Origin of the sequence: Caulobacter sp. Root1455, from assembly GCF_001426905.1 — a bacterium.
Classification (GTDB): Bacteria; Pseudomonadota; Alphaproteobacteria; order Caulobacterales; family Caulobacteraceae; genus Caulobacter.
Genome location: NZ_LMFQ01000001.1, coordinates 1 through 57,671, shown reverse-complemented (window position 1 = coordinate 57,671; position 57,671 = coordinate 1). Strand labels below are relative to the sequence as shown.

The 57,671-nt window shown below is 70.0% G+C and carries 38 protein-coding genes (1 of these 38 running past the window's edge); 19 read left to right on the top strand and 19 right to left on the bottom strand.

Going from position 1 to position 57,671, the window contains the following annotated elements:
• A protein-coding gene (locus ASD21_RS00190) for a multicopper oxidase family protein (protein ID WP_056435039.1) crosses the window boundary here: on the top strand, positions 1-1,348 show its 3' portion. Its footprint begins 776 nt before the window's first position; the window shows 1,348 of its 2,124 coding nt (coding positions 777-2,124); its start codon lies off the left edge, out of view; the stop codon is at positions 1,346-1,348.
• A gap of 159 nt (positions 1,349-1,507) precedes the next feature.
• Here the strand turns inward: ASD21_RS00190 and ASD21_RS00185 are convergent, their stop codons facing one another.
• From ASD21_RS00185 to ASD21_RS00175, 3 genes are all read right to left on the bottom strand, one after another.
• Positions 1,508-3,469, bottom strand: coding sequence for a sensor histidine kinase (locus tag ASD21_RS00185; protein ID WP_235524812.1), 1,962 nt, complete (start codon positions 3,467-3,469; stop codon positions 1,508-1,510).
• 62 nt (positions 3,470-3,531) lie between these two features.
• Positions 3,532-4,251, bottom strand: coding sequence for a response regulator (locus ASD21_RS00180; protein WP_056436203.1), 720 nt, complete (start codon positions 4,249-4,251; stop codon positions 3,532-3,534).
• A 78-nt stretch (positions 4,252-4,329) separates the two neighbouring features.
• Positions 4,330-4,947, bottom strand: a complete 618-nt coding sequence (locus ASD21_RS00175; protein WP_056435036.1) for a TetR/AcrR family transcriptional regulator — start codon at positions 4,945-4,947, stop codon at positions 4,330-4,332.
• Between the two features lie 138 nt (positions 4,948-5,085).
• Here ASD21_RS00175 and ASD21_RS00170 point away from each other — a divergent pair, with 138 nt between their 5' ends.
• Positions 5,086-6,402 (top strand): oxygenase MpaB family protein, encoded by a 1,317-nt coding sequence (locus ASD21_RS00170; RefSeq protein WP_056435034.1) that lies wholly within the window; start codon positions 5,086-5,088, stop codon positions 6,400-6,402.
• A gap of 13 nt (positions 6,403-6,415) precedes the next feature.
• Here the strand turns inward: ASD21_RS00170 and ASD21_RS00165 are convergent, their stop codons facing one another.
• The 4 genes from ASD21_RS00165 to ASD21_RS00150 all read right to left on the bottom strand — a co-directional run bounded on the left by ASD21_RS00165 (position 6,416) and on the right by ASD21_RS00150 (position 14,705).
• Positions 6,416-7,141 (bottom strand): response regulator, encoded by a 726-nt coding sequence (locus ASD21_RS00165; RefSeq protein WP_056435032.1) that lies wholly within the window; start codon positions 7,139-7,141, stop codon positions 6,416-6,418.
• Positions 7,142-7,143: 2 nt separating this feature from the next.
• Complete coding sequence (locus ASD21_RS00160) at positions 7,144-10,386, bottom strand: autotransporter outer membrane beta-barrel domain-containing protein (RefSeq protein WP_056435030.1); 3,243 nt, start codon at positions 10,384-10,386, stop codon at positions 7,144-7,146.
• A 286-nt stretch (positions 10,387-10,672) separates the two neighbouring features.
• Positions 10,673-13,399, bottom strand: a complete 2,727-nt coding sequence (locus tag ASD21_RS00155) for an exo-rhamnogalacturonan lyase family protein (RefSeq protein ID WP_056435028.1) — start codon at positions 13,397-13,399, stop codon at positions 10,673-10,675.
• Positions 13,400-13,691: 292 nt separating this feature from the next.
• Positions 13,692-14,705: a LacI family DNA-binding transcriptional regulator gene (locus tag ASD21_RS00150; protein ID WP_056435024.1), complete on the bottom strand. Its 1,014-nt coding sequence runs from the start codon at positions 14,703-14,705 to the stop codon at positions 13,692-13,694.
• Positions 14,706-14,828: 123 nt separating this feature from the next.
• Here ASD21_RS00150 and ASD21_RS00145 point away from each other — a divergent pair, with 123 nt between their 5' ends.
• From ASD21_RS00145 to ASD21_RS00115, 7 genes are all read left to right on the top strand, one after another.
• A complete protein-coding gene (locus tag ASD21_RS00145; protein WP_056435023.1) occupies positions 14,829-16,349 on the top strand; it encodes an MFS transporter in 1,521 nt (506 codons plus the stop codon).
• A 658-nt stretch (positions 16,350-17,007) separates the two neighbouring features.
• Positions 17,008-20,385 carry a TonB-dependent receptor gene (locus ASD21_RS00140; RefSeq protein ID WP_056435022.1) on the top strand — a complete coding sequence of 1,126 codons (3,378 nt, stop codon included), beginning with the start codon at positions 17,008-17,010 and terminating at the stop codon, positions 20,383-20,385.
• Positions 20,386-20,457: 72 nt separating this feature from the next.
• Entirely contained in the window at positions 20,458-22,020 is a 1,563-nt protein-coding gene (locus ASD21_RS00135) for a tryptophan halogenase family protein (RefSeq protein ID WP_056435021.1), read from the top strand.
• Positions 22,020-23,498 carry a tryptophan 7-halogenase gene (locus tag ASD21_RS00130; RefSeq protein WP_056435020.1) on the top strand — a complete coding sequence of 493 codons (1,479 nt, stop codon included), beginning with the start codon at positions 22,020-22,022 and terminating at the stop codon, positions 23,496-23,498. The genes ASD21_RS00135 and ASD21_RS00130 overlap by 1 nt, the downstream gene beginning before the upstream one ends.
• A complete protein-coding gene (locus ASD21_RS00125; RefSeq protein ID WP_056435018.1) occupies positions 23,498-24,544 on the top strand; it encodes a cupin-like domain-containing protein in 1,047 nt (348 codons plus the stop codon). The genes ASD21_RS00130 and ASD21_RS00125 overlap by 1 nt, the downstream gene beginning before the upstream one ends.
• Complete coding sequence (locus ASD21_RS00120; RefSeq protein WP_056435017.1) at positions 24,541-25,263, top strand: DUF6445 family protein; 723 nt, start codon at positions 24,541-24,543, stop codon at positions 25,261-25,263. Before ASD21_RS00125 ends, ASD21_RS00120 begins: the two co-directional genes overlap by 4 nt.
• Positions 25,264-25,405: 142 nt before the next feature.
• Positions 25,406-27,457: a glycoside hydrolase family 97 protein gene (locus ASD21_RS00115; protein WP_056435016.1), complete on the top strand. Its 2,052-nt coding sequence runs from the start codon at positions 25,406-25,408 to the stop codon at positions 27,455-27,457.
• 91 nt (positions 27,458-27,548) lie between these two features.
• Here ASD21_RS00115 and galA read toward each other — a convergent pair whose 3' ends face one another.
• Entirely contained in the window at positions 27,549-30,050 is a 2,502-nt protein-coding gene (galA, locus tag ASD21_RS00110) for a beta-galactosidase GalA (protein ID WP_056435015.1), read from the bottom strand.
• A gap of 146 nt (positions 30,051-30,196) precedes the next feature.
• Positions 30,197-32,857, bottom strand: coding sequence for a TonB-dependent receptor (locus tag ASD21_RS00105; protein ID WP_056435013.1), 2,661 nt, complete (start codon positions 32,855-32,857; stop codon positions 30,197-30,199).
• A 311-nt stretch (positions 32,858-33,168) separates the two neighbouring features.
• On the opposite strand from ASD21_RS00105, the gene ASD21_RS00100 reads away from it, so the two are divergent.
• The 3 genes from ASD21_RS00100 to ASD21_RS00090 all read left to right on the top strand — a co-directional run bounded on the left by ASD21_RS00100 (position 33,169) and on the right by ASD21_RS00090 (position 35,602).
• Positions 33,169-33,876 (top strand): DUF899 family protein, encoded by a 708-nt coding sequence (locus ASD21_RS00100; RefSeq protein WP_056435009.1) that lies wholly within the window; start codon positions 33,169-33,171, stop codon positions 33,874-33,876.
• Between the two features lie 158 nt (positions 33,877-34,034).
• Complete coding sequence (locus ASD21_RS00095; RefSeq protein WP_056435007.1) at positions 34,035-34,397, top strand: BlaI/MecI/CopY family transcriptional regulator; 363 nt, start codon at positions 34,035-34,037, stop codon at positions 34,395-34,397.
• Positions 34,394-35,602: a TonB family protein gene (locus tag ASD21_RS00090; protein WP_056435004.1), complete on the top strand. Its 1,209-nt coding sequence runs from the start codon at positions 34,394-34,396 to the stop codon at positions 35,600-35,602. Before ASD21_RS00095 ends, ASD21_RS00090 begins: the two co-directional genes overlap by 4 nt.
• 51 nt (positions 35,603-35,653) lie before the next feature.
• Here ASD21_RS00090 and ASD21_RS00085 read toward each other — a convergent pair whose 3' ends face one another.
• From ASD21_RS00085 to ASD21_RS00060, 6 genes are all read right to left on the bottom strand, one after another.
• Positions 35,654-37,033, bottom strand: coding sequence for a glycoside hydrolase family 53 protein (locus ASD21_RS00085; RefSeq protein WP_056435002.1), 1,380 nt, complete (start codon positions 37,031-37,033; stop codon positions 35,654-35,656).
• Positions 37,034-37,265: 232 nt separating this feature from the next.
• Positions 37,266-39,587, bottom strand: coding sequence for an acyl-CoA dehydrogenase (locus ASD21_RS00080; protein WP_056435000.1), 2,322 nt, complete (start codon positions 39,585-39,587; stop codon positions 37,266-37,268).
• An 81-nt stretch (positions 39,588-39,668) separates the two neighbouring features.
• On the bottom strand, positions 39,669-41,432 hold the full coding sequence (locus tag ASD21_RS00075) for a chloride channel protein (protein ID WP_056434998.1): 1,764 nt from the start codon (positions 41,430-41,432) through the stop codon (positions 39,669-39,671).
• 224 nt (positions 41,433-41,656) lie between these two features.
• Positions 41,657-42,517, bottom strand: a complete 861-nt coding sequence (locus ASD21_RS00070) for an SMP-30/gluconolactonase/LRE family protein (RefSeq protein ID WP_056436200.1) — start codon at positions 42,515-42,517, stop codon at positions 41,657-41,659.
• Positions 42,518-42,611: 94 nt separating this feature from the next.
• Positions 42,612-43,124: a methylated-DNA--[protein]-cysteine S-methyltransferase gene (locus ASD21_RS00065; RefSeq protein ID WP_082554567.1), complete on the bottom strand. Its 513-nt coding sequence runs from the start codon at positions 43,122-43,124 to the stop codon at positions 42,612-42,614.
• Positions 43,114-44,637 (bottom strand): DNA-3-methyladenine glycosylase 2, encoded by a 1,524-nt coding sequence (locus ASD21_RS00060; protein WP_056436197.1) that lies wholly within the window; start codon positions 44,635-44,637, stop codon positions 43,114-43,116. The genes ASD21_RS00065 and ASD21_RS00060 overlap by 11 nt, the downstream gene beginning before the upstream one ends.
• Before the next feature lie 334 nt (positions 44,638-44,971).
• On the opposite strand from ASD21_RS00060, the gene ASD21_RS00055 reads away from it, so the two are divergent.
• On the top strand, positions 44,972-46,018 hold the full coding sequence (locus ASD21_RS00055; protein WP_056434993.1) for a hypothetical protein: 1,047 nt from the start codon (positions 44,972-44,974) through the stop codon (positions 46,016-46,018).
• A 356-nt stretch (positions 46,019-46,374) separates the two neighbouring features.
• Positions 46,375-47,439 carry a hypothetical protein gene (locus tag ASD21_RS00050; protein ID WP_056434990.1) on the top strand — a complete coding sequence of 355 codons (1,065 nt, stop codon included), beginning with the start codon at positions 46,375-46,377 and terminating at the stop codon, positions 47,437-47,439.
• A 115-nt stretch (positions 47,440-47,554) separates the two neighbouring features.
• Here the strand turns inward: ASD21_RS00050 and ASD21_RS00045 are convergent, their stop codons facing one another.
• Together ASD21_RS00045 and ASD21_RS00040 are read right to left on the bottom strand one after the other, a co-directional pair.
• Positions 47,555-48,862, bottom strand: coding sequence for an acyl-CoA dehydrogenase family protein (locus ASD21_RS00045; protein ID WP_056434988.1), 1,308 nt, complete (start codon positions 48,860-48,862; stop codon positions 47,555-47,557).
• A gap of 264 nt (positions 48,863-49,126) precedes the next feature.
• On the bottom strand, positions 49,127-50,116 hold the full coding sequence (locus tag ASD21_RS00040; protein WP_056434987.1) for a transporter: 990 nt from the start codon (positions 50,114-50,116) through the stop codon (positions 49,127-49,129).
• Between the two features lie 242 nt (positions 50,117-50,358).
• Here ASD21_RS00040 and ASD21_RS00035 point away from each other — a divergent pair, with 242 nt between their 5' ends.
• From ASD21_RS00035 to ASD21_RS00015, 5 genes are all read left to right on the top strand, one after another.
• Complete coding sequence (locus ASD21_RS00035) at positions 50,359-50,955, top strand: GNAT family N-acetyltransferase (RefSeq protein WP_056434985.1); 597 nt, start codon at positions 50,359-50,361, stop codon at positions 50,953-50,955.
• A 215-nt stretch (positions 50,956-51,170) separates the two neighbouring features.
• Positions 51,171-52,493 (top strand): hypothetical protein, encoded by a 1,323-nt coding sequence (locus ASD21_RS00030; RefSeq protein WP_235524811.1) that lies wholly within the window; start codon positions 51,171-51,173, stop codon positions 52,491-52,493.
• A 106-nt stretch (positions 52,494-52,599) separates the two neighbouring features.
• The gene (locus tag ASD21_RS00025; protein WP_235523761.1) at positions 52,600-53,826 is read left to right on the top strand and encodes a hypothetical protein; all 1,227 of its coding nucleotides are present in this window, start codon (positions 52,600-52,602) and stop codon (positions 53,824-53,826) included.
• A gap of 51 nt (positions 53,827-53,877) precedes the next feature.
• Positions 53,878-55,452 (top strand): adenosine deaminase family protein, encoded by a 1,575-nt coding sequence (locus tag ASD21_RS00020; RefSeq protein WP_235524810.1) that lies wholly within the window; start codon positions 53,878-53,880, stop codon positions 55,450-55,452.
• A gap of 66 nt (positions 55,453-55,518) precedes the next feature.
• Positions 55,519-56,127, top strand: a complete 609-nt coding sequence (locus ASD21_RS00015) for a hypothetical protein (RefSeq protein WP_056434980.1) — start codon at positions 55,519-55,521, stop codon at positions 56,125-56,127.
• A 5-nt stretch (positions 56,128-56,132) separates the two neighbouring features.
• Here ASD21_RS00015 and ASD21_RS00010 read toward each other — a convergent pair whose 3' ends face one another.
• Positions 56,133-56,558: a VOC family protein gene (locus ASD21_RS00010; RefSeq protein WP_056434978.1), complete on the bottom strand. Its 426-nt coding sequence runs from the start codon at positions 56,556-56,558 to the stop codon at positions 56,133-56,135.
• Positions 56,559-56,627: 69 nt separating this feature from the next.
• On the bottom strand, positions 56,628-57,209 hold the full coding sequence (folE, locus tag ASD21_RS00005; protein WP_056434976.1) for a GTP cyclohydrolase I FolE: 582 nt from the start codon (positions 57,207-57,209) through the stop codon (positions 56,628-56,630).
• Positions 57,210-57,671 lie beyond the last annotated feature (462 nt).

The window sequence follows — 57,671 nt, the reverse complement described above, 5'->3', positions numbered from 1 at the left end:
GGGCGACATCGACGTGTTGCTGCAGGACGCCCAAGGCGCGGCCTTCCCCGACAAGGTGCTGATGTTCCAGCAGGTGCAGTACGCCTGCTTTGACTCCGCCGGCAAGATCCAGAAATCGGCCACCCCCACCGGCCAGCCCTGGGTCTGCGACCCGGGCCAGACGGGCGAGATCCGCGACTACGCCCAGCAGCTGAGCCCCAGCGCCAGCTGGGCCAATTCCGGCCGCTTCACCTCGATCAACGGCCGGGTCCAGCCTGGGGTCACCGGGCTGAAGGCGGGCCGGTTCGAGCGCTGGCGGCTGATCCACGGCGGCGTGCGCGAGGCGGTCGCCTTCCGCCTGTTCCCGATGAAGGCCGGCGCGCCCAACTGGAACACCGTGCCGGCCAAGGACCAGGCCGACTTCATGCGCAAGTACTGCGCCGGGACGGCCCTGCCGATGTGGGAGGTGGCGCTGGACGGCCTGACCCGATCGCAGGTGTTCCGCACCAGCGAGGCGCGGCTGGAGCCCGGTTACCGCGCCGACCTGGTGGTCTATTTCCCGACCGGCGGGAACTACTGCATCGTCGACGGCGCCAGCGACGCCCTGGGCAGCCCGTCACAGGCGGCCGAGCCCATCAAGCTGCTGGGCGTGGCCGTGGTCGAGCCGGGCGCGCCGGCCGGCGATCCGGACAAGGCGCTGCAGAAGCTGATGATCGACGCGGCCGAACGCAACATTCCGGACCAGCGGGTCAAGGCCGTGGTGGTCCGCGACCTGAACAACGGCCTGACCCTGTCGAAATTCGTCTGGCATGAGACGATAGCCAAGGGCGACCTCAACGTCCCGGCCCAGGAGCTGGCCTTCAACATCGACATCAAGGCCAAGCCGAGGACCAAGTTCGAGGTGCTCAACCCGGCCCTGCCGCCGGACAGGAGCGGTCCTTACGTGCCGTCGCGGATCGACCGCACGGCCAATATCGGCGACGTGCAGGAGTGGCGGCTGACCTCGAAATTCGCGGGGCACCCGTTCCACATCCACGTCAATCCGTTCCAGGTGGTCAGCGTGGTCAACCCGGCAGGCAAGTCGGTGACCGATCCTGGCACGCCGGACTTCGACCCCGACTACGCCGGGGTGATCGACCAGTGGAAGGACACCCTGTTCGTCAAGGAGAACTACCACATCGTCACCCGCACCCGGTACGAGCGCTACATCGGCGAGTACGTCCTGCACTGCCACATCCTCGACCACGAGGACCAGGGCATGATGGCCAATGTCAGCATCGGCATCCCCGACGGTCTGGGCGGCACGGCCGAGGCGCACGGGCCGGGCGGGCATATGGATCACGGGATGCACGACGGGACGGGGAACTAGGGCTTTCCGCATGGGATCACACCCACCTGCCCCCACCTGACCGCTTCGCGGTCTGTCCGCCCCCATAGGGGGCGGAGGACGCCGCACCGCACCTCTTCCCCCTATGGGGGAAGACGACCGCGAAGCGGTCCGTAGGGGGCAAGTGTTCGCCGCGTTATCCTATTCCGCCGCCTGCAACCGCACTGGCGGCCTCGCCTGCACCGCCCCCACCAGCGGCAACCTCACCTGCACCAGCAACCCCTCGCCGGGCAGCATCAACCGGATGTCCCCGCCGTGGGCGCGGACGATCGAGCGGGCCGACGACAACCCCAGACCCACACCCTGCTTGCTGGAGGTCCGCGCCTCGACGCCGCGATAGAACGGGGTGAACACCCGCTCCAGCTCGTCGGGCGCCAGGCCCGGGCCCCGGTCACGGATTTCGACCACAGTCTCGTCGCCCTCGACGCGCAGGGTCACGCGGGCGCTGTCGCCGTACTTGACCGCGTTGTCGACCAGGTTGGCGAACACCCGCTGCAGGCCCAGGACCGAGACCTCGACCTCGGCCGGCTCGCCGGGCTCCAGGACCACCTCGGCGCCGGTGACCTCGGCCTCGTCGATCACGCATTCCAGCAGCGAGCGCAGGTCGACCCGCTGGCGGGCGCCGGCCTCGGCGTCCTCGCGCATGAAGGCCAGGACCGAGGTGATCATCGCCTCCATCTGGTCCAGGTCCTGGCCGATCTCGCGGCGCAGGGCGGGCGGGGCGCGCTCCAGCCGGAAACGCAGGCGGGCCAGGGGCGTGCGCAGGTCGTGCGAGATCGCGCCGATCATCGCCGTGCGGTCGGTGATGTAGCGGCTGAGCCGGCTCTGCATGGCGTTGAAGGCCCGGGCGGCGCGGCCGATCTCGGCCGGTCCGTCGGCGACGATCACCCCAAATCCACCTGGCGAGGCCGGGTCGCGGCCCAGCTGCTCGGCGGCGGCGGCGAAGCCGGCCAGGGGCGCGGCCAGGCGGCGGGCAAAGATCCAGCCCAGCGGCGCGACCACGGCCAGCGACAGGGCGAACCACATCAGCACCCGCCGCTGCCAGCTGTTGGGAAAGGCCTCGGGCCGGGGCCGCAGGGTCGCCCACCGGTTGGGACCGACCCGCAGGGCGGCCACGAAGTCGCCCTCGATGAACGGCGGCGGGGCCAGGCCGAACAGGCTGCGGGTCTCGGGCGCGGCTAGGGGGAGGCCGGTCGGGGCTTCGGCCTCGGGCCTGGGCGGCGTCGGTCGAGGCGCGGGCGGGGCGACGGGCGGGGCGGCCTGGACCGACTCGGTGACCGGTACGGCGCGGGCCAGGGGCTGGGGCGGCGGCGGGGGACGCAGCGTCGGCTCGCGCGCCGCGGCGTCGGCGACCGGGTCCAGCGGAGCGGCCGGCGGGGTCACGCCCCGCAGCGAGTCGGGCAGGGTCATCACCCGCGAACGGAACGGCGCGGCGAACAGCGGGTCGACCGCGCGGTCCGGGCGGGCGGCGGGCGATTGATAGGCGAAGGTCCGCTGGGCGCCGACCATGCCGCCGCCTTGCGGTCCGACGCCGCCCGACCGAAAGACGCGCTGGCCGCCGATCCCGCGCGTCGCCGCGCCGGGGGGCGATCCGGGAAAGTCCTGACGGATCAGGACGCCGCCCTGACCCATCGGGACGCCCGCGGGGGCGCTCATGGGTCCCGTCGATCCGCCCACGACGCGAACCCCGCCGACGCCGCCAGGGCCCGGCCCCGGCGGCAGGGTCTGGGCCTCGGCGTAGGAGGTCAGCAGCAGGGCCAGCGGCGGGGGGCTGGGGCGGCGGCTTTCGGTGCCGGCGAACGGCGGCGGCGCGTAGAACAGCAGGCGGACGTCCTCGCGCGGCGCGTTCAATAGGCGGGCCAGGTCGGCGCCAGCGGCTTCCGAGGCCACCCAGCCGGGGCTCTGCAGGCTGGGCGGTTGGGTCTCGACGGTGCGGACCAGCGGCCGGTCGCCGTCATTGTCGGGCATGGCGCCGCGCAGGCCGGCGGCGATGTCGGCCAGGCTGTGGTGCATGGCCGGGGCCGGCGGCAGCAGCACGGTCAGGCCCAGGGTGACGGTCTGGGCCACGACCAGCCCGGCGATCAGCAGGGCCAGGATCTGCAAGGCGATCGGGGGGCTGGGCCACCGCCGAAAGAGCCCCTTTCCCAAAGGCCCCCCGGGGGCGGTCATTCGATCGTCACCTTGGCGTCCAGCATGTAGCCCATACCGCGATAGGTGCGGATCAGGGGCTCGTCGGACTGGGCCTCGATCTTGCGGCGCAGGCGGCTGATGTGCAGGTCGACGCGGCGGCCCAGGGTCTCGACCGTCTCGCCGGCGATGATGGTCAGCAGCTCGTCGCGCGACACCACCGCGCGAGCGTGGTCGACCAGGGTCGAGAGAATCGTGAACTCGCCCGGCGTCAGCAGCAGCAGCACGCCGTTGGGCGCGGTCAGCTGGCGCGCGGCCACGTCCAGCCGGAAGCCGGCGAACAGGCGGATGTCGGCGCGCGGCCCCTTGCCCCCGGCCCGGCGGCGCAGCAGGGCCTTGACCCGGGCCAGAAGCTCGCGCGGCGGGATCGGCTTGACCACGTAGTCGTCGGCGCCCAGCTCCAGCCCGACGATGCGGTCGACCGGATCGCCCAGGGCGCTCAGCAGCAGGATCGCGGGCCCATCGGTCCCCGACACCTGGCGGCACAGCGACAGGCCGCTCTCGCCGGGCAGGTTGACGTCCAGCACCAGCACGTCGATCGGCCGCGTCTCCATCACCGCGCGGGCGGCGACGACGTTGGCGGCCTGGCGCACAGCATAGCCTTGACCGCCCAGATAGCCGGCCATCTCCTGGCGCAGCACCTCGTCGTCCTCGACCAGCAGGACGGTGGCGGTTTCGGGGAGGGCGTGCGCGGTCATGACGGCGGACATACCTTCAGATTATGGCCGCGCCTGGACCTTCGCCATGACGCCCGAAGCGTCGCGCCCGCCTCGGGGTCATGGCTTGGTCCGCCGTCCGGCCTGGAGCGTCGCCAGGGCCGCGACATAGGCCTCCATCAGCCGCACCAGTTCGTCCTCCAGCGCCATCGGGTCCAGGCCCAGTTCGGGTTCGGCGGCGGCCGCGCGCAGCAGGCCGATCGCCGCGTGGGTCAGGACGAAGGCCGACTCGTTGCTCAGCTCGACTTCCAGCCGCGCCTTGCCGGTGATCGAGGCCAGGAACACCTGGTGGTGGCGGGCCAGCATGCCGTCGTCGGCCTGGTGGAACAGGGCGTCGAACAGCACCTGGCGCGTGGCGGGCGAGCCTTCGAACCCGTGCATCAGGGCCCGCACGATCGTCCGCACGCTGCCCAGCTCCGGCCGGGCGATCACCGTCTCGGCGATGGCGTCGCGCACGGTCTCGGCCCGGCGCTGGGCGATGAGCGCCAGGATGTCCTGCTTGCTCGCGAAGTACTGGTACAGCGTGCCGATGCTGACCCCAGCCCTGGCGGCGATGTGGTTGGTGGTCAGCCGCTCGACGCCTTCGGCCTCGAGAAGTTGAAAGGTCGCGTCCAGGATGGCGTCGATCGTCGACCCCGCCCGGGCCTGGCGCGGCGTTCTGCGTTGTCTTTCAGCCACTTGCGACGCCCCTTCGCGGCCGCCTCTCCGCCAGCGGGAAGGCGAGTAGGAATATGAGCAATGCTTACATAACCTACGGGTCGACGCCAGGATCCGCCGGAACGCCTTTCGCGCCGGATCCGCGAGCAAGGAGGGCCGATGAGCCTCTCGATCGAACAGGTGCGCGCCAGGGTGGCGTCGCAGAAGACGCTGCTGCCGGCGCTGTACGGAAACATGGACTTCGACGCCACGCCCGAACGCTTCACCGAAGACGCGTCCAAGGCGGTGGTCCGCGATCGCGCCCCGCTGGGGGTAAGCGTCAGTCAGGACGATCTGGACCGGGTGCGCGCCTACACCATGCTGGGCGACATCGTGGCCGACGCCTACGCCGCCCTGATCCCCAAGTATGGCTTCCGCCGGCTGATCGACATGCTGACCACGGCCTGCGAACAGGGCGTGGAGGCGGTGGTCGAGGCGCCGCCCGAGCTCCTGGCCTTCATCGCCGACATGGAGGCCACGCCCGACTGGGTCGACATGGACCTGGTGCGCGAGGGGGCGCGGCTGGACCTCAACGCCACGGCCCACCTGGCGCCGTTCGCGATCCGGGGCGCCTTCGTGGCCACGTTCCTCAACAAGTACTCGGCCCTGCCCATGGCCCTGACCGGGACCCTGAGCAACGACACCGCCGCGCGACGGGTCAACGAGACGGCCACCTTCTTCGCCACCACCGTCCTGCCCGGCGCGCTGGAACGCCACGGCGCGGGGTTCAAGGCGGCGGCCATGGTGCGGCTGATGCACTCGATGGTGCGGTTCAACGCCATCCGTTCGGGGCGCTGGGACGTGTCGGTCTACGGCGTGCCGATCCCCCAGGTCGACCAGATGCCGGCCGGCCTGATCCCGGTGTTCCTGATGGCCTTCAAGATCCTGCGCCAGGGCCGCCGCCATTTCACGGCCGAGGAGCGGGCCAGGGTCGAGTTGGCGCGTTACCGCTGCTTCCTGCTGGGCCTGCCGCAGGACCTGCTGGCCGATACGCCCGAAGGGGTGGTGCGGATCATGACCGCCCGCAACACCACCCTGCGCCAGGGTTTCGACGACGAGACCTGCGGCGCCCTGGTCCGCGCCACCCTGGCCGCCTACCTGCCGCCGGACCGCTCGCCCGCCAACCGCCTGCACGATCGCATCGAGCGCCGCTTCGCCAAGGCCTTCTTCCTGCGCCACTTCATGAACGGCGACCAGGCGGCGGCGGCGCGGATGGGGGTCGAGGTCGGGGCGGGCGACCGCCTGGTCTTCGCCGCCGTGGCCCTGGGGGTGATCGCGCGGATGATGGCCTTCCGCGCCGCCGACAAGGCGCCGGGCCTGCGCGACGTAGCCAACGCGGTCCTGGTGCGCCGGGTGCGAAAGCTGCTGGCCCGCTATGGCCACGCCGAATACGTCACCGACGCGGCCCAGTATCGGCCGACGCGCGCGGCGGCGTAGCGGCGCGGGCATCTCAGTCCTGCATCCGGTCCACGCGGGCCGCGAAGATGTAGCCGACGTGGCGGACGGTGCGGATCAGGTGGGCGCCGCCGTCGATGCGGTCGAGCTTGCTCCGCAGACGGCTGACGGCGACGTTGACCTGCTGGGGCGCGGGTCGGGCGTGGGCGTCGGGCGGACCCTGGCGCAGCTCGTCGCGGGTCAGCACCTGGTTGGGCCGGTCGACCAGGGCCCACAGCACCAGGAACTCGGCGGTCGACAGCGGCACGGCGCAACCGCGGGGATCGAACAGGTCCTGGGTGGCGACGTTCAGCCGCCAGCCGTCGAAACAATAGGCGGCCCACGCCTCGCGGGCCGGCTCGTCGAGACGCGTGTCGTCGTGGCGGCGCAGCACCGCCCTGACCCGGGCCAGCAACTCGCGCGGGCGATAGGGCTTGATCACATAGTCGTCGGCCCCGAATTCCAGCCCGACCACCACGTCGCACTCCTCGCCGGCGCCCGAGACCACCATGATCGCCGGCGGCGAGGGCAGGCTGAGCAGGCGCGAACAAACGGAAAGACCCGAGGCGTCGGGCAGCATCATGTCCAGCATCACCAGGTTGACCTGGGTCTCGCGCAGGATCTGCTCCATCTCGCGGGCGCTGCCGGCCCCCAGCGTCGCCAGGCCGTAGCCGGCCAGCAGGCCCCTCATGTCGTGGCGGGCGACGGGATCGCCGTCGAGGATGAGGATGCGCTTGTCCACGGTCAGAACATCGCCCTTCCGGTCAGGCGCGCGCTGTACTTGGTCTGCTTGCGCGAAGCCTCGGCCCCGCCTTCCAGGGCGACATAGGACAGGGCCGAGCCGGCGCGCAACGCGAAGCCCAGGGTCACCGCGCCCTCCTTGTCGTTGGCGGCCGCCAGGGTGAAGGGCGCGCCGCCGGCGAAGCTGGCGAGGGTGTCGCCCATCGCGCCGGCCAGGGTCCGGCGGTAGCCGACCCGCAGCTCGGGCCGCACCCAGACGTCCTTGCCGTACTGCCGGCCCACCACCAGGCCGAGGTCGCCGCTGAGGTTGTCGGCCTCGCGTGACGCCACGGTCAGGTCGAAACCCGCGCCGCCGCCGTGCTCCCGGCGCTCGCCCTCCCACAGCCAGACATAGTCGAGCCGCGCCTCGGGCCGCAGATAGACCTCGCCCAGCCGGGCCTCGTAGGCCAGGCCGGCGAAGGCGTTGGCGACCAGGCCGTTCCAGGCGGCGGTGTTGGTCAGGCTGACATCCGCCGCGCCGTCGCCGTCGATGTCGGCGCTGACGAGGCCGCGGTCGCCGTTGAAGCGGCTGTAGCCGGCCCCGCCGCCCAGGTTGAACCGCCAGCCCCCGACCGACCGGCGCCAGTAGAGCCCGGCCTGCAGGATCGAGGCGGTGGTCTTCTCGCCCAGCTTGGCGACCGTGTCGTGTTCTTCCAGGCTGACCGCCGCCAGGGTGACGCCCAGCGCTCCGCCGGCCTCGCCCATCGCCTCGTAACCGGCGACCATGCCCAGGGCCTGGGTGTCGGAGCCCTGGGTGTCGCCGTCCTCGCGGCGGACCAGGGCGTTGATCTCCTGCAGCCAGACGCTGTCGGGCCCGTAGCGTTCGCCGATGTCCGGCCGGTGGGCGGTGGCCGCCGAGATCTGCTGCTGCACGGTCTGCAGGGCCGCGAACAGGCCCTCGCCCTGGCTGGGCAGCATCTGGTCGTACAGGCCGAAGAAGCCGTCGCGGCTGCTCTGGTTCAGGAAGGCGCCGGCGATGTCGGTGTCGTTCGAAAGGGCCGCGAACACCGCGTCATAGGCGCTGGCCTGGCTGGTCGACATCGCGGCCTCGGCCGCCGTGCGTCGCCGCACGTCGATGTCGACCTCGGTTCCCGTGGCGTAGGCGTTGGCGACGTACATGTAGGCCGTGTGGCCCAGCAGATCCTGGTTGATCGTCCCGGCGTTCAGGCTGCCGGCCTGGATCACCGTGTAGGTGGTCGGAGCCGTCAGCAGGCTCTTGAAGTTCAGGCCCAGCGAGGCGCCGGTCTCAACCGTGGCGGTGTCGACCACCAGCTTGGTCTGGGTCCCGGCCGTGGGGTCGACGGTGAAGACCAGGACGCTGTCGGCGCCGAGCGTCAGGCTGGTGGCCTTGATGGTCTCCAGGTTGGTCAGGCCCAGCGAGCCGTTGCCGATCCTGATGTCCAGCAGGCCGTCGTTGTCGTGCAGCGCGCCGATCATGTAGCCCGTGCCGTCGAGAGCCAGGGTGTCGGCGCCGTCGCCGAACCAGACGTCGCCGATCAGGCCGCCGTTCAGGATCGACAGGCTGTCGGCGCCCGAGCCCAGCACCACCCGGCCGCGGATCAGCGGTTCGTCGCCGTCGTCCACGCCGTCGCCGTCCGCATCGGCGTCGGCCACGCCGTCGTCGCCGTCGTCGCCGTCGTCGACCCCGCTCTGGACGATGGTCACGCCGGTGGTGTTCTTCGAGACGTCGATGGCCGTGGCCACGCCGGTGACCGTCTCGTTGCTGGCGTCGGTGTCGTCGTCGTCGGTGTCGTAGGCGTCGTCGGTGGCGTAGACATAGGCCGCGATCGTGCCGCTGTTGGTGATGGTCTTCAGGCCGCCACTGTCGTCGATGATCGCGTAGGACGAGCCGCCCTCGCCGGCGACGGTGGCGGAGATCGCTCCGGCGTTGGTGATGCTGGTCATGCTGGCGCCGGCGGCGATGCTGACGGCCTTGGCGGTGACGGCGGTGTCGCCCGCGACCGAGGCGCCGATCGCGCCGGTGTTCCACAGCGTGTCGGCCGCCGCGCCGGCGTTCAGCTTCAGGCCGACCGCGTCGCCTTCGTAGGCGCTGGCCGAGATCGCGCCGCTCAGCCTGACCCCGCCGGTGATGATCGTCGCCTGACCGGCGTCGCCGCCCAGCTGCAGGCCCGTGGCGCTGATCCCGTCGTGGACGCCCGCCGCCGTCACCGAACCCTTGATGATCAGGCCGTAGGCGTCGTCGCCGGTTCCGACCGCGCCCAGGGTCACGGCCCGGTCGTCCGAGCCGATCAGCAGGGCCGGGGCCGAGCCGTAGGCGGTGATCGAGGCCGTGCCCTCGGCGTTGTCGGCCGTGCCGTCGCCGTCCTCGTCGTCGGTGGTGTCGTCGTTGGTGTCGGTGGGCGGGGCGTCCAGCAGCAGACCGCCGGCCACGTCGGCCGTGATCCTCACGCCTCCGCCGCCCTGCAGCAGGTCGTCGGCGTCGAGCAGGGCCTCGTCGTCCGGATCGGAATAGCGCGAGGTGGCCCGGTAGCCGGTGGAGTAGACCGAGCCCTGGATGACGACCGCGCCGCCGACGTCGCCGTCGACCGCCAGGCCGACGGACCCGGCGCCGACCACGCTGATCGAGCCGATGCTGGTCAGGCCGCCGCTGATCGTCCCGGTGGCGTGGATCCCATAGCCGCGGTCGCCGACCACGTTGATCGAGCCGCCGTGGACCAGCGAGCCGGTCAGGGGCGCCTCCAGACTGACGCCCGCCGAGTCGTTGCCCTCGATGGTGATCACGCCGGTCGAGTCGTTGGTGATCGTGCCGACGAACGGATCGGTCCCCGTCAGCCGTACGCCGTAGCGACCCGAGCCCTTGGCGAACGGGCCGTCATAGTCGCCGTCGTCGTCGTCATCGGTGTAGTCGTAGTCCTCGGTCAAGCTGATCGTGGCGCTGTTGAGCAGCGTCCCCGCATGGCCGCCCAGCACCAGAACGCCGATCGAGTCCGAGACGCCGACGCTCTTTAGCCCGCCGTTGTTGGTCAGGATGTTGTCGCTGTCGAGCGTGGCGATCGCGCCCGACTCGGAGAGGGTGATCACGCCGTCGCTGGTGATCGTGACGTCGTCGGCGGCTCCGGCGTTGGCCGTCGAGGTGGCGACCGGCGTGGTGCGCGAACTGCTCGTCACCTGGGTTTCGGCGTCGGCCCTCCCGGCGCAGAGCAGCAGGGGGGCCAAGGCGGCCGAGGCGAGGAGTTTGCGGGACATGGACGGCCTGTGATGCGTGCCGTCCCTGGCTAGAGCGCCGCCATGGCTCCGGGATGACCCCTCGGTATCGACGTCGATAAGCTGGGTCGCGCGAGGCGGATGGAATGTTTCGGGCGTGTATCGGCGGGTAGTCCCTCCCCCCGGTGGAGGAGGTGTCGCCCGCGGGGCGACGGAGGGGGGAGTGATCGGCAGGCGCAAGAACCCGAACCTTCGATCCTGATACTCCCCCCACCGATCGCTTCGCGATCGTCTCCCCCACAGGGGGAGGGACTGATCTAGCCGCCGCCTACGCGCTCGCCGGCAACGCCTCCGACACCAGCGCCAGGTTCATGATCGCCGCCAGGCCCCATTGCGCCGTGCCGTTGGTGGTGACCCCGGCGGCTTCGTCGACGGGGTTGAGCACGTCGGGCCCGGCGAAGTGTTTGGTGGCGGTCGACAGGTTCAGGTCCTCGACCACGCCCCGGCCGAAGAACTCCTTCCACGCCCGTTCGGCCAGCGCCTTGTCGCCCAGGCGCCAGGCGGCGTACGCCGTCAGCCGCGAGTGCCCCTGGCGCAGGCCGTTGCCGCCCAGCGGCTGGCCGAACTGGGCCGCCTGTTCGTCGCGCGAGGCATTGTACCAGCGGCAATAGTCCAGCCAGGCTTTGTCGTAGGCGGGCTCGCGGATCAGGGCCAGCATCTCGACATGGATCTCGGGCGCGCCGAACGCCGCGTTCAGGTGCGAGACCCCCAGGCGGTCGCCGGTCCCCGAGAACTTGCCGGTCTTGACGTCATAGGCGGCGCTGCCGGCGAACCACTGGCGTTGCAGGGCCGCGATGGTCTTCATGCCGGCCACGATGCGGTCGCGCCAGCGCGGGTCGCCGGTGCGCTCCCATTCGGTGAACCAGGCCCCGCACAGCGAGCTCCAGTCGGTGCCGAACGAGGCGCGGACCTCGCCCTTGGGCCAGGTGTCGTTCTGCAGCTTGCGACCGATGTTGACCCGGGTCAGGGCCTCGTCGCCGTCGAGCAGGTCGCGCATCAGGTCGCCGACCCGTTCGTCGGCGGTCAGGTAGTAGTAGATGCGCCGGTAGATGGCGTTGCTGACCCGGGGCTGCTTGGAGCTGTCGCCCCAGTGCTGCACGCCGTGTCGGGTGCCCAGCCCTCGGTAGGGTCCGACGTGATAGACGTCGACCTCGCCGGTGTGGCGGGTCATGGCCTCGGCCATCCGGAACACGTCGGCTCGGCCGCCGCGCAGGAAGCTCAGCCACAGCCACAGGTCGGTCGACAGCTCCGAATTGTCCCAGGCGAAGCCGCCGATGTCGTAGCGCCAGACGTGGCGGTCGACGTCGTAGCTGTGCATGACGTCGCCATAGTCCCAGAAGCCGTACCAGCGGCGCTGCTCGATCTGGCCGAGATAGTAGTTCAGCAGCTGGTCCTGGCGGTCCTCGATCCGGGCCTTCACCGGCGTGCCCCGGTCGGGCAGGCTCCAGGCGCCCAGCACGCCGGCGGCGTGGATCCGCTCGGGCGTCGCCATCAGCCGGGGCGGCCTGTCGTTCAGCTGGGCCATCAGCGGGAAGCGCTCGCGGGCCGGGGTCGTATCTAGGGCCCACAGCCGCAGTTCGGTGGTGCGGGCCACGCCGGTGGGCGTGCCCCAGTTCTTTTCGTAGTCCTCGTAGGTGATGTTGAGGCCTTCGGTCTCCTGGGCGTGGGTCTCCATGCCCAGGCCGTCGTGATAGAAGCGGGTGTCCATCACCGGGGCGTCGGGCGACCACAGCCAGGCGGTCAACTGCGCGACCTCGCCGGCCGCGTTTCGAATCTCCAGGGCGGTCGGCGGGGCGCGCCAGAAATTGCCCAGGCCGATCGCCGCCCCGCCGGCCGCGCCGCCGACATAGGCCACGCCGCTGGCCCGCTGGCCGCCGTCGGCGTGGATCCAGCCATGGCCGGGCGCGGTGCGCTTGCGGATCGTGAAGCCGTCGGCCGTCGGCTGCGACAGCAGGAAGTCGCCCCAGTCGGGGATCAGGTGCAGGCCGGCGCGGACCGGGGCGGGCATCCGGTCGACGGGCGGGGTCTTGCGGCCGGCGATCTGGGCGTCGCGGAACGCCTTGCCTGCATCGCGACGCAGGCCGGTCAGCGGCTTTACGGCTTCGGCCCACAGTCCAGTGTTCTGGCCCTCGTCCTGGCCGGTGAAGCGGACATGGCGGTCGTACAGTTCGTCAGTCATCGGCACGTCGGCGGTGACGCCCAGGCCGCAGATGAAATCCTTGGCCGCGTCGCCGTCGAAGATGAAGGTGTGCATCATCCGCAGCGAGTCCGCCCCGGCATAGGCGTAGAACCGCACGATGAACGGGGCCCAGGCGCGGTCTCCGCTCTTGTGGCGGCCCTCGACGCGGATCACCGCGCGGACCGGGCCGGACTGTTCGACCGTCACCTTGTCCAGGGTGCTTTCAAAGGTCTTGCGGGCCACCGGGGTCTGGTCGATCTCGGGCGTGTCCTGGGTCCGCAGGACCAGGCGGACGTTGCGCAGCACCTCGCGGCCGCCTCGCGTGGCCGAGGCGATCAGGGCCGAGCCGACGCGGGGGAAGCGCCAGGTGGCCGGGCCGGTCGAGACCTCGACGGCCGCCGCGCTCTCGGTGACGCGGACGCTGGGCGCGCCGGCGCCGGAAGCGTCCGGACCCACCCTGCCGGGCTCGATCGTCAGGCGCTCGCCGATCTCGCCCGCGCCGACCGCGTGGGCCGTCCACTTCAGCGAGCCGTCGGGCCAGTAGGCCAGCGGCCAGGTCTGCAGGGCCACGGCCGAGCCGTCCGCCGACTTGGCGCGGAAGGTCTGCTTGCGGTTGAGCGCCCCCTGCGGCCACGGCACGCCCCAGGTCTGGCCGGCGTTCAGGGCCGGCGGCTTGCCGTCGATCCACACCGCTTCGGTCGGGGGCGGGGGCTTCTTGCCTGGGACGAGGGGCTGGGCGGCGGCCAGCGAGGCGGCCGGCGCCGCCAGGGCCCCGGCGAGGGCGGCCTGTATTATCACATCACGGCGTGTCGGCATGAGGCGCTCCTTCCCCGCCGTCCGGTCGCGACGGCTCGGCCCTTGGACGGACCATCATCTTGACCGTGACGCTAATCCCACATTCTGTAACGTCAATCCATTTTATGATATTAGTGGATAGAGCATCACCTATCCCGACCGTCATTCCCGCCCTTGTGGCGGGAACCCCTGGTTCAGCTGACGGTGAAGCGCCTTGGCGCGCTGGCGCGCCACACATCCGCACTTGCGGCGGAGGGAGGGGTTCCCGCCACAAGGGCGGGAATGACGGTCGTTGAGGAAGGAGACCCTGTCCCTACGCCCCGCAGGACTCCCGCACGATCAAGTCGGTCGACAGCCGTTCGGGGCGATGGTCGCCGGCGGCGTCCAGCACCCGGGCCACCAGCAGGCGGCCGGCTTTGTAGGTGTCCTGCTTGATGGTGCTCAGCGCCGGCGTGGACAGGCGGCTCAGCAGCATGTCGTCATAGCCGACCACCGAGACGTCCTCGGGCACGCGCATGCCGGCCCGGCGCAAGGCGCGGATGGCGCCCAGGGCGATCAGGTCGCTGGAGGCGAAGATCGCGTCGAAGTCGACCTTGCGCCGCACCAGGGTGTTGACCGCGGCCTCGGCCGACTCCAGCTCGAAATCGACCGGACAGATCAGGGCCGGGTCGGCCTCGAGCCCGCTCTCCTTGAGAGCCTCCAGATAGCCGGCGCGGCGTTGCATGGCTTCCGGCTCGGTCTCGCCCAGGAAGACGATGCGGTTGCGGCCCAGCCGCGCCAGGTGCGCCGTCGCCCGCCGCCCGCCCAGCAGGTTGTCCGAGCCGATCGAGCAGTACTTCTGACCCGGCAACTGGGCCCCCCAGACCGCGAACCGCGCATCGGCACCCGCCAATTGGTTGAAGGCTTCGTGCAGGTTGCTCTGGCCCAGGAAGATCACGCCGTCGGCGCGGCTGGTGGTGGTGACCGTCAGCAAGTCGTCGTAGCTGGCCGGCGAGGTGTGGCTGACCGTGAAGTCGCAGCCGCGGTCGCGCGCCGCCTCGCCGATGCTGGCCAGCAGTTCCAGGAAGAACGGGTGCGACAGCGGCAGGGGGCGGCCGTGGGTGCGCGGCGTGACGATGGCGATCGAGCCTTCCGCGCCGATCGGCCCCGCCGGCATGTAGCGGCGGAACGGATAGTCGTGCTCCTTGGCCAGCGCCCAGATCCGCTGCTTGGTGCGGGTGCTGATGGACGGATGGTCGTTGAGGGCCCGCGAGACCGTGGACGCGGAGACACCCGACAGCTTCGCCAGATCGTCCAGCGTGGTGCTGTTATTGCTACCGCTGCCCATTGCGTCCAGATACTGAAAAAGCCAAGTTCGCCACCTTTAGCGCACTGAAGGGATTGTTTTGCAAGGCAAGCGCCAGGACTTCGCCCGCCAATACTTTACTGGCCGACGCTGGACCCGCGCCGCATGACCAAGGCGCGACTGTCCTTCTCGCAAATCTGGAACATGTGTTGCGGTCTGTTCGGGGTCCAGATCGTCTGGGGACTGCAGAACGTCAACACCAGCCGGATCTTCCAGACCCTGGGCGCCGACGTCAACGAGCTGGCGATTCTGTGGATCGCGGCGCCGGCCACCGGCCTGCTGGTCCAGCCGATCATCGGCCATTTGAGCGACCGCACCTGGGGCCGGCTCGGCCGGCGGCGGCCCTATCTGTTCTACGGCTCGATCCTGACGGCGGTGTCGCTGTTCCTGATGCCCAACGCATCCAGCGTGCTGACCGCCAGCCTGATGCTGTGGGTGCTCAGCGCCTCGATCAATGTCGCCATGGAGCCGTTCCGGGCGTTCGTCGCCGACAGCCTGCCCGAGGATCAGCGCACCACCGGCTTCGCCATGCAGGTGTTCTTCATCGGCGCGGGGGCGGTGTTCGCCTCGGCCCTGCCCTGGGCTCTGACCCACTGGTTCGGCGTCTCGGGCCAGGCCGCCCCGGGCCATCTGCCGCGCTCGGTCCATGTCGCCTTCTATGTGGGCGGACTGACCCTGCTGGCGGCGGTGATGTGGACGGTCTTCACCACCCGCGAGCATCCGCCCGAGACCCTGGCCGACGGCGCGCGCGTCCCGCCCGACCACCGCACGCCCAGCCTCGAGGGCGCGGCCCTGATGCTCAAGAGCGGAGCGCTGTGGACCATCGCCGGCCTGGTCGCCTGCGCCCTGGCCTTCATCAGCGACTGGGCGCGCGAGATCTACGTGCTGGCCGGCTTCGCCACGGCGTTCGGCGCCGCCCAGCTGGCCGCCACCTGGCTGCGGCGCCAGGGCCGCGCGTCGCTGGGCCTGCTGGAAGTGGTCGAGGACATGCTGCACATGCCTCAGGTGCTGATCCGCCTGGCGGTGGTGCAGTTCTTCACCTGGTTCGGCCTGTTCGCCATGTGGATCTACACCACGCCGGCGGTGACCGCCCGCCACTACGGCGCGACCGATCCGGCCTCGGCCGCCTACAACCAGGGCGCCGACTGGGTGGGGGTGCTGTTCGCTGGCTACAACGGGGTGGCGGCCCTGGTGGCCCTGCTGCTGCCGGCCCTGGCGGCGCGGATCGGCCTGCGGGCCAGCCACGCCCTGTGCCTGGCCATGGGCGCCCTGGGCTTCGCGGGCTTCGTGCTGATCGACGACCCGGCCCTGCTGTGGATCCCGATCGTCGGCATCGGCATCGCCTGGGCCTCGATCCTGTCGGCCCCCTACGCCATGCTGGCCAGCGCCGTGCCGGCGCACAAGATGGGCGTCTATATGGGCATCCATAACCTGTTCCTGGTGCTGCCCCAGCTGATCGCCGCCACCGTGCTGGGGCCGGTGGTCGGGCGCCTGTTCAAGGGCGAGGCGATCCAGGCCCTGGGCTTGGCGGCGGGCGCCTTCCTTCTGGCGGCGGTCAGCGCCCTGGCCATTCGCGATCCCGGCCGCGGTCCGAGCCGCGAACCAGAGCCCGCGGCGGTCGAATAGCCGAAGGTCCCCGCCTCGGGTCGGACGGGGCAAAGCTTGCACGCACATCGCGGGAACCAGTGTCATCCCTGCGCCCTCGGAATTTACGCAAGAATTGCGTAAATCCTGACTCCCTGCAAGACCGCAATCGGCATTCCATCGTTCCAAAAATGCCACAACACGCGATTTGGAACGAAAGTTACCGCTAACGGGCCAGAATTTGGCAAAACAACGCTATTGCGCTTGACGCAAAAGAACGCAAGATTGTGCAAGTCGAACGGTTCGTCGGGATGCGGGGCCCTATCCGCATCTCCGCCCAAGCGCTCGACGCCGCAAACCTTGCGAGAGTCGATACCGAGGGGTGAGGCGCTCGCGGCGGAACGGACAGCGGCGAACGCCGTGACGGAAGAGGAGGGGAGGGGATCACGGGGCTAGGGCCTCGCGAGCGACACGGTCGGGGGTGACCGGCGCTCATCGTGTCGAAGCCGGCCCGCGCGCCGCGCGACACCACAGCCTTTCAGCGGAATTCGCGGTCCACGCGCCTCGAGGGTGCAACCCCCGGAAACCGGGGGGAGATCGAGAGTGCAGGGGTCTCCGCGACGCTCCGGGAGGGGCGCGCGGCTTCATCAAAAAAACACCCGCGCGACCAAGGCGCGGGCAGAAAATCAGGGAGAACGGGATGAGCAAGTTCAGGTTCAGCGGCGGATTCAGCCACGGTCGCAAGGCGCTTCTGCGCGGCGGCGTGTCGCTGGTCGCCCTGGTCGGCGTCGGCGCCGCCATGGGCGCGGCCGCGCCGGCCTTCGCGCAGGACAAGGACGCCGCGGTGGTCGACGAGGTCGTCGTCATCGGCGTGCGCAAGTCGCTGGAGACTTCGCAGCAGATCAAGAAGAACGCCGACACCATCGTCGACTCGATCACCGCCACCGACATCGGCGCTTTCCCCGACAAGTCGGTCGCCGAGGCGCTGCAGCGCGTGCCGGGCGTCACGGTGTCCCGCCTGCAGTCCAGCGACGACAGCTCGCACTTCTCGGCCGAGCCGGCCGGGGTTCTGATCCGCGGCCTGACCCAGGTGCGCACCGAGTTCAACGGCCGCGACAGCTTCTCGGCCGACGCCGCGCGCGGCCTGAACTTCAACGACATCTCGCCGGAACTGATGGCCGGCGTCGACAGCTACAAGAACCAGACGGCCGAGATGATCGAGGGCGGCATCGCCGGCACGGTCAACCTGCGCACCCGCCTGCCGTTCGACAGCAAGAACCAGGTGATCACGCTCTCGGGCAAGGCCAACTACGGCAACCGCTCCAAGGACGTCACCTACGAGTACTCCGGCATCATCAGCAAGACCTGGGATGTCGACTTCGGCCGCATCGGCTTGATGGCCGACTACGCCTATTCGCACGTGCTGACCCAGACCGAAGGCGTGGTGATGCAGCGCATCGGCACGTTCTGCTCGGCCGGCAACAACGACGTCAACGGCAAGGCGATCGTCAGCGCCGACGGCTCGATCCCTTGCACCACCAATCCCTACGGCGGCTCGGGCTGGCGCTACATGCCCGACCAGGTCAACTACTCGCAGGTCGAGTACGACCGGGTCCGCAAGGGCACGGCCCTGGCCTTCCAGTACGAGAACAACGACGGCACGGTCCGCTTCAAGGCCCAGTACAACGACTCCAAGTACAAGAACGCCTGGCTCGAACGCAGCACCAACGTCGTGATGTTCGGCCTGTGGGCCGCGCCGGCCTATTCGCCCCAGACCACGGCCTTCATCGCCCCGGCCCAGGGCTCGCCGGCCTTCACCTTCGGTCCGGACGGCATGCTGACCTCGGGCATCCTGACCCAGCCGACCGGCGACTGGGGCTCCAGCACCCAGGACAACATCAACCGCGGCTCGGCGGTCCCCGGCCAGCCCTTCGTCAACTACTGCGGCGGCATTCCGGCCTGCGCCACCCAGCGCCAAGGCCTTTATATCGAGAACCAGGCGCGCAACTTCGACCACTCCGAAGGCACCAGCGACATCTCGGCCAACCTGCAGTGGGACGTCAGCGACCGCCTCCACACGAGCTTCGACGTCCAGTACATCGACGCCGACACCAACAACTACGACATCCTGGTCGCCAACCGCACGATGGCCGACGCCCAGTACCGGGTGAACGGCGACGGCACGCCGCAGATCACCCTGCAGCCGGGCTCGAACGTCAACTACGCGCCGGGCTTCCTGTCGAACCCGCACAACTACTGGATCCCGTTCATCCAGGACCACTACGAGGACAATGACGCCACCGAACTGGCCCTGCGGGCCGACGGCGAATACGAATTCGCGCCGGGCGGCTGGCTTAACTCGCTGAAGGTCGGCGTCCGCTACGCCGACCGCAAGCAGAAGGTGCGCTACTCGACCTACAACTGGTCGCCGGTGGCCGCGCCGTGGAACTGCAACGGTCCGGGCTTCAACATCGACAACACCACGCCCCAGCCCTATCCGGCCGCCTGCGGCCACGCGGGCAACTTCCAGGGCTACGGCGCCGGCATCTGGAGCGTCGCGGGCCTGGACAATTTCTATAACGGCGAGGTCTTCCCCAACAACGAGCTGGTGTTCCTGAGCAAGGCCACGCTGGCCGACCACGACGGGCTGATCAAGGCGCTGAGCGGCGCGACGACCAACTCGCCGATGGCCTGGACCCCGCTGTGCCAGCGCACGACCAACACCGAGGGCTGCTTCATCCCGCCCGAACTGGTCGACGTCGAAGAAGAGACCATGGCGGCCTACGGCATGCTGCGCTTCGGCGGCGAGGACATGACGATCTTCAACGGCGTCACCGTCCAGGGCAATGTCGGCCTGCGCTTCGTCGAGACCAAGACCACCAGCACGGGCGGCGTCGCCTACCCGACCAGCACCTGGTACACCTCGGCCGCCACCACGCCCTGCTCGGCGCCGCTGGGGCCCAACTCGGTCACCAACATCTCGTGCTGGCTGACCCCGCAACTGCTGGCCTTCAGCAACGGCGGCAGCTCGCCCAACGACTTCAGCGGCAAGCACGACAACTGGCTGCCCAGCCTCAACGTGCGGTTTGGCCTGAGCGACAAGAGCTTCGTCCGCTTCGCCGCCTCGCGGGCCATGTCGCGGCCCGACTTCGGCCTGCTGCGCAACTTCGTCGCCGTCCAGACCCCGGCCCTCAACACCTCGCCGGACTCGCCGTACGTGACCTACAACTCGCCGACCGCGCCGCACATCCCGGCCAACGTCACCGGCTATAACTTCCAGTTCAACGCCGACTCCGGCTTCGGCGCGCTCAAGCCGATCACCGCCGACCAGTTCGACCTGACCTTCGAGCACTATTTCACCGAAAGCAGCTCGTTCAGCTTCGACGTCTTCTACAAGAAGCTGAACGGCAGCATCGCCTACGGCGAGTTCCTGCGCTCGTTCACCAACAACGGCGTGACCCAGAACGTGCTGGTCCGCGGTCCGCGCAACGGCAACGGCGGCGGCGAGCTGAAGGGCTTCGAGGTCGCCTACCAGACCTTCTTCGACTTCCTCCCGTCGCCGTGGGACGGCCTGGGCGTCCAGGCCAACTACACCCACACCAAGCAGGAGGGGATCAACAACTCCAACCTGGCCACCCAGCCGGGCTACGCGGCTGGCGGCACGGTCGCCTTCGGCGGCGGCCTGCAGGTCAACGGGGCGGTCATGGACAGCCACCGCCTGGCCGGCATCTCGGACGACTCCTACAACCTGGTGGGTCTGTACGAGAAAGGCCCGATCGCCATGCGCCTGGCCTATAGCTGGCGTTCGGACTTCCTGACCAACAACCTGGACTGCTGCATCGGCCTGCCGATCTATCAGAAGGACGCGGGCTTCCTGGACGGCTCGATCCGCTACCAGGTCAACGACAATATCGAAGTGTCGCTGGACGCCTCCAACATCCTCGACACCACGACGGTCTTCCAGCAGCAGGTCTTCGGCGACTCGGCCCTGACCCCCGGCGCCAAGCCGGTGAAGATCGACTCGTCCTGGATCCGCAACGACCGCCGCTTCCAGCTCGGCATTCGCTTCAAGTACTAGTCCCGATCGGCGCTGCGCCGCCGCGGGGTTCCGCGGCGGCGTATGCTCCGGCGTAAACGGGAGGTCAGGACCATGCAGACAGACAAAGCCCAGGCCCTGAAGGTCGTCATCGTCGGCGGCGGCACGGCGGGCTGGATGTGCGCGGCCGGCCTGGCCCGGCTGCTGGACCTGAAGGCCTATGACGTCACCCTGATCGAGTCCGACGAGATCGGCGCGGTGGGGGTCGGCGAGGCCACCCTGCCGCACATCAAGACCTTCAACGACATGCTGGGGATCAACGAGGCGCGGTTTCTGGCCGAGACCCAGGGGACCCTCAAGCTGGGCATCGAGTTCCGCGACTGGAACCGTCCCGGCGACCGCTACATCCACCCGTTCGGCACGTTCGGCGAGCCGTGGAACGGCGTCGATTTTCAGCACCATTGGGTGCGGGCCAAGCTGGCCGGGCGCGAGGTCGCGCCGCTGCAAGCCTATTCCTACGCCGCGGCCGCGTGCCGGGCGAACGCCTTCGAGTTTCCCAACCAGGACGACAAGTCGATCCGCTCGACCTACGCCTACGCCTATCATTTCGACGCCAGCCTCTATGCCGGCTTCCTGCGCCGCTGGGCGACCGCGCGCGGCGTCAAGCGCATCGAGGGTCTGGTCGCCGACATCGCCCGCGACGGCGCGAACGGCCACGTCGCCAGCCTGACCCTGAAGTCGGGCGCGATCATCCAGGGCGACCTGTTCATCGACTGCACCGGCTTCCGCTCGCTGCTGCTGGGCGGGCAGATGGACGTCGCGTGGCAGGACTGGGCCCCGTGGCTGCCCTGCGACCGCGCCCTGGCCGTGCCGTGCAAGACCGGCGGCGACGGCCTGACCCCCTACACCCGGGCCAGCGCCGACCTCGGCGGCTGGCGCTGGCGCATACCGCTGCAGCATCGCACCGGCAACGGCTACGTGTTCTCCAGCGCCTTCCTCGACGAGAATCAGGCGCGCGAGACCCTGCTGGCCAAGCTGGACGGCGAGGCGCTGGACGAGCCCCGGCTGCTGCGCTTCAAGGCCGGCCGCCGCGTGCGCGGCTGGAGCGGCAACGTCGTGGCCATGGGCCTGGCCAGCGGCTTCCTGGAGCCGCTGGAATCGACCAGCATCTTCCTGATCCAGGCCGCCGTGATCGACCTGGTCAACCTGATGCCGACGCCCGGCGAGGGCGACCGCATGGACCCCCGGCTGGTCGCCGAGTTCAACCGCCTGTTCGAGATCCAGTACGACCGGGTCCGCGATTTCCTGATCCTGCACTACCGCGCCAACAGCCGGTTCGGCGAGCCGCTGTGGGATCACGTCCGGACCATGGCCATCCCCGACAGCCTGGCCGCCAAGATGGAGTTGTTCGAGGCTCGTGCCGCCCTGCCGGACTACAAGTACGGCCTGTTCTCGCGCGACAGCTGGCTGTCGGTGTTCGAGGGCCAGGGCCTCACGCCCCGCGCCCATGACCGCCTGGCCGAGAGCCTGACGCTGGACGACCTCGAAGCCCGGCTGGCCGACCTGAAGACCCGCATCGACAGCAATGTCGCGACCATGACCTCGCACGCCGACTTCCTGGCCCGCTATGCGCCGGGCGACGTCGCGGCGGCGGCCCTGACCCCGGCGGTGGCCTGATGGGCGCGCCCAGCAGCATCGTCGTCGCCGGTCGTGACGCGGCCCTGTGGTTGTCGGCCTGCGTGCTGCGCGCGGCCCTGCGTCCGGCCGGCGTGAGCGTCACCGCCGTCGAGCTGCCCACCCGCCTGGGCGTCGCCGACGTCCACGCGACCCTGCCGCCGCTGGAGGCCCTGCACGGCCTGCTGGGCCTGGACGAGGCGGCCCTGCTGCGCGCCACGCGCGGCGCCTTTTCGCTGGGCCAGAACTTCGCCGACGTCTCCGGCGCGACCCCGGCCTTCTTCCACGCCCACGGCGCCTATGGCGCGCCGATCGACAATCGCGACTTCTTTCCGTTCTGGCTGAAGGCCCGGCGCCTGGGGCTGGACGTCGAACTGGACGCGTTCTCGCTGACCGCCGCCGCCGCCAGGCAGGGCCGGGTGCTGCTGCCCGACGAGGAGACGGAAGCCTTCGGCCGCGCCGACTACGGCTACCATCTGCCCGCCATCGCCTACGCCGCCAGTCTCAAGACCCTGGCCGGCCGCCTGGGCGTGGAGATGCACCAGGCCCTGGCCGTCACGCCGACCTTGGATGCGGACGGCGAGATCGCCGCTCTGGACCTCGGCGAAGGCCGGTGCGTCGGGGGCGACCTGTTCATCGACGCCACGGGCGCCGAGGGGGTTCTGATGACCGCCCTGGGCGTGGCCCGCGAGAGCTGGCGCGACCGCTTCCCCGCCGACCGCGTGCTGCGGGCCCAAGGGCCGCGTCTCGCCGCCCTGCCGCCCTATGCCGACATCCGGGCCTGGGCGCGCGGCTGGGTGGGACTGTATCCGAGCCAGGCCGCCACCCATGTGGTCCAGGTTTATGCCGGCGATCTGTGTGCGGACGACCAGGCCCTGGAGATGGCCGGCCGCATCTCCGGCCAGGCTCTGACCGACGCCGTGGTCTCGATCAGCGATCCGGGCCGTCGCGCCCAGGCCTGGGCGGGCAACTGCGTGGCCGTCGGCGAGGCGGCCTGCGCGTTCGATCCGGTGCACGGCGTCGAGCTGCAGGCCGTGCAGCTGGGGCTGGTGCACCTGCTGTCGCTGTTCCCGGTCGCCGCCGCGTTCGGGGCCGAGCGCGCCGAGTACAACGCCACGATCCGCCAGGTCCACGAGCGCCTGCGCGACTTCCAGTCGGCCCACCACCTCGCCAACCGCTACGCCAAGGCGCCGTTCTGGGACCGAGCCCGGGCGGCGACCGCCTCGGACGTGCTGGCCCACAAGATCGTCGTCTTCCAGGCGCGAGGCGAGATCCCGCCGTCCGAGCACGAAACCTTCGCCGCCGACAGCTGGCGGGCCCTGTTCAGCGGTCACGGCCTGACGCCGGAAACCCATGCCCCGATGATCGACCGCACGACGCCCGAGACCATGAAGGGCGAGTTCCGGCGCATCCTGGGCTTCATCAAGGAACAGGTGCTGAAACAGCCGACCCACGACCTCTATCTGGAGAGCTTCTGCTGATGGACGGCGGCGGCGTGATCACCGGCGAAACGCTCGACATCGACGCCCTGCCGCGCGTGGCGATGGTCGACCGTCCGTCGTCGGCCGACTTCGACGCCATCGTCCGGGCCGAGCGGCCGGTGGTGATCCGGGGCCTGCTGGACGCCTGGCCGGCCTTGGCCGCCGGCCGCCGCGGCCCCGCCGCCCTCAACGCCTATCTCAAGGCCATGGACGCCGGCGCGCCCGCTCCGGTCATGGAGGCCCCCGCCGCCACAGGCGGCCGCTTCGGCTACGGCGCCGACCTGCGCGAGTTCGCCTTCTCCAAGCGCCAGGCCGGGCTCGGCGAAACCCTGGACCGGATCGAGCGTCTGCTGGGCGACCCGGCCGCGCCGTTCGTCGCCATCCAGATGCTGCCCCTGGCCACGCACCTGCCGGCGTTCGTGCGCGACAACCCGATGCCGCTGGTGGCGTCCAAGGCCATGCCGCACCTGTGGATCGGCGGGGCCGTGCGCACCCAGACCCACAACGACCGCGACCACAACCTGGCCTGTGTGATCGCCGGCCGCCGGCGGTTCGTGCTGTTCCCGCCGACCCAGGTCGCCAACCTGTATGTCGGCCCGCTGGACAACCCGCCGCCGCTGTCGCTGGTCGATCCCGAGGCCCCGGACCTGGCGCGGTTCCCGCGCTACCGCGACGCCTACGCGGCCGCGGAGGCAGCCTGGCTGGAGCCCGGCGACGCGCTGTTCGTGCCGAAATACTGGTGGCACCACGTCACCTCGCTTGATCCCTACAACGCCATGGTCAACGCTTGGTGGGGCGACACGGCGACAGGGCTGGAGCGGGCCAACGACGTCTTCCTGACCGCGCTTCTGGCCTTCAAGGACCTGCCGCCCGGCGAGCGCGCCTACTGGAAGGCGATGTTCGAGGCCTATGTCTTCGCCGGCGACGGCGAGGCGACCACCCACATCCCGGACGGGCTGAAGGGCGCGCTGGGGCCGATGAGCCCATCGTTCCGCGCCGCCCTCAAGCACCAGCTGAAGATGGCCTTCCTGAAGGGCGGCGCATGACCGTGGCCGCCGCTGTTCCGCCCCTGCTGATCGGGACCCGGATACGGGTCCAGCTGCGGCACCTCGGCCAGGAGCGCCAGCCGCTGCTGATCGTCGACGACGTGCTGGCCGATCCCGAGGCGATGATCGACGCCGCCCGTCAAGCCGAGTTCTACACGCCCGAGCACACCCACTATCCGGGCCTGAACGCGCCCCTGCCGGAGGCGTACTACCGCACGGTGGTCACGGCCCTGCGCGGTCCGATCGCGGCGGCGTTCGGCCTGAGCAGCGACGCCTGTCTGAAATATTTCGGCTTCTTCGCCCTGGCCATGACGCCGGCGCGCGAGGCCGAGCCGATCCAGAAGATCCCGCACCATGACTCGCCCGATCCCGAGCGCCTGGCCATGGTCCACTACCTGTGCCGGGGCGACCACGGCGGCACCGGCTTCTTCCGCCACAAGGCCACGGACTTCGAGAGCGTCGACCACGCGCGTCATGAGACCTATGTCGCCGTCGCCCAGGCCCAGCTGGCCGCGCGCGGCGCCGGGGCGGCCGCCTTTGCCGGTCCAGTGATGGCCGACTACGAGCTGATCGGCCAGGCCGACTGCGTGTTCAACCGGCTGATCGTCTACCGCAACCACCTCCTGCATTCGGCGCTGTTGGGACCCGAGGCGGGCGGCGCCGATCCCGGCGTGGGCCGGCTGACCGCCAACGGCTTCATCGAGGCGGTGACGTCCTGATGCGCCGCTCATTCTCCCTTTTCGCCGTCCCTGACCGGGCGGTGGGACAGATCCTCCCCTGCGTCTCGGTTTTGGCCTGCGAAGCCGAGACGCCCCTTTTCCTTCTGACGCCCCATTTCCTTCTGACGAAAGAGACCGTTCGATGATGTTGCGAACCCCGGCCCTGTTCGGCGCCTTGCTCGGCGCCCTGGCCGCCCCGGCTGTCGCGGCCGCCGCTGATCGCGAGTGCGCCCAGTCGCCGGGCAAGGTGATCGAGGTCTGCGTGTTCACCCGGGACGGCGGGGCCTTCTACGAGGTGTCGCGCGGCGGCAAACCGGTGCTGGCGCCCGCCCCGCTGGGCCTGACCTTCGCCGGCGAACCCGCCGCCCGGATCACCGGCCTGACCGCCGCCAGGCGCGACGCGTCCGACACCACCTGGGAGCAGCCCTGGGGCGAGCAGCGGACGATCCGCGACAACCACGCGGAGCTGACCGTCTCCCTGGCCGGCGACACGGCCCTGAACAAGACCTTCGACGTGACCTTCCGGTTGTTCGACGACGGCCTGGGCTTCCGCTACGCCTATGGCGCCATCCCGGCCGGCACGAGCGTCGCCGTCACCGACGAGCGCACCGCCTTCAAGCCGGTCGGGGCGTATGACGCCTGGTGGTACGAGGGTCTGGGCCAGGAGCGCGACGAGTACCTCTACAAGCAGACCGACGCCCGCCGGATCACCCTGGCCGAGACGCCCCTGACCCTGAAGCGCACTGACGCGCCCAAACAAGGAGAGGGGGGCTTGTACCTGTCGTTCCACGAGGCGGCCCTGGTCGACTTCCCCAGCATGCTGCTGGCCGGCGACGGGGCGGGGACGCTGAAGGCCCGACTGATGCCGTGGCAGGACGGGACCCTGGCCAAGAAGACCGGCCCCTTCACCACCCCCTGGCGCACGGTGCTGATCGGCGAGACCGCCGGCGCCCTGGCCGACAGCCGCATCGAGCTGAACCTCAACGAGCCCAGCAAGATCGCCGACACCTCGTGGATCAAGCCGGGCAAGTACGTCGGCATCTGGTGGGAGATGCACCTGGAGAAGTCCACCTGGGGCAGCGGTCCCAAGCACGGAGCGACCACGGCCAACACCAAGCGCTACATGGACTTCGCGGCCAAGTACGGCTTCGACGGCGTGTTGGTCGAGGGCTGGAACGAGGGCTGGGACGGCGACTGGATCGCCAACGGCGACAAGTTCAGCTTCACCAAGGCCTATCCGGACTTCGACCTCAAAGGCGTCACCGACTACGGCAAGGCCAAGGGCGTCAAGCTGATCGGCCACAACGAGACGGCGGGCGCCGTCCCCAACTACGAGGCCCAGCTGGAAGACGCCATGACGCTGTATGAAAGCGTCGGCATCTCGCAGGTGAAGACCGGCTATGTCCGCCACAGCGGCACGATCCTGGACCAGCAGGGCGAGAAGCAGTGGTTCGCCGGCCAGTACATGGTGCGCCATAACCTGCGCGTGGCCGAAGTCGCGGCCCGCCATCACGTCTCGATCGACGCCCACGAGCCGGTCAAGGACACCGGCCTGCGCCGCACCTGGCCCAACATGCTCGCTCGTGAAGGCGCGCGGGGCCAGGAGTTCAACGCCTGGGGCGACCCGACCAACCCGCCCGAGCACACGGTGATCCTGCCGTTCACCCGAATGCTGGCCGGACCGATGGACTTCACGCCGGGGATCTTCGACGTGGTGCACGGCAAGGCCGACCTGACCCGCCGCGGCCAGTCGACCCTGGCGGTGCAGCTGGCGCTGTACGTGGTGCTGTACAGCCCGATCCAGATGGCGGCCGACCTGCCGGAGAACTACGAGGCGCGTCCCGACGCCTTCCAGTTCATCCGCGACGTGCCCACCGACTGGGAGGTCTCCAAGACCCTGCAGGGCGAGATCGGCGACTACATCGTCGTGGCCCGTCAGTCGCGCGGCGGCAAGGACTGGTTCCTGGGCGCCCTGACCGACGAGACCGCCCGCAAGCTGACCCAGAAGCTGGACTTCCTGGCCCCCGGCAAACGCTACGAAGCCCAGATCTACGCCGACGGCCCGGGCGCCAATTACGTGACCAACACCACGGCGCTGGCGATCTCCAAGAAGGTGGTGACCAGCAAGGACAGCCTGGACCTCGACATGGCCCCCGGCGGCGGGACGGCGGTGCGGTTCAGAGCGCTGGACTAGCGTTCGGGTACTGACGGGGACACACACTCACCCCACGACCTCGCCAGGCTTTCCCGACGCGGTGGGATGAGTGTGTGTCCCCAACAGCGCGCTAATCGCCCACCGCCACGCTGACCGTGCTCGCCTTCAGCCCCGGCGCCGAGGCAGTCACCCTCAGTTCGCCCGCCTGACCGCGCCGTGTACGGACGATGGCCTGGGCCAGCCCGTTGAAGGCCTTCCTCTGGCTGGCCACGTCGGGCTCGTGGCTAGTCGGATCGCCGTTGCCGACGCCGATCACCTGGCCCGGACCGCTGAGCGTGAACGAGATCAGATCGTCGGCGCGGGGAACCGACCGGCCCTTGGCGTCCAGCACCTCGACCTTGAGGATCGCCACGTCCTGGCCGTCGGCGGCGACCCGCGAGCGATCGGCGGTCAGGCGCAGGGCGGCGGCGGGGCCGGCGGTCTCGCGGCGTTCGCGCAGGATCACCTTGCCCGCCTTGTAGCCGTGGGCTTCGATCACGCCGGGGGCGTAGGGGACCGACCACTCGACGTGGTGGTTCGGAACCACGTCGCGAACGCCCTGGCTCTTGCCGTTCAGGAACAGCTCGACCTTGTCGCAGTTGCTGTGCGCCCAGACCGCGATCGGTTGGCCCTCGCGGCCTTCCCAGTTCCAATGCGGCAGCAGGTGCAGCAGCGGCTCGGGCCGCCACCAGGCGCGGTAGTAGTAATAGTTGTCCTTCGGGAAGCCGCAGGTGTCGAGCGCGCCGAAGTGCGAGCTGACGCTGGGCCAGCGGTTGAAGGGCGTGGGCTCGCCGCGATAGTCGAAGCCGGTCCAGATGAAGCCGCCGGCCATCCACGGGCGGTCGGCCGCGTGGCTCCACCACTTCTCGGCCGTGGTCGCCCACCAGGGGTGCTCGGTGTCGTAGGCGGGGACGTAAGCCTTGGCGTCGTCGCGGGCGTATTCGCCGCGCGTGGACACGGTGCTGGCGCTCTCGGTGCCGATCACCGGCACGTGCGGGAACCTGGCGTGGAAGTCGTCCATCTTCTCGTGGCGATAGTTGAAGCCCTGGACGTCGATGACAGCGCTGATGCCCTCGCCGAAGCCCTGGTCCATGGCGGCGATGACCAGGCGGCTGGGGTCCAGGCGATTGACCAGCCGCTTCATGGTGGCCGCCACCTTGGCGCCGCGGGCCGTGGCCTGCTGGGGCTCCTCGTTGCCGATCGACCAGAGGATCACCGACGGATGGTTGCGGTCGCGGCGGACCAGGCGTTCTAGCTCGTCCATCGAGGTCGGGTCGCTGGACATCCGGCGGGTCTCGTCGATCACGACGATGCCCAGGCGGTCGCAGGCGTCCAACAGCTCGGGCGTCGGCGGATTGTGCGAGGCGCGATAGGCGTTGCACCCCATGCTCTTCAGCTGTTCCAGCCGCCAGACCTGCAGGGCGTCGGGAATGGCCGCGCCCACCCCCGCGTGGTCCTGGTGGTTGCAGGTCCCCTTCAGCTTCACGGACGCTCCGTTCAACAGGAAGCCCTTGTCGGCGTCGAAGACGACCGAGCGGACGCCGAACCGGGTGACATAACGGTCCACGACCGCGCCGCCGACCTTGACCTCGGTGACCAGGCTGTAGAGGTGCGGGTTTTCCAGCGTCCACGGGACGGGGCGGGGCAGGGTCACGGTCAGTGACAGCGACTGGCGCTCCCAGGCCGGCAGGCGGCCCGGCGCGGCGGCGGGCGTCAGCACCGGCCTGCCGGCGGCGTCGAGCACGGTGTGCAGCAGTTCGAACTCGGCGCGGGCCTCGCCCTCGTTGACCAGGTCGGTGTCGATCGACAGCGTCCCGTCGACCCTGGCGCGCACGAACACGCCCCACTGCGGCACGTGGACCGGGGCGGTCTTGACCAGCCAGACGTGGCGATAGAGGCCCGCGCCCTCGTAGAACCAGCCCTCGCCCAGGCTGGCGTCGACTCGGACCACCAGGCTGTTGTCGCCGCCGACATTGGCGATGTCGGTGATGTCGACGCGGAAGGGCGAATAGCCGCTGTCCTCGCGCTCGAGGATGTAGCCGTTGACGATCACCAGGGCGTCGCGGAACGCGCCGTCGAACTCGATCGACAGCCGCTTGCCGGCGTCGGCGGCGGGCAGGGCGAAGGTCTTGCGGTACCAGCCGATGCTGGTCTCGGGAAACTCGCGGCCCAGGGGCTTGTAGCCGTGGGCGGCGCGCGGGTCCCCGTCATCGGGCTTGCCCGAGGGGACATAGGCTGGGTTGTCGACGAAGGGCAGTTCGACGGCCCAATCGTGGGGCAGGGTGACCGGCGCCCAGGCGCCGGCGTCGAAGTCCAGCTCGGCCGGGGCGGCGGTTCTGCCGGCCTTGGCGTAGGTTCCCTGGTTGGCCCCGAAGCCGAAGTCGCGGGCCGGGTCCTGGGCGTGGCCCAGCTTGAAGCGCCAGTCGAAGTCCAGCGACAGGCGCTCGCGCGGGGCCAGGTCGACGGCGGGAAGCGCGGGGACGGGCGGGGCGGCCGCCGGCCTCGCGGCGGCGCGGGTCGACGAAGCGGCGGCCGCCAGGGCGGCGGCGCCGGCGGTGGCGGCCAGGGCTTGGCGGCGGCTGAAGTCGACCATGAAGTCCTCACGCGGAAAGTAAAAAAGGGGAGGAAGCGGCGCTTCCTCCCCAGTCGCAGGATCATCGGGGAGGGTGATGAATCCCAGCTTGGCAAGACGAGCTCGCCGCCGCCACCCCTCGCAGGACCAAGGAGTGGCGGAAAGGGCTAGAACTTCAGGGTCAGGTCGACCAGGAAGCGACGGCCGTAGACGTCGTAGCGACCGATCCGGTTGGGATCGTTGTCGCGGTACATCCGCAGTTCCTCGTTGGTCAGGTTGTTGACCTGGAAGCGGACGGTGGCGTGGTCGTTGAAGTTGTAGGCCGAGCTGAAGTCGAGGGTCTTCTCGCTCTCCAGGGTCTGCAGGTCCGAGCCGTTCCAGCCGTAAATCACGGTCATCGGGCTGTGGTACTTCCAGCCCAGGCGCGCCTCGATCGGGCCGTTGGCGTACCACAGGTCGACCGTCGCGGTGTGGTCGGCCAGGCCGGTCATGGTGAGCGGGTTGTTGGCCGGCGAGAACTCCTTCAGGTCGGAGTCGACATAGGCGTAGTTCGAATAGATCCCGAACTTGTCGAAGCCGCTGGGCAGGAAGAAGAACGGCGTCTGGAAGGTCAGTTCCAGGCCCTGGATGTAGCCGTCGCCGCCGTTGGCGGGGCTGGCCACGGTGTAGGTCTGGCCGCCGAACGTGACCGGGCTCTGCTTCCAGCCGATGTAGGAGTCGACGGCCTTGTAGTAGTAGGACGCGGCGAACAGGGCCTCGGGACGGAAGTACCACTCGGCCGAGGCGTCCAGCTGCCAGGCCTCGAACGGCTTCAGGTGCGGGTTGCCGGCGCTGCCCGTCCAGGGCGCCCAGTTGGCCAGGGTGCGGCTGGCCCGCAACTCGTCCAGCGGCGGCCGGGCGATGACCTTGGCCAGGCCCAGGCGGAACACCTTGCCGTCGCCGAAGTCGAACTTGGCGTTCGCCGAGGGCAGGAGCTCGGTGTAGTCGTCGTCCACCGTCACGGCCTTGAAGGCGCCGGCGGTGTCCTGCTGCATGCCGTCGCTGCTGGTTTCGGTGTGGACCAGGCGGACGCCGACATTGCCGGTCGCCCAGGCGCCGCCGAAGCTGTCGGCGGCGAAGTTCAGCTTGCCGTAGCCTTCGTAGACCTTCTCGTTGACGCTCCAGCGGTCACCCAGGCTCTCCGTCGCGTTCGACAGGGCGAAGGCGTTGGGGGCGTAGGCGATCGCGGCGATCTTGTCGATGTCGCCGGTCAGGACGGCCGGGATGTTGGCGCCGTCGTCGAGCTTGTAGGCGGTCAGCAGGCCGGCCGGCACGGTCGCGCCGGTCGCCGAGGGAGCGAAGCTGAACCGGGTGTGGTCCTTGGTGCGGTCCGAAGCCCGGGCGCCGAACTGCAGGCTCTTGACGACGCCCTCGCCGAGGTCGCGCGTGAAGTCCAGGGTCGCGGCCTTCAGCTCGTCGTTCAGGTGCTCGGGGCCGTCATGCGAACCGGCCAGGTCGGCCGTCTGGCTCAGGCCGAGGCTGTCCTGGCTGGTGGTGATGGTCGGGGTCTTGCCCTCGCGCCAGTCGAAGCTGGTCCAGGCCGGCCAGGCCTCGAAGCGCACGGCCTTCCAGGTGTTGGTCCGCTCGGCCTTCGAGTAGGAGGCGTCGGCCGCGACGGTCCACTGGTCGCTGGTCCACTTGCCGTTCACGCCGCCGGCGAACAGCTCCTTGTCCTCGGAGTACTTGGCCAGCACGGTCTGGACCGAGCTGAAGGGCAGGGTGGCGGCCACCACGGTGTTGTTGACCAGGGTGAACGACGCGCCGGCCGCGTGATAGTCGGCGTCGTTCCAGCCGGTGTTCGTGCCATCGCCCCGGTTCCAGTTGCCCCAGTTGTTGGCGCCCCAGACGGTCTGGTCCTGGACCTCGGTGATCTCGATCTTCGAATAGAGGACGTCGGCCTTCAGCTCGAAGCTGTCGGTGGGCCGATACTGCAGGCCGCCCGAGACGCCGGTGCGCTTCTGGTCGATGCGGCTGATCGATTCCTGCGCCCCCCACGGCGTGTAGTCGACCTTGCCGTCGCGGTTCAGGTCGCTGCTGTAGTCGCTGGCGCCGGCCGGCGGGCGGGCGTCGGAGTCGTTGTAGCCCCAGCCCTGGAACGAGCCGTAGCCGTTCTTCTGCTTCTGCGAGGTCAGGCCCAGCACGAAGGCGAGGTCGTCATTGACCCTGTGCACCCAAGAGCCCGAGGCGCGGTAGCCGGTGGTGTCGTAGTTGGGAATGTCCTTGCCGCCGTCGTAATAGACCGGGCCGGCGCGGAGCACGAATTCGGGGCCCTTGTAGTCGAGCGGGGCGATCGTATCGATGTTGATGGTCGCGGCCACGCCGCCGGCGATCAGGTCGGCCGACTGCGACTTGTAGACCTGGACGCCCGAGACGACTTCCGACGGATAGATTTCCCAGCGGACGTTGCGGTCGGGTTCGGACGAGGCGACTTCGCGGCCGTTGACGGTGCCCAGCACCAGGCGGGCGCCCAGGCCGCGCACGACGGCCTGGCTGTCGTTGCCGCGGTCGCGGGTGGCGTTGACGCCCGGCAGGCGGGCGATGGACTCGGCGATGGTGACGTCGGGCAGGACGCCGATGTCCTTGGCCGAGATGGCCTCGACCACCTTGTCGGAGCCGCGCTTCACGTCCAGGGCCTCGCGCAGGCTCTTGCGCACGCCGGTGACGACGACTTCGTCGACCTGCTGGGCGCTGGAATCGGCTTGGGCGGCGGGCGTCGTTTGCGCGTGGGCGCCGGCGGCGGCCATCAGGGCCAGACCGCTGGCGGCGGCGAGCAGCTTGTAATGAGACATGTGTGTTCCCCCAGGGACGACGGCGCCGCGTTCGTGGCGACGCGGCTGCTCAGTGTTTGTGATGCGGTGAACTCGCCGGCGCGAAAAAGGGCGGCCGGTGGAGGTGGGCGCGAGGTTCGCGCCGGCGCGCTTCTGGCGAGCGCTCCCGTCCCAGCGTCGAGCACCGGGCGGAATTGCTATTTATCATATCAATCACACATGACAAGTCTGGCCACGTCGAAGGCGGTGAAACCGTGGCAAAAAGGCCGCTTGGAGAACCCGGCGTCGCCTTCAGGGGTTATGATGGCGCACCCCACATGGAGGTCGCCCTCATGGACGCCCGCGTCACCCTCACCCCCGCCGTCGAGCTTGCCGCGCGAAGCCCGGTGCGGTTCCCCAACGAAAGTCCAGAATACCGCGCCGCCCGCACGGCCCTGCTGGCCGAGGAGCTGGAGCTGCGCCGCCACCTCGAGCGCGTGGCCGAACAGCGCCGCGCCCTGCCGCTGGGCGGGGCGGTGACGGGCGACTACCGGTTCGAGGGCGAGGAAGGGTCCGTCGACTTCGCCGGCCTGTTCCGCGACAAGCAGACCCTGGGCGTCTACAGCTTCATGTTCGGCCCCCAGCGCGAGCGGCCCTGTCCGATGTGCACGGCGCTGCTGGGACCGCTGGACGCCAACGCCGCCGACCTGGACCAGCGGATGTCGCTGGCGGTGGTGGCCCGCTCGCCGCTCGACAGGCTTGTCGCTTTCAAGAAGGAACGGGGCTGGCGCAACCTGCGGCTCTACACCGACCTGAACGGGAACTATTCGCGCGACTATTTCGGCCTGCTGCCGAACGGCGACGAGATCCCGGCCTACAATGTCTTCACCCGCCAGGACGGAACGATCCGCCACTTCTGGTCCGGCGAGATGACCGGCGACAGCGCCGACCCCGGCCAGGACCCGCGCGGCGCCCCGGACCTGGTGCCGCTGTGGAACTTCCTGGACATGACGCCGGAGGGGCGCGGCGGCGATTGGTACCCGAGCCTGGAATACAAGTAAGGGCCTCCTCCACACGGCTGTCCTGGGTCCCGGACAGCCTCTCCGAGGCTTCCGGGATGACAACCTGCGTTTGCGCGCATCGTCTTTGAGCGCCTGTTGACAATCACGATGACAAACGTCAACGTCAGATCGTTGACGTTTGTCATCGTGAGGTCGTCATGAAGATCAGCGCCGCCGAAAGCGTCGTCATGGAGGCGTTGTGGAAGCGCAGCCCCCTGACCTCCGAAGCCATCATCGGCGAGGTCGGCGAGCCGCAGGGCTGGACCGAGGGAACCGTGAAGGTGCTGATCAGCCGGCTTCTGAAGAAGAAGGCCATCACCGCCACGGCGGACGGGCGGCGCTATCTCTATTCGCCGGCGATCTCCCGCCAGGCCTATGTCCAGTCCGAAAGCCAGGGCCTGCTGGACCGGCTGTTCGACGGCCGCCTGGCTCCGCTGGTCAGCCACCTTTCCGACGGCGACAAGCTCAGCGACCAGGACATCGCCGAGCTGAAGGCCCTGATCGAGAAGATCGGCAAATGAGCGCCCTGATCCTCGCCGCGCTGCTGCGCGCCAACCTCGCCCTCGTGGCCGCCATTCTGGTGGTCCTGATCCTGCGCCGCCCCGTGCGCGCCCGCTTCGGCGCCCTGGCCGCCTACGTCCTGTGGCTGGTCGCACCGGTCTGCCTGGCGGCCAGTTTCCTGCCTGCCCACGCGCCGTCCCAGGTCCTGGCGCCGGTGACGACCCTGGCCCTGGCCGCCGCCAAGAGCGCCGCGCCCCTGGTCCACCGCGCGCCGGTCCTGCCGGGGCTGATCATCGCCGTCTGGATGGCGGGGGCCGTCGCGGCGCTGGGCGTGCTGATCGTGCGCCAGAAACGTTTCGTGGCCTCGCTGGGGCCGCTGACCCCGTCGCAGGCCGACAGCGGCCTGCTGCTCGCCGCGCGCCTGGATGTCGGGCCCGCCGTGATCGGGGTCCTGAGGCCCCGCATCGTGGTGCCCGGCGACTTCGAGCAGCGCTTCGCGGGCGCGGCCCGCCGGGTGGTGCTGACCCACGAGCGCGTGCACCTGGAGCGCGGCGACGCCGCGATCAACGCCCTGGCCGCCGCCCTGCGCTGCCTGTGCTGGTTCAACCCGCTGGTCCACCTGGCGGTGCGCCGCATGCGGGTCGACCAGGAGATCGCCTGCGACGAGGCCGTCGTGACCCGTCACCCGGATGACCGGCGCGTCTATGCCGAGACCCTGCTCGACACCCTGATGATTTCCCACGCCGTGCCGTTCGGTTGCCATTGGCCAGCGGTCGGTCCCCATCCCCTGAAGGAGAGAGTCGCCATGTTGAATACGCCTTCCGTCTCCCCGGCTCGCAAGGTTTTCGGGGCCGCCCTGATCGGCGGCCTGGCCCTGGTCGGCGCCGGCGCCGTCTGGGCGGCCAATCCGCGGCCGCCGGCTCCGACCATCGTGAAGCCCGATTGGATCGAGAGGCCGACCGGCGCTGACCTGGCGCGTGTCTATCCGGCGGCGGCGGCCAAGACCGGGCTGGAAGGCCGGGCGGCCGTCGGCTGCGAAGTCGCCCGGGACGGGCGTCTGGAGAATTGTGTGATCCGTACGGAAGCGCCGGAGGGCGCCGGTTTCGGCCAGGCCGCCCTCGACCTCACCCCCAGCTTCCAGATGAGCCCAACCACGCTCGACGGCCATCCGGTGGGCGGCGGTCGCGTGGTCATTCCGATCCGCTTCATGGTTCCCGCGAAATAGAAGCCGTCGGTCCGGTCATCCTGTCGCCGCCGGGATGACCGGACCGAGCATCTACTCCTCCACCCGCACCACGCTGGCTCTCCGCCCCACCGTCGCCGTCACGGCCGGCGCATCCGCCACCCCAGCCGCCGTCGCCGCCGTGGCCACCGTCACCGAGGTCCCCGGCATGAGGCGCGTGCGGTAGACGAAGGCGTCGCCCTCCCGGACCATCGGACGGGGCCCGACGCCGCCCAGGAAGTCGCCGTCGATGAAGGCGGCCTCGCCCGAAACCTTGGCCTTGAACGTCACCTCGACCGGCAGGACATAGGCGTGCTTCAGCCAGCCCTCAGCGCTGTGCAGGGCCTGGCCCTTGAAGTCGAACACCGCCGCGTTCTCCCAGTTGGAGCCCTTACCCCAGCGGGTGCCGCAGGTCTTGGTTGAGAGCCAGGACGGCTCCCAGTAGAAGACGCCCGTTCCGCCGCTGGCCAGCACCAGCTGGGTCAGGTCGACCAGGTAACTCTCCTGGCCGGCCGGGGTGGCCGGATAGCCGGCGATCAGCGAGTCCGCGCCCAGCAGGTTGGGCGAGCTGTCGGCGTTGTCGGTGGTGAACGGATAGGCCGTCTCGACCACCAGCACGTCGGCCGCGTAGGCGTGGCGCAGGCGGTTGATGGTCGCGCCCAGCTCCGCCATCGAGCGCTTGGACCACTTGCTGTAGTAGCTGACGCCGATGATGTCGTAGTCGGTGACGCCCGCCTTGGTCGCGGCGGCGAACCAGGGCTCGACGTTCTCGGGCTGGGCGATGTGCAGCATCACCCGGGGCTTGGTCCCGGTCTCGCGGCCGGCGTCGCGCACGGCCTTGATCCCGGCGTTGAACAGCAGGGCGTTGCGGTCCCAGTGGATGGGCTCCTTGGCCTTGGCCAGGCTGGAGACGATCTCGCCGTTGGTCTCGTTGCCCACCTGCACCAGCTCGGGCGTCAGGCCTTCGCGGTTCAGCGCGACCAGGGTGTCGTGGGTGAAGGCGTACAGCGCCTTGGCCTGGTCGGGCGTGGAGAGTTTCGCCCAGGCCTTGGGGGCGATCTGCTTGTCGCCGTCGGCCCAGTCGTCGGAATAATGGAAGTCGAGCAGCACCTGCATGCCGGCGTCCTTGGCCCGCCGGATGCTGCGCTTGACGTCGGCCAGGTTGGAATACTTCGTCCAGTCCGGATCGTTCCAGATGCGGATCCGCGCCACGTTGGCGCCGGCCGACTTGAAGAACCGGAACTGGTCGACCCGCTGGCCGCCGGACGTGTAGACCGCGCCGCAGTCGTCCATCTCGTTGGCGTAGGAGATGTCGACGCCCAGATAGATCGGTGGTTCGGCGGCCTGGGCGACACCAGAGGGGACCGCGCTCAGACTCAGCAGACTGGCGGCCATGGCGGCCATGGCGGCCAGGGTGAAGCGGCTGCCCCGCATGAGGTTCTCTCCCGACGACGCGCCGCGTCGTGGCGGCGGCGGGGAAGGTGGTTGCAATTATATTATAAATCAAGCGGAGAGTTTTGAACCCTCTCCCTGTGGGGGAGGTGTCGCCCGAAGGGCGACGGTGGGGGAGTGATCGGCAGGCAGGTGCAGCCCGGATCAGCGATCTAAAACTCCCCCCACCGATCGCTGCGCGATCGCCTCCCCCACAGGGGGAGGGACTGAACGACTACGGCCCCACCCCGCTGAACGTGCGGTGCTCCTCGAGGTCCAGTCGCGGACGCGGCGCGCCGTCGCCCACAGCCGCCGGCGTCGCCGCCCGGACCTCGGCCGCCACTCGCGTCGCCAGTCCGTCGTGGGCGAAGTCGTCGACCGCGATCACCGCCGCCACGGCCTTGTCGGCCGCCTCCAGCGCCGCGATCTCGTCGGCCGTGACCCAGCCGCCCTCGACCCCGTCCTTCCAGTGGCGGATCTTCTGGGCGCGCAGGCGGTCGTGGATTGGCTGGGTGGCGACGACCCGCTCGAAGGCGTCGATCAGCTGGCCGACCGCCTCGTCCTTGCCGCCGACATAGACGTTCTCGATCAGCCGGTCGCGGGTCTCGGACGGCGCCAGCAGCAGCTCGGCGCAGGCGGTGGTCGTGCGGTCCGACGGACCTCGACGACGCGGCCCAAGCGGCAGGATCGCCGCCCGCAGTAACCAGCCGGCCAGTCGGTTGGGCAGGTTGGCGAACACCTCGTCGAAGCGCTGCTCGATGGTGGCGAAGCCGGTGTCCATGCACCATTGCAGCAGCGGGAAATCGGCGTCCTGACGGCCCTCGTCCTCCCAGCGCTTCAGGGCACCCGACAGGAAATAGAGCTCGGCCAGGACGTCGCCGAGTCGCCCCGACAGCATCTCCTTGCGCTTCAGCGCCCCGCCCAAGGTCAGCAGGGCGATGTCGGACGTCAAGGCGAAGGCCGCGCTGTAGCGGCCCATCCGCCGATAGAACCGGCTGGCCCGGCCGGCGTCCGGCGCGGGCGAGATCAGCCCGCCCGTCCAGCTGCGGCCCCAGGCCCGCAGGCCGGTGCGGACCGCGTGGGCCACGTGTTTCCAGAACACCGCGTCGAACTCGGCCAGGCCCTTGGTCCGATCCGCCTCGCCGATCGCCAGGATCTCCCGCAGCATGAACGGATGGGCCCGGATCGCGCCCTGGCCGAACACCATCAGACTGCGCGTCAGGATATTGGCGCCCTCGACCGTGATGCCCACCGGGATGGCCCGGTATTGCGAGCCCATGTAGTTGCGCGGGCCCTCGATCACCGCCTTGCCGCCGTGCACGTCCATGGCGTCGTTGATGACGATCCGCATGCGTTCGGTGGCGCCCGACTTCAGCAAGGCCGAGATCACCGAGGGATGGTGGCCCAGGTCCAGGCCCGTGCAGGTCAGGCGGCGGCCGGCGTCCAGCAGGTAGGCGTTGCCGGCGATGCGGGCCAGGCGCTCCTGCACGCCCTCGAACTTGCCGATCGGCACGTGGAACTGGCTGCGGATCCGGGCGTAGGCGCCGGTGGTCATCGCGCTGAACGCCGCCGCCGCGCCCGACATGGCTGGCAGCGAGATGCCGCGCCCGGCCGCCAGGGCGGTCATCAGCATCATCCAGCCCTGGCCCACGCGCTCGGCGCCGCCGATCACCAGGTCCATCGGGATGAAGACGTCCTTGCCCCAGTTGGGTCCGTTCTGGAACGTCTGGAACGCGGGCAGGTGGCGGCGGCCGATCTCGACCCCTGCCGTGTCGGTGGGCACCAGGGCGCAGGTGATGCCGATGTCCTCGACCTGGCCCAGCAGGTGGTCGGGGTCCTTCAGCTTAAACGCCAGGCCCAGCACCGTGCAGACCGGTCCCAGGGTGATGTAGCGCTTGTGCCAGTTCAGCCGGATGCCCAGCACTTCCTGGCCCTTCCACTGGCCGCGGCAGACCACGCCCTCGTCGACCATGGCCCCGGCGTCGGATCCCGCCTCGGGGCTGGTCAGGCCGAAGGCGGGCACCTCGCGCCCGTCGGCCAGGCGCGGCAGCCAGTGGTCGCGCTGGGCCTGGGTCCCGAACTTCATGATCAGCTCGCCGGGGCCGAGCGAGTTGGGCACCATCGCCGTCACCGCCGCCGAGGCCGAGCGGGTGGCGATCTTGCGGACGACCTCGGCGTGGCCGTAGGCGGAAAAGCCCAGGCCGCCATATTCCTTCGGGATGATCATGCCGAAGAACTTCTGGCTCTTCAGATAGGCCCAGGTTTCCGGCGACAGGTCGCGGGTCTCCCAGGTCATCGTCCAGTCGTTGACAATGGCGCACAGGGTGTCGACCGGCCCGTCGATGAAGGCCTGCTCGTCGGGGCGCAGCTTGGCCGCCGGAAAGGCCAGCAGTTCGTTCCAGTCCGGATCGCCTGTGAACAGGGCCGCGTCCCACCAGGTGTCGCCGGCGTCGATGGCTTCGCGCTCGGTCTGCGACAGCGCCGGCATCACGCCACGCGCCCATTGCAGGATCGGCCGGGTGATCAGGTCCCGGCGAAAATTGAAACTGCTGGTCATGACGCCACCTCGAACCGCGATGGATATCAAACGCGTCGCGGCGCGGCGGGCTCCGCGCGGGGAGGCGATGAGGGCGCGAAGCTACCCCGCCTCCCCCGTCAGCTCCCGCCGCGCCTTGTCCAGCTCCTCGGCGTAGCGCCGGGTCGCATAGGCTTCGGACAGGATCCCGATCACCTCGCGGTTGACGTCGATTACCGCCAGTTCGTCGGCCTGGGTGTGGTCGAAGGCGCGCATGACCTCCTTGATCGACTGGTCGGCCATCAGGGCGGTGTCGGCATAGAGGGCCAGGGAGGCCACGGCCATCTCGCTGTCGTCGGGATGGGCGTAGGCCAGGGCGGTGCGGACGATGCCGGCGTAGCGGCCGGCGGCGTCCAGGATCACCACCCGCTTGGTCGAGCCCAACGGATAGCGGCGGCGAAACTCGGCCAGGGTGGCCTCGGCGGGGATGGTCTTGGTGTCCTTGCGCATCATCCGGCCGGCGGTCAGGGGGCGCATCCAGCTGACGTCATGGGCGCTACGGATGGTCTCGCCGCGCAGGTGCAGCCGCCAGGTCGAGAACGAGTAGCCGAAGGTCTCGCGCACGATGGCGCTGGCGATCAGCGAGGCCACCAGGGCGGCGGCGGCCACGGTGAAGTCGCCCGTGGCCTCCAGCACCAGGAACGACATGGTGAAGGGGCCGCCGACCACGGCGACGCCAAAGGCCCCCAGGCCGACCAAGGCCGCCACCGTCGGATCCAGCGACGGCAGCCAGGGCACGAACACCGTCAGGGCCGCGAAGATCTGGCCCACCAGCACGCCCAGGAACAGCGACGCGAAGAACAGGCCGCCCCGGAAGCCGAAGCTCAGCGACACCACGCTGGCCAGCGCCTTCATGGCCAGCAGGACCACCAGCATCCGCAGGCCCAGGTCGGCGGTCAGGTTGACGTGCACCGCGCCGTGGCCGGCGGACAGGGTCTGGGGGGTGATCATCGCCATGGCCGCCAGGGCCACGCCGCCGACCATCGGGCGGAAGGTCTTGGGCAGCTTGGTCTTGCCGACCAGCCCTTCGGCCGAGGCCACCAGCCGCATCAGGGCGATGCCGGCGAAGGCGCAGACCACGCCCAGCAGGGCGTAGAGGCCGTAGTCGAACCAGGACTGCACGGCCGGGGTCGAGGTCTTCAGCAGATAGGGCAAGCCGCCCATCCGCCCGGCCACCAGCACCGCGGCTAGGGCGGCGGCGGCCACGGGCGCCAGGTTGGCGACGGTGTAGGCGCCGATGACGATCTCGAACGCGTAGAAGGCCCCGGTCAGGGGCGCGCCGAACGCGGCGGCGATGGCGGCTCCGGCTCCGGCCCCGACCAGGGTCCGCATGTCGGCCCGGCGCAGGTTCAGCCGCTGGCCGGCGAACGAGGCGATCGCCGCCCCGGCCTGGGCGTAGGCGGCCTCCAGCCCGACCGAGGCTCCGACCCCGTTCGACAGCAGGGTCTGGCCGCAGATGAAGGTGCTGTCGCGGATCGACAGGTGGCCGCCATGCAGGGCGTTGGCCTCGACGGGGTCGACCGCCGGCTTGGGCCGGTATGTCAGCCAGGCCCAGCTGGCCACGCCCAGCACCAGGCCTCCGATCGGGATGGCCAGCAGCCGCCAGGGGGCGATCACGCTCTGGGCGCTGAGCCGCTGGTCCATGTCGATGGCGAACAGCAGCATCTGCAGGCCGTGGGCCAGCTTGGCCTGCAACACCGCCAGCGCTCCGGCCCCGGCCCCGATCAGGGTGGCCACGGCGATCAGCCACAGCTCGCTGGACCGGATCCGCCGCCGCAGCCAGCTCAGCCAGCGCACGGAGGTGGTGGTCGGGAGGGACAGCTGCATGACGCTTAAGGGTTCCGCGGGACGGCGCCATCTTACGGGCTGCGCGGGGCGAGGCAACGCGGGGCGTGCGGTCCTAGCCTGATCGACATTCGGCTTCGGAAGCGAAAACCTCGTCCTTCGACAAGCTCAGGATGAGGTTTTCTACCGCACGGCCTGGACAATGGTCCTCATCCTGAGCTTGTCGAAGGACGAGGACCACGCACTACGTTGACCGTTGATCAGCCCTAGCTTCGGGCGGCGGCGCGGACTGGGGCCTGGGCGGTCAGCACCACGCCGGTCCGCGACGGCTGGCCCATGCCCTGCGGCCCGCGCCAGTCGGCGGCGACGATGAACAGGGTCGTCCCGTCGGGACCGCCCAGGGCGCAGGAGAAGCAGCCGCGATCGACGTCGACCCGGGCCAGGACCGCACCGCCCTCGGCGACCCGCACGCAGCAGCGTCCCGGCACGTCGGCGTACCAGACCGCCCCCTCGGCATCGAGGCAGATCCCGTCCGGGTGCCCGTCGACCTCCGCCCAGATCCGCCGGTTCGACAGGCCGCCGTCGGGCATGATGTCGAAGGCGGTCAGGCATTGGCCGTAGGACTCCGCCAGGATCAGGGTCCGGCCGTCGGGGGTGATCGCCATGCCGTTGGGAAACGCCACCTCGTCGGCGACCTGGCGCGCCGCGCCGTCCGGCGTGACCAGGGCGATGATCCCGGTGGTCACCTCGCCGTGCGGGAAGTCGAAGCCGATATTGTTGACGTAGGCGTTCCCCCGGCCCTTTCCCGAGGCGACGACGACGATCTCGTTCCAGGGCTTGTCGGATAGGCTCGACAAGTCGGCATGGGACTTCAGCTGGCGGTGCGGGGCCAGCAGCAGCACCTGGCCGGCCGCGCTGATCAGCAGCCGGTCGTCGGGGCGGGGATCGATGCAGAACGGCAGGGCGTCGACCGCGACGATCGTCTCGCGGCAGCCGGCCATGTCGACCGTCAGCAGTTCGCGCGCGCCCCAGTCGCAGACCCACAGCCGGCCGTTCCACCAGCGGGGCGACTCGCCCATCACCAGGCCGTTCAACAGGGTTCGGGCTTCAAGGGCGGGGATGGTCATGGCGTGCTCCTGGCGGGTCATCACCAAGGACGAGGCAGGAGGGCCGATTTCGACAGGGGTGTCGTAATTTCCCTCTCCCGCGGGGGGAGAAGGATCAGGCCTTCACCCCCTCGTGCGCCAGCAGCCAGCGCTTGCGCGCGATCCCGCCGCCGTAGCCGGTCAGGGCGCCGCCGGTTCCGATCACCCGGTGGCAAGGCACGACGACGGCGATCGGGTTGGCGTCGTTGGCCAGGCCCACGGCGCGCACGGCGCGGGGGCGGCCGATCCGTTCGGCCAGGCGGGCATAGCTGGTCGTTTCACCCAGCGGGATCTCGACCAGGCCGTTCCAGACCTGGCGCTGGAAGGCCGTGCCGCCGATCGTCCAGGGCACGGCTTTCAGCGCCGTCAGCTCCCCGGCGAAATAGGCGGCCAGCCCGTCGCGCACCGCCGCCGGCGCCGCGCCGGGTTCCACGGCCTGGTCGCGATGATGCAGGCGCAGGGCCCGGGCCAGCCGCAGGGGCTCGTCGTGAAACTCCAGCACCCGCAGCCGCCCTTCGGCGTCGGTGACCACGTCGATCTCGCCGATCGGGGTGGGCAAGACCTCGAGCGTCAGCACTTCAGGCCGCACGCTTGATCTTCCGGACCGGCGGCGCGCCTTCATCCGCCAGCGAGGCCCACAGGTGCAGGGCGGCGTAGGCGCGCCAGGGCCGCCAGGCCTCGGCCCGGGCCAGGAGCTTTTCCGGAGTAGGGCGAACGCCGTCGGCGTCGGCCAGGGCGCGCATCAGGGCGACGTCGGCGGCGGGGAAGGCGTCGGGCTCGCGCAGCTGGCGCATGGCGATGTACTGGGCCGTCCATTCGCCGATGCCGGGCAGGGCGCGCAGGCGGGCGACCATCTCCGTCAGGCTTGCGGTCGGCGACAGCAGGTTCGGATCCCGGGCGATCGCCTCGGCCATGGCCGACAGGCAGCGGATGCGGGCCCCGGGCATCTTCAGGCCCGAAAGGTCGGCGGCGGCCAGGCGCTCGGCCGAGGGGAAGGCGTGGGTCAGGCCCGGCTCGGCCCAGGGTTCGGACAGCGGCTCGCCGTGCGTCGCGACTAGGTCGCCGGCCAGCTTGCGGGCCTGCACGACGGTGATCTGCTGGCCCAGGATCGCCCGCACCGCCAGCTCAAACCCGTCCCAGGCGCCGGGCACCCGAAGGCCGGGCCGCAGGGCCACCATCCGCACCAGGTCCGGATCGCGCGACAGCACCTCGCCGATGCCGATCGGATCGGCCGACAGGTCGAACACCCCGCGCACCCGGGCCAGGATGCGGGGCAGGGCCGAGGGCTTGGGAAACCGCACCGCCACGCTCAGCCGGTCGCGGTCGATCGGCGTCACGGCGAGGGTCCCGGCCGCGCCGTCCAGGGCGATGACCCGGCGATAGACGTTGTTGTCGACCACCTCGACGCCCGGGATGGCGCGCATGGCCAGGAAGGCCAGCATGCCGTCCCAGTCGTAGGGCGGGCGGTAGCGCAGGGTCAGGGAGATGGCTTCTCCCGGGGGCGCCGGTCTGTTGGGAAGGGACTGGGCTTTTCGCCGGCGCAGGGCGGCGGGCGGGCGGTCGTAGAGCTGCTGGAAGGTCTCGTTGAAGCGCCGCACGCTGCCGAAGCCGGCGGCCAGCGCCACCTCGCCCATTGGCAGGTCGGTCTCGTGGATCAGCTGCTTGGCCAGCAGCACCCGCCGGGTCTGGGCCACTCCGATAGGCGTGGCGCCCAGATGCTGCAGGAACAGTCGCCGCAGCTGCCGTCCGCCGACCCCGACCCGCTCGGCCAGGGTCTCGACGTCGCCCCCGTTCTCGCAAGAAGAGTCCAGAGCGCCGGCCTCGATCAAGGCCAGGGCGCGCGACACCGTGTTGGACGCCCCGTTCCAGGCCCCCAGCTGCGGCGAGGTCTCGGGCCGGCAGCGCAGGCAGGCGCGGTAGCCGGCCTCCTGGGCCGAGGCGGCGGTGGCGTGGAAGGTGACGTTCTGGCGCAGCGGCGTACGGGCCGGGCACACCGGCCGGCAGTAGACGCCCGTCGTCTTGACGGCCACGAACAGCCGGCCGTCGAAGCGGGCGTCGCGGGTCTGGATGGCGCGGTAGCAAACGTCGGGATCGAGGTCCATGCGCTCGATCATAGCCCCGGGCGGGGTGGTGTCTCGCGGTTTTCGGACGTCGTCATCGGCGGCGTCGCAACATCGGGAAGCGCGGGTGTGGCGTGTCGCGTGCAATCTTCGCGCGATAAAATTCCGCCGAATGCAAAGTGTCGAGTGTCCGACATTTCTAAAGCTAGTGATATGAACTCGACAATTTATTTATTGACTAAGATTAGGTGCGACAAAACGCGCGATAAAAACGGTCAAATACATGAACATTAACGTGTCATTTGGTATGAATATTAGAGGGTGATCAACCGCGATGATCGCCCAATAGGCTCAAGTTCGGTCTGGGGCCATCACCATGAAATATCCCGTCATCTGGACGACGAGCGCGCTGGTCGCCGCCGTCGCCATCTCCGCCACCCTTGTTGGGGGAGGGGCCGTCGCCCGTCAGGAGCGGAGCGAGCCCGGCGTCAGTCTGGCCCGCGACGTCGTCGCCGCGGCCAGCGCCTTCGAAACCTATACCCGCGGGGCCGTAGCCATTCCGGCGACGTTCGAAAACGGCGGCGGCGTCGCCGACGCTCTGGCCAAGAGCGCGGCCTACCAGCCTGAGCAACTGGACGCTGGCATGATCGCCTACGGCGCCATCGCGGCGCTGCAGGAGCAGGCCTTCATCGACGGCGTCCGCCAGGCGGCGCGCGAGACGCCCGCCGACGCGCTGATCGCGCGCCTGGAGACCAATCCCGACAGCGTCCTGGAGATCGACGGCGTCGGGGCGGCCGCCAGCCGGGCCCAGGCGGCCCTGCTCAAGCGCGGCGCGCCGCTGGGCGTCACCGGCAAGGCGGTCAAGCAGGCGGCCTACGACGTCCAGCACCAGGGCTGGTCCAAGGGCCTGATCGCCGATAGCGCCGGCCGCCTGGCCAAGGTCAAGGCGATGTCGGCCACCTTCTTCAACCCTGGCGACGAGGACGCCGGTCGACTGATCCAGGCGGCCACCGCGCCGCGTGAGCCCGGCGGCTCCGGCGGCGAGGGTGGGGCGGCCTTCACCCCGGTAACCGTGCGGGCCTCGGCCCTGGCGGCCCTGGCGGTGCTGGGCGCGGCCGGCGACGACGACGTCGCCAAGCTGAGCGTCGTCATGCACGACGAGAAAAGCGGCTTCTGCATGAAGATGGCCAAGCTGAACCTGTACCAGTGCCTGGCCGTGGCCGGACCGCACTACGAGGACGTCTTCTGTCTGGGCCAGCACGCCCTGATCGACACCGCCCAGTGCGTCAACAACGCGGCCGGTGGGTTCGTGGCGCCGACGGCCGCTCCGGCCCCGGCCCAGCGTCCGGTTCCGGGTTTCATGATCCCGGTGGCGGGCCAGGCCGTGGCGGCGATGAGTTCGCCGGTTCCGGCGGGGAACTAGCCTGCCCACGCCCCTGGCCCCGGCGTCCTCGGGATGAGTCCGAGATCGCCGGAGCGACGGCCCCGTTTCGTCCAAGCTTCGCTGTCATCCTGTTCGAAGCTAGGCCGTAAAGTCCCGGCGGGATAAGGTCTTGGTCTCAGTTAATCCGCGTTAACCGTAATATAAAACTGTCGACTACTCGACATACCATAGATGAAAACCCGCCTTAGTCTCCGTAAAGTACCCTACTGCGACAAAAGCGCGCAGTAAAATGGCCAGTTGCATGAACCATTTCGCTCGATTCGTTTGGAATATTGGGGAATGCTCGATCTTGAGGGACGTCTAGTGGGGCTGAAGTTCAGTCCGGGGCTATCAAGATGAAAAATCCTGTTCTTTGGGCGACGACGGCGCTCGTCGCTGTCATCGCCGCGTCCGGGTTCGCGGTCGCTCGCCAAGAGCGCGGCGAGCCTGGCGTCAGTCTGGCCCGCGACGTGGTGGCCGCGGCCAGCGCCTTCGAGACCTACACCCGCGGGGCCGGGACCATCTCGGCCGCGTTCGAGAACGGCGGCGGCGTCGCCGACGCCCTGGCCAAGGGCTCGGCCTACCAGCCCGAGCAACTGGAGGCCGGCATGATCGCCTACGGGGCCATCGCGGCCCTGCAGGAGCAGACCTTCATCGACGGCGTCCGCCGGGCCACGCGCGACACGCCGCCCGAGGTTCTGGTCGCCCGACTGGAGAACGATCCCGAAAGCGTCATCGACATCGAGGGCGTCGGGGCCGCCGCCGGCCGGGCCCAGGCGGCCTTGCTCAGCCGCGGCGCGCCGCTGGGCGTCACCGCCCGGGCGGTCAAGCAGGCGGCCTATGACATCCAGCACCAGAACTGGTCCAAGGATCCGATCTCCGACGGCGCCGGCCGTCTGGCCCGGGTCAAGGCGATGTCGGCCGCCTTCTTCAGTCCCGGCGCCGACGACGCCGGCCGGTTGATCCAGGCGGCGACGGCCCCCGACGGCGGTCGAGGCTTCGGCGGCGACGGCGAGGGCGGGGCGGTCTTCACCCCGGTGACCGTGCGGGCCGCGGCCCTGGCGGCCCTGGCGTTGCTGGGCGCGGCCGACGACGAGCATGTCGACGGGCTCGACAACATCATGCGCGAGGAGAAGAGCGCCGACTGCATGAAGATGGCCAAGCTGAACCTGTACCAATGCCTGGCCGTGGCCGGTCCGCAGTACGAGGACGTCTTCTGCCTGGGTCAGCACGCCCTGAGCGACACCGCCCAGTGCGTCAACACCGCGGCGGGCGCCCCGCGCGCGCCGGCCCAGTCGGTGGCGATCCCTGTCGCCCGTCGGGCGCCGGGCTTCGTGATCCCGGTCGGCGGCCAGGTGGCGGCGGCGGGCGCGCCGGAGTCGGCCGGCGGCTGGGGCCCTTCGTCCGCCTATCCGCAATAGCCGCCGTCGCCCGGGTCTCCGGCCCGGGATGACCGTTGTGAGGGGTAGACGAAAAGGCCCCCGGATCGCTCCGGGAGGCCTGGTCGGTCAGCGACGGTCGGCGCGGATCAGCGGATCAGCGGATCCCCGCCACCTCGCGGGCGCGCTCGCGCTCGGCCTTCTGCTGGTAGGCCAGATCGCCGTACTTGCCGTATTCCATGCGGGCGATGGTGCGTTCGTGCACCTCGTCGGGGCCGTCGGCCAGACGCAGGGTGCGAATGCCGGCATAGGCCTTGGCCAGGCCGAAGTCGGTGGTGACGCCGCCGCCGCCGTGAGCCTGGATGGCGTCGTCGATGATCTTCAGCGCCAGGCGCGGGGCCGCCACCTTGATCATCGCGATCTCCAGCCGGGCCGACTTGTTGCCGGCCTTGTCCATCATGTCGGCGGCCTTCAGGCACAACAGGCGGCACATCTCGATATTGATGCGGGCCTCGGCGACGCGCTCTTCCCAGACCGAGTGGTCGGAGATGTACTTGCCGAACGCCTTGCGGCTCATCAGGCGCTTGCACATCTTTTCCAGCGCCACTTCCGCCGTGCCGATGGTGCGCATGCAGTGGTGGATGCGGCCCGGGCCCAGGCGGCCCTGGGCGATCTCGAAGCCGCGGCCCTCGCCCAGCAGCAGGGCGTCCTCGACCGGCACGCGCACGTCCTTGAGGATCACCTCGGCGTGGCCGTGCGGGGCGTCGTCATAGCCGAACACCGGCAACATGCGGACGATCTCGATGCCGGGGGCGTCCATCGGCACCAGGACCTGGCTCTGCTGCTGGTGGCGGCTGGCGTTGTCGGGGTCGGTCTTGCCCATGACGATGGCGACCTTGCAGCGCGGATCGCCGACGCCCGAGGACCACCACTTGCGGCCGTTGATCACATAGTGGTCGCCGTCGCGTTCGATGCGGGTCTCGATGTTGGTGGCGTCCGAGCTGGCCACCGCCGGCTCGGTCATCAGGAAGGCGCTGCGGATCTCGCCGTTCATCAGCGGGCGCAGCCAGCGCTCCTTCTGCTCCAGCGTGCCGTAGCGCATCAGCACTTCCATGTTGCCGGTGTCAGGCGCCGAGCAGTTGAAGACCTCGGACGCGAAGCCGATCTTGCCCAGCTGTTCGGCGATCAGGCTGTATTCGAGGTTGGTCAGCTGCACGCCCTCGAACTGGAACGTGTCGTCGACATGGGTCTGGCCGCTGTGGGGCGGCATGAAGAAGTTCCACAGGCCGGCGGCCTTGGCCTTGGCCTTCAGCTCCTCGACGACCTGGACGACCTTCCAGCGCTCGGCCCCGAGCACGTTCATCTCGGCCTCGTAGACCGGGACGGCGGGACGGATGTGTTCTTCCATGAACGCGGTGACGCGGTCGAGGAAGCTGCGCTGGGTGGCGGAGATTTCGAAATCCATGGCGTTTCCCGGTCCCGTTCTTATGCGTCAAACAGTTGTTTGAACGCAAGCTAACACCGAACTGACGCGGACGGCAAGCGGGGTTCCTTCCTCTCGACAACCGTCATCCCGGGCCTCGTGCCCGGGACCCCTCTGTCCGCCGCAGGTGCGGGGTGTGGCGCGCCAACGCGCCATTGTTCCTCACCGTCAGCTGAACCAGGGGTCCCGGGCACAAGGTCCGGGATGACGGCTGAAGGGAGCGGATCAGGCCGGGCTATCCCGCTCCTACAGCACGTAGTTCACCGCGATCACCGGTGTCACCGAGGCGGTGGTGTTGCGGCCGGCCGGGACGATGCGGGCGCCGGCGATCACGCCCAGGACGGGGCTGAAATTGTACTCCACCGCCGGGGCCAGGATCAGGGCCTGGCTGACCGGCGTGCGGCGCTCATAGGCCGCGCCCGCCCCGTCGACGCCCGACACCGTGGTCGAGGCGTCGCGCTGATAGGCGATGTCCAGGGCGGCCACCCACCGGCGGGTGATGCTGTATTCGAACGCCAGGTCGACATTGAACGAGTCGCCCGGCCGGGCCTGGCCGTCGAAGCCCGTCGGGGTGCCGTAGACGCTCTTGCCCTCGACGTCGGCATGGCCCGAGCGAGTGTAGGCCAGGTTCAGGCGGGTGCGCAGGATCCGGCCGTTCGGCGTCCAGAAATAGGTCTGGGAATTGAGCCCCACGGTAGTGGCGTAGGCCCCGCTGCCGAAGCCGTCGTTGGGACGGGTGTCGAGCTTGTCGTAGCGGCCGATGGGCAAGGTCTCCTGCAGCATCAGCGAGACCGTCGGCGTGCGGCCGCCTTCCTTCCACTGGCTCAGGCGGTACTGGCCCTGGACGGTCAGGTCGCCCAGCTGCACGCCCGAGCTCGACCGGCCGCCGGCCTTGGCGTAGCCGAAGCGGGGAATCAGGCCGGCGGTGAAGGTGTCGGTGACACCGTACAACAGGTAGGTCAGCGAGCCGAAGGTGTCGGAGTCCGGGACGTCGTGGCGTTTGCCCTCGCCGTCGATCACCCCGTAGGGCTTGGCGTCGTACAGATAGGGCTCGATCAGGGCCCGGCCCTTGGGCAAGGTCGAGGCGCCGGAGGCAAGGATGGGTCCGGTCCACCAGGCGTCGTCCAGCGACTGGCGCGCCGGCGCCGACCCGTCGGCGAAGGCGGGGGCGGCGAGGGTCAGTCCGGCCAACAGCGAGGCGACTCCCAGACGGGTCCGTCGGGCGTTCGAAATCATGGCCTTCTCCCCTCGGCGTCGCGGCCTTGAGCGGCCGCGAGTCGTCGTTACGCGGTCGCTCGCGTCGCCGCCGCCCGAAACTTGCGCAATGCCGTGTCAGGATGTGTCAGCAGCGTGGGCCGCGCCTCACTCTCCACAACGCCATGCCGGGCGCAAGAACCACCTTGACCGAAAGATGGGGCGCCAGATCGCGCGCGGCCCGGCCTTGCGCGGCGGCGCTGGTCGAGGCCATTGTTCCGCGCATGAACATCCAGATCCATCCCCTCGAAGGCCGCTATGTGCGGCTGGAACCGATCACCCCCCAAGGCGACCTGCGCGCCGAACTGAAGGGGGCGATCGACTGCGATCCCGACAGCTGGGAGATCATGTCGACCAACGGCTGCGGCGAGGGGTTCGCCGACTGGTGGGGCGCGCTGAAGGGCGAGACCGAGCGCGGCGAGCGGATCGGCTTCGCCATCCGCCGCCTGAGCGACGGCAAGGTGGTCGGCACCTCCAGCTATCTGAACATCCGCAAGCTGCACCGGGGGCTGGAGGTCGGCTCGACCTTCCTGCACCCCGACGCGCGCTCGGGGCCGATCAATCCGGAATCCAAGCGCCTGCTGCTGGGCCACGCCTTCGACTCCGGCGCGATCCGCGTGGAGTTCATGGTCGACGTCCGCAACAGCCGCAGCCAGGCGGCGGTCGAGAAGCTGGGCGCCGACCGCGAAGGGGTGCTGCGCAACCACAAGATCACCTGGACCGGCCACGTGCGCGACACCGCCGTGTTCTCGATCACCGACGCCGACTGGCCAGGGGTCAGGCAGCGCCTGGATTTCCGCCTGCAGGAAACCTTCGCCTAGGGTTTCCCCATCCACCATCATCCTCGGAACGAGGCCCGAGGATGATAGTGTGATAGGAGTAGGCGGGGCGATCGCGCCCCCAACTCCGCGCCCGATTGTCACAGTTTCGCGAAGAATGCCGATCTTCGAGGTAAAGATAGCGTTAGCTATGATTCCGTAAAGCTTTCGCCAAGCTTTCGCCCGTAATTTCCGGCTCCATGACGGCTATTGCGTGCTTGAGAATTCTGGTCGCCGGGACCGCCGAGGCGGGTCGGAGCATCCCGGTCTCCCAGGTGGAGGCCGCCGCGGACCTGTATCTCAAGCATCGCTGGAAGGCCCCGCGCCGCTACGGCGCCGTCGCGCCACTGGCCTTCGTGCTGGCCGACAGCCGCGCCGAGAGCCTGGATCCGGCCGAGATGCAGACCCTGGCCGTCGAGCTGGAAGCCGGCCTGTTCCCGGGCCGCGAAGCCGGCCAGGTCTGCCTGCTGACCTTCGAGGGCGACGAGACCGCCGTCCTGCAGTTCGCCAGCCTGTCCCAGGCGGCGCTGGCGGGACTGATCGCCGGCCGCGGCTATGCCGGACCGCCCGGCCACGTCCAGGTGATCACCGCCGAAGAGATCCGCGCCGTGCCCAGCGCCCCGAGCGAGGCCGTGGTCGAGGAAGCTCCGCGGGCCGCTCCCGACGCGGCCGCCCTGACCCCGGCCCAGGACGCCCCCGCCGCGTCCGCCGCCGAGCCCATTGTCGAGCCCGCCGCCGAAGCCGCGACGGCCGACGCCAAGGACCCCGCTCAATCGGCGACCCTGGCCGCCGCCGCCAAGCCGGCGACCGCCAAGCCGCCGCCGCAGCCGGAAAAGCCCAAGCCGCCGCCCCCGCCCGCCACAGGCTGGTGGGGCGTGTACCATCCGCCGTCGGAATCCTTCGTCGGCGCGATGATCGGCCTGCGGTCCGATCTGCTGAGCCCGCGCCCCACCGAGGACGCCGCCCTGCTGAGCCGAGACCTCAACTGCCTGAACGACGCCCAGGCCTCGTTCGCCAAGGCCGGCGACGCGGGCATGCTGTTCGTGCCGTTCAGCTTCTGGAACCTGACCAGCCCGGCCTCGCAGGAGGCCTACAAGCGCCGGCTGTCGCGCTATCCGATGGCCATGCAGGCGCGTCTGGGGGCGACGATCTACGACACCCCGCGCGAGCCCTCGCTGGGCCTGCTGAGCCAGATCCGCGCGTTCCTGCAGCCGCATTTCGCCTATATCGACCTGAACATCACCGAGCCGAACTTCCCGGTCGGCACCCTGCCGGGCGACCTGGCCACCAGCATCACCCTGACCCTACCCGACGACGACCTGCGCATGCGCATCGAGGCGATCGCCAAGTTCGCCTCGGCCCAGAGCGCCTACCGCGCCAAGGGGGTTCGACAAGGGGTGACTGGCCTGCGCGACGCCCGCGAGCTGGACGCCTGCCGGGCCGCCGGCCTGCGCTTCGTCTCGGGTCCCGCCATCACCGACCTGATGGCCAGCCCGATCGGCGCCGCCTCGGCCCAGGGCCTGCCGCTGAAGGTCGCCTAGCGCCAAGGCCGCCTCCGCGACAGTCGGTCGCGCCCGGTTCCTGGCGCGCGGATGAATTCCGCTAACCTTCCCCACGCATCCTGCCGGCATGACAGCGATCGCATGCTTGAAAGTCTTCGTGGGCGACGAACTGCGGTTCGCGGACAACGACACCATGGCCGCTTTGGTCGGCAAGGTGGCCGGCGCCTATCTGGAAACCACCTGGCTGTGGCCGCGCCGCTATGGGCTGGTGGCGCCGTTCTCGTTCGTGCTGGCCGACCCGCGCGCCACCAAGCTGGACGCCCGCGAGCTGCAGGCCCTGGCGCGCGATCTGCAGTTCAAGCTGTTCGGCGACAAGGGCGAGGGCGACATCGCCCTGCTGATGTTCGAGGGCGACCAGACCGACGTCATGCGCTTCGCCGGCATCCACGGCGCCCAGCTGAAGGCCCTGCTCGAGGGCAAGGACGACGGTTCGATCGTCGGCCGCGTCTGCCGCATCACGCCCACCGAAGTCAGCTCGGTCGTGCCTCAGGGCGGACCGGTCTGCGGCGCGCCGACCATGGAGGAACTGGCGGTCCTGGAGCCGCCCGAGGAAAGCGCCGGTCCCCCCGCCCGGGTCGGCTATCGCGGCGTCTATCATGGTCCGCGCCAAGTGTTCATCGGCAGCGTGGCGGTCTGGCGGCAGGCCCGGGTCGCCGCCGCCTTCGGCCTGACGCCGGCGCGGGTCGAGGCCGACCGGCCGGAGGACGACATCGTGGCCCTGGCCGCCGCCGCGGAGGCCCTGGCCGCCGTGCCGGTGGGGGTGATGTTCTTCCCGATCAGCTTCTCGACCATCGTCAAGCCCGGGGCCCGGGCCGCGCTGCTGCCGCACCTGGAGGCTCTGCCCCGGGGCTCGCGCGCCCGCCTCGCCGCCGCCGTCTACGATACGCCGCGCGCCCCGTCCTTCTCGGCCCTGTCCCAGGTCAAGAAGGCGCTTGAGCCGTTCTTCGCCCGCCTGGACCTGCGCGTCACCGACCCGGCCTTCCAGATCGAGGAGCTGCCCGGCGACCTGGCCAGCAGCGTGACCCTGGTCCTGCCCACGGCGGACGAGCCGACCCGGCTGGCGGCGGTGAACCGATTCCTGCGCGACGCGCCGATCTATCGCCGAAAGGGGGTCTGGCAGGGGATCACCGACGTGCGCACCCGTCGCGAGCTGAACCACTGCCTGGACCAGCACGCGCCGTTCGTCACCGGCCCGGCGGTCACCGACCTGCTGGAAAAGCCGGTCGGCGCCGCCCAGCTGCCATGGCTGAACCTGCCGCTGCACGACTGGTCGGTGGCGCCCGAGGTCGCGGCGGTGTCGTCCGTGGCCTGATCGTCGCGCCGTTTCGGGCCTTGGACGGTTAAGCACTGGATTTGCCAGCCGATGCAAATCACCTTGAGGTGGTGGCATGCAGGGGCGGGCGAGATGATGATCGGCGTGAAACGACTGGCGGGCGCGGCCTTGGGCGTTCTGCTGCTGACCGCGGGCGCGGCCGCCGCCGAACCGGCCCCAAGGCCGGCCCCGTCTCCCGAGGCCCGCACGGCCGCCCGCTTCGACGCCATCGTCAAGGACCGGGCCCAGCTGCGGCTGTTCCTGCGGGCCATGCCCAAGGGCGGCGACCTTCACAACCACCTGTCCGGCGCGGCCTATGCCGAGGACTTCCTGGCCTGGGCCGACGAGGGCGGGCTGTGCGTCACCACCGACGTGCTCCCGGCCATCGCCACGGGCCCGTGCGACGCGCCGGGCAAGGTTTCGGCCAAGGGCTTGGCCACGGCCGATACGGCTCTCTACAACCGGGCGATCAACGCCTTGTCGATGAGAAGTTACGATCCGGGCGCCGACGGGGCCATGGCCTCGGGCCACGACCAGTTCTTCGCCACCTTCGGCCGGTTCGGGGCGGCGGGCGACGGCAAGCTGGGCGCGATGCTGGCGGTGGCCCGCGAATACGCCGCCGGCGACACCGTCGACTATGTCGAGACCTCGGTGAACCCCACGGCGATGTCCGATCTGGCCTGGTCGTTCAAGGACGCGCCCTGGACCGATGATTTCGCCGGCGCCCTGGCGGCGGTGAAGCCCAAGCTTCCGGCCATGGTCGCCCAGGCCCGCCAGGAGTTCGACGCCGCCGAGGCCGACGCCGACCGTCGTCAGGGCTGCCTGGCCCAGAAGCCGCGCACCGGTCCCTGCGCCGTGGTGCTGGGCTATCAGGCCTTCGCCGGGCGCATCCTGAAGCCGTCGGTGGTCTTCGCCCAGCTGGCCTCGGCCTTCGCCCTGGCCCAGGGCGATCCGCGCTTCGTCGGCGTCAACATCGTCGCGCCCGAGGACCATCCGGTCTCGCTGGCCGACTACCGGCTGCACATGCGCATGTTCCAGTTCCTGCACGCCCAGTATCCGGACGTGAAGCTGTCGCTGCACGCCGGCGAGCTGACCCTGGGCCTGGTCACGCCGCGCGAGCTGCGCTTCCACGTCCGCGAGGCGGTCGAGACGGCCGGCGCCAGCCGCATCGGCCACGGCGTCGACATCGCCTACGAGGACGGCGCCCAGGCCACCCTGGCCCGGATGGCGCGCGACAAGGTGGCGGTCGAGATCAACCTGACCAGCAACGACGTCATCCTGGGCGTCAAGGGCGCCGACCATCCGCTGGCCCTCTACCGCAAGGCCGGGGTGCCGTTCGTGCTGTCCACCGACGACGAGGGCGTCTCGCGGATCGACCTGACCAACGAATATCTGCGCGCCGCCACCGAGCAGGGCCTGACCTACGCCGACCTGAAGGCCGCGGCCCGCGCCAGCCTGGAATATTCCTTCCTGCCCGGCCCCAGCCTGTGGGCCTCGCCCCGCGCGCCGGTCGCCGCCTGCGCCAGGCCCGGCGCGGCCTGCGACCGGTTCCTGGCGGGCAGCCGCAAGGCCGCGGCGCAATGGCGGCTCGAGCGCGAGTTCGAGGCGTTCGAGGCGGGACGCTAGAAAGCCGTGAATTGCCTGCCAGGGTTGTGCTATCCGAGGGCTCAAAGCCTCGGGGGAGCCGCCGCCATGACCCAGATCACCGCCGTCAATTCCACCGACCAGTCCGCGCAGCTGACGATCAGCAAGGGCGGGGGCGGCAAGACCCAGGCGCTTTCCGGCCAGATCTCGGTCGCCGCCGAGGGGGTGGTGATCGTCCCGCCGGTCAAGACCTATACGGTCCATGCGTCGGCCATGCTGGAGGGCAGCGCCTGGTTCACCAACACCCTGCGCCTGCCCGGCGGCGGCTGGGGGCTGACCGCCCGGATCGAGAAGTCCGGCGAGGTGCTGTCGTTCGTGCTGGTCAACGCGCCGATCGACGACCCCGATCTGATCACCCTGGCCAGCGCCGTCGGCGAGCCGACGACCTTCACGATCACCGCCCAGGCGGCCGACGCCCCGGATCAGACGGTGCTGTCCTCGCAGCTGGTCGTGCAGGGGGACGACGGGCTGGCGGTGGGCCTGGCCGACACCTACGCCTTCTACGCCGTCGTCGGCGGCTTCACGACCGACACGGTCGAGGCCGACCCCGACCGGCCCGGCCAGGAGGTCACGGTGCAGATCGTCGCGCAGCCGACCGACAGCGGCGACGCCGCCTACGGCCTGGTGCTGGTCGCGCCCGCCGCCAAGGGGGCCTGAGGCGCTCAGCCCTTGGGCATATCGAAGGTGATCACCACGCTGTCGGCCGAGCGGTCGGCCGGGCCGTGGAACACAGCCTCGATGTTGTTGCCGTCCGGATCGTAGGCGAAGGCGGCGTAGTAGCCGGGGTGGTAGGGCCGCTCGCCCGGCCCGCCGTTGTCGCGCCCGCCGTTGGTCAGGGCCGCCTCGTAAAACCGGTGGACGGTCTCCTGGTCCGGGGCCTGGAACGCCAGGTGGACGTGGCTGGCCGGCTCGCCGACATCCACCCACAGCTCGTCGGCGTAGAAGTGGTCGCCGTGCCCGGGGATGCTGCCCTCGACCACGGGCACGCCGATCACCGCGAGCACGGCCTTGTAGAACCGCTTCATGGCCGGCAGGTCCTGGGTGCGCAGGTGGATGTGGTCGACCAGGCGACCGCGATGAAGTTCCATGGGGCAGGGCTCCGCGACGGATGTTCCGGGTTCAACGTGGCGGGGTCCGGCGCAGTTTCCGCCCGGTCCTCAGAAGCCCATCAGCGACAGGATCTCGCGCCGCGAGCGCTCGTCGTCGCGGAACACGCCCATCATCCGGCTGGTCTTCATCGCCACGCCCGGCGTGCGCACGCCCCGGCCGCTCATGCAGGCGTGGCTGGCCTCGATGACCACGGCCACGCCCAGGGGCTGGAGGTTGTCCCACAGGCAGTCGGCGATCTCGGCGGTCAGGCGCTCCTGGATCTGCAGCCGCCGGGCGAAGCCGTGCAGCACCCGCGCCAGCTTGGAGATGCCCACCACCCGGTCGCGCGGCAGGTAGGCGATGTGCGCCTTGCCGATGATCGGGGCCATGTGGTGCTCGCAGTGCGACTGGAACGGCACGTCCTTGAGCAGCACGATGTCGTCATAGCCGCCGACCTCCTCGAACACCCGCGACAGGTGCTGGGCGGGGTCCTCGCCATAGCCCTCGCAATATTCCTTCCAGGCCCGCGCCACCCGCGACGGGGTGTCGACCAGCCCCTCGCGCCCCGGATCCTCGCCGGTCCAGCGCAGCAGGGTGCGGACGGCGTCCTGGACGTCCTCGGGAACCGGGGGCTTGGCGGGGAGGGTCATGGGGAGGCTCCGGGGCGGGTGGTGTTTAGGAAAGGCGTTTGGGACGGAGTTGTTTCCCTTCGAGCGGCGAACGCTTGCCCCCTACGGACCGCTTCGCGGTCGTCTTCCCCCAGAGGGGGAAGAGGTTCCGCCCCCGGCGCGGCGCGCGCGTCCTCCGCCCCCTATGGGGGCGGACAGACCGCGAAGCGGTCAGGTGGGGGCAAGTGTTCGCGGGCACGGCGTTGCAAGCTCACGCGATCTCTCGCTGAGCGGACGGAAAGGGTCGCGGAGCGCCGGACGACGTCCGGAGTGTTTGCAGTTGTTACCGTTTCGACGAAGCCTGACGCTCCGCGCCACCGTTATCCGGAAGCCCGCGACGCTGAGCCCTGTTAGGGCCTCGCCGCCTTGAAGCCTCCGACGGGCGGGCCAGGTCAACGAAACCCGGTCCCGACGGGCGGGCCAGGTCAACGAAACCCGGTCCCG

Bases quoted from the DNA above. Each gene is read 5' to 3' on its own strand.
- ASD21_RS00050 (WP_056434990.1), top strand. From the start codon at position 46,375: ATGAAAAATCCTGTTCTTTGGGCGACGACGGCGCTCGTCGCTGTCATC.
- ASD21_RS00135 (WP_056435021.1), top strand. From the start codon at position 20,458: ATGCAGACAGACAAAGCCCAGGCCCTGAAGGTCGTCATCGTCGGCGGC.
- ASD21_RS00045 (WP_056434988.1), bottom strand. From the start codon at position 48,862: ATGGATTTCGAAATCTCCGCCACCCAGCGCAGCTTCCTCGACCGCGTC.
- ASD21_RS00120 (WP_056435017.1), top strand. From the start codon at position 24,541: ATGACCGTGGCCGCCGCTGTTCCGCCCCTGCTGATCGGGACCCGGATA.
- ASD21_RS00070 (WP_056436200.1), bottom strand. From the start codon at position 42,517: ATGACCATCCCCGCCCTTGAAGCCCGAACCCTGTTGAACGGCCTGGTG.
- ASD21_RS00105 (WP_056435013.1), bottom strand. From the start codon at position 32,857: ATGTCTCATTACAAGCTGCTCGCCGCCGCCAGCGGTCTGGCCCTGATG.
- ASD21_RS00075 (WP_056434998.1), bottom strand. From the start codon at position 41,432: ATGCAGCTGTCCCTCCCGACCACCACCTCCGTGCGCTGGCTGAGCTGG.
- ASD21_RS00010 (WP_056434978.1), bottom strand. From the start codon at position 56,558: ATGGAACTTCATCGCGGTCGCCTGGTCGACCACATCCACCTGCGCACC.
- ASD21_RS00085 (WP_056435002.1), bottom strand. From the start codon at position 37,033: ATGCGGGGCAGCCGCTTCACCCTGGCCGCCATGGCCGCCATGGCCGCC.
- ASD21_RS00160 (WP_056435030.1), bottom strand. From the start codon at position 10,386: ATGTCCCGCAAACTCCTCGCCTCGGCCGCCTTGGCCCCCCTGCTGCTC.
- galA (WP_056435015.1), bottom strand. From the start codon at position 30,050: ATGGTCGACTTCAGCCGCCGCCAAGCCCTGGCCGCCACCGCCGGCGCC.
- ASD21_RS00125 (WP_056435018.1), top strand. From the start codon at position 23,498: ATGGACGGCGGCGGCGTGATCACCGGCGAAACGCTCGACATCGACGCC.
- ASD21_RS00095 (WP_056435007.1), top strand. From the start codon at position 34,035: ATGAAGATCAGCGCCGCCGAAAGCGTCGTCATGGAGGCGTTGTGGAAG.
- ASD21_RS00145 (WP_056435023.1), top strand. From the start codon at position 14,829: ATGACCAAGGCGCGACTGTCCTTCTCGCAAATCTGGAACATGTGTTGC.
- ASD21_RS00150 (WP_056435024.1), bottom strand. From the start codon at position 14,705: ATGGGCAGCGGTAGCAATAACAGCACCACGCTGGACGATCTGGCGAAG.
- ASD21_RS00080 (WP_056435000.1), bottom strand. From the start codon at position 39,587: ATGACCAGCAGTTTCAATTTTCGCCGGGACCTGATCACCCGGCCGATC.
- ASD21_RS00060 (WP_056436197.1), bottom strand. From the start codon at position 44,637: ATGGACCTCGATCCCGACGTTTGCTACCGCGCCATCCAGACCCGCGAC.
- ASD21_RS00090 (WP_056435004.1), top strand. From the start codon at position 34,394: ATGAGCGCCCTGATCCTCGCCGCGCTGCTGCGCGCCAACCTCGCCCTC.
- ASD21_RS00015 (WP_056434980.1), top strand. From the start codon at position 55,519: ATGACCCAGATCACCGCCGTCAATTCCACCGACCAGTCCGCGCAGCTG.
- ASD21_RS00040 (WP_056434987.1), bottom strand. From the start codon at position 50,116: ATGATTTCGAACGCCCGACGGACCCGTCTGGGAGTCGCCTCGCTGTTG.
- ASD21_RS00020 (WP_235524810.1), top strand. From the start codon at position 53,878: ATGCAAATCACCTTGAGGTGGTGGCATGCAGGGGCGGGCGAGATGATG.
- folE (WP_056434976.1), bottom strand. From the start codon at position 57,209: ATGACCCTCCCCGCCAAGCCCCCGGTTCCCGAGGACGTCCAGGACGCC.
- ASD21_RS00130 (WP_056435020.1), top strand. From the start codon at position 22,020: ATGGGCGCGCCCAGCAGCATCGTCGTCGCCGGTCGTGACGCGGCCCTG.
- ASD21_RS00055 (WP_056434993.1), top strand. From the start codon at position 44,972: ATGAAATATCCCGTCATCTGGACGACGAGCGCGCTGGTCGCCGCCGTC.
- ASD21_RS00035 (WP_056434985.1), top strand. From the start codon at position 50,359: ATGAACATCCAGATCCATCCCCTCGAAGGCCGCTATGTGCGGCTGGAA.
- ASD21_RS00180 (WP_056436203.1), bottom strand. From the start codon at position 4,251: ATGACCGCGCACGCCCTCCCCGAAACCGCCACCGTCCTGCTGGTCGAG.
- ASD21_RS00170 (WP_056435034.1), top strand. From the start codon at position 5,086: ATGAGCCTCTCGATCGAACAGGTGCGCGCCAGGGTGGCGTCGCAGAAG.
- ASD21_RS00140 (WP_056435022.1), top strand. From the start codon at position 17,008: ATGAGCAAGTTCAGGTTCAGCGGCGGATTCAGCCACGGTCGCAAGGCG.
- ASD21_RS00100 (WP_056435009.1), top strand. From the start codon at position 33,169: ATGGACGCCCGCGTCACCCTCACCCCCGCCGTCGAGCTTGCCGCGCGA.
- ASD21_RS00115 (WP_056435016.1), top strand. From the start codon at position 25,406: ATGATGTTGCGAACCCCGGCCCTGTTCGGCGCCTTGCTCGGCGCCCTG.
- ASD21_RS00155 (WP_056435028.1), bottom strand. From the start codon at position 13,399: ATGCCGACACGCCGTGATGTGATAATACAGGCCGCCCTCGCCGGGGCC.